The following is a 57,671-nucleotide window of genomic DNA, read 5'->3' as shown; positions in this document are numbered from 1 at the left end:
ATACTGAAATTTTGTCACGATTTATCACAGAAAGATACAAGATCGTTTCAAGAAAAGCCAGTGGTGTGTGCGCTAAACATCAAAGAAAGCTTAGTACAAGTATAAAACGTGCCAGAATAATGGCGCTCTTACCGTTTACCATCAATACTAAGTTAAAAATTTGAAAGTTATTTTTGATAGATTTAAACGAAAAGGGGAAATATTATGAAAGTTGTTTTGCTTGAAGATATAGAAAGTTTAGGTTTAGCTGGTGATATAAAAGAAGTGAAAGAAGGTTATGCACGTAACTTTTTATTACCTAAAAAACTTGCTTTAACAGCTACAAAAGAAAATCTTAAGATCATAGAAGAAAAAAGAAGCAGTATAATAAAAAGAACACAAAAAAGGGTGCAAATTGAGCAAGTAAAAAAAGAACAGCTTGATGGCATAGTCGTGAATATAAAAGCAAAAGCTGGAGAAGCTGGTAAATTATTTGGTTCAATTGGCGCAAACGATATATATATGGCTTTAAAAGAAAAACAAATAGAGGTTGATAAGAAAAGTATAAGGATTCTAGAACCAATCAAACAAATAGGAGAATACGAAGTCACTATAGCGTTGTTTAGAGATATAAAAGCCACAATAAAGGTGGTTGTACAAAGCTTAGATGAAAATTGATTCGTCTTTTAAGCAAATTTCTAAACTTTCTTCTATAGAATTACCAAATGCATATGAGGCAGAAAAAGCTTTGCTTTCTGCCTTGTTTTTAGATAACTCAAAAATTGGCGTGGCCTTAGAATATGCTACTTATGAGCATTTTTACGACAAAAGAAACGCGTTAATTTTTCAAGCGATGCTTTCGCTTTACGCAAAAGGCATAGGATTTGACCATATAATCATAGCAAATCACCTAGGCGCTCAACTAGATACTATTGGGGGTATGGATTATTTAATTGAAATTACAGAATACCTTCCAAACGCTTCCAATGTTTCGTATTATGCAAAAATTATTTACCAAAAAAGCGTTTTAAGAGAGTTAATTTTTGCTTCACAAGAAATAGCCGACGCCTGCTACGCTGATACGCTTGAAACGGAAGAAATTCTAAACCTTGCGGAAAAAAAAATATTCAATATATCAACCAAAAAAACAGAAAGCTATAAATCTCTAAATGACGTCGGAGATGAAATTAGAGATTTAATACAAAATCTAAGACAAAGAAACTCTGATGTAACCGGGCTACCTTCGGGCTTTATCGAAATAGACAGAATCCTAAATGGCTTTCAAAGGGGAGATCTAATTATACTTGCAGCAAGACCGAGCATGGGAAAAACTGCTTTCGCTGTCAATATAGCTACAAATATGGCCATTCGACGAAACTTATCTGTAGGCATATTTAGCTTAGAAATGACTTACAGGCAAATTGCAATGAGAATTCTTTCTTCTTTGAGCGATCTTCCTTTTCAAAAAGTAAAATCTGGAAAGCTAAGTACAAGTGAATGGAATTTAATCGTAAAAACTATTGATAAAACCAGAGATTTACACATATATATTGATGATTCTTCATTAATTACAAGCCTTGATATACGAACAAAAGCGAGAAAGTTAAAAATAGAGCGTAATATAGATTTTTTAATTATAGACTACTTGCAACTTATTGAGGGTTTAAAAAGAGAAAATCGCGTGCAGGAAGTGTCAGAGATATCTCGTTCACTCAAAATTTTAGCAAAAGAGTTGGATATTCCTATATTGGCACTATCTCAATTAAATAGAAGCGTTGAGCAAAGAGACAATAAACGTCCAATGATGTCTGATTTGCGAGAGTCTGGATCCATTGAACAAGATGCAGATGTTGTTGTGTTTATATACAGGGAAGACGCATACAAAAAAGTTCAAGATAAGCCCCCGCAAACTATAGCAGAAATTAACGTTGCAAAACACAGAAACGGCCCTACTGGCACCATTGAATTGCTATTCCATAAAGACACCACAACCTTTAAAAACCTGACTGACCAAGAAAATGTAGAAAAATTTTACAAAAACGTAAGCGAGTATGAAGAATACTAAATCATATGTTAGATTATATATTTATCAAAGGCGCAAAACAACACAATCTAAAAAATATTGATATCGAAATTCCCAAATTCAAAATTGTAAGTTTTGTGGGTCCATCTGGTTCTGGAAAATCAACAATTGTTTTTGATATAGTCTATGCAGAAGGTCAGCGTAGATACATAGAGTCACTATCGGCCTATACGCGCCAATTTTTAGAAAAACTAGAAAAAAGCAATGTCGATTCTATAACTGGATTATCACCTTCTATAAGTATTGATCAAAAACTTTCATCCAATAGCCGCTCTACTGTTGGCACAACTACAGAAATTTACGATTATATCAGGCTTATCTGGGCAAATTTTGCAGAGTATTACTGTTATAACTGCGGTCGCAAAATAGAACAACAAACACCGCAGGCAATTGTCGATAAAATTTACGGTCTCCAGGGTAAAAAAATACTTATAATGCGACCAATAGCAATAAATAAAAAAGGCGAGTTTAGTCAAGAGTTTAGCCTTCTTTCAAAGCAAGGCTTTTTAAGAATTATTGCAGATGACATCGAATACACGCTTGATGAGCCACTAAAATTGGATAAAAACAAAAAACATACAATTTTTTTAGTTGTAGATAGAATTATTGTGGACGAAAACTCAAAAGAACGCATTCAACAATCTGTGGAATTGGCATTAAAAAATTCAAAAACAATTTATACAAAAGATATACAGACAAATTCAATTGACGTATACTCTACTGAATTTAGCTGCCCTGTATGCAATATAAACTACTCCGCAAAAAATGCTCAGAGTTTTTCTTTTAATTCTCCGCTTGGCGCATGCCCCACATGCCATGGACTTGGTTTTGTAAACAAACTAAAAGTTGAAGCTTTGGTGAATGAAGCTTTGTCTATAAAAGAAGGCGCAATAAAACCATTTTCAAGACCACGATATGCTCAAGCAAAAGAATATATTATTCAAAAATGCAAATCATTTGGCATAGATGCATATGTGCCATTTAAAGATTTATCCAGTAATCAAAAAGATTACATTTTTTTTGGAAGTGGAGACTTTGACGGAATTATTGCCATGGTGCATCGTTTTTTTGAATCTGATATTTTTTTTGCAAGTCAAAATGCTTACCTTAATGAGACTGTTGTATGTCCAGACTGCAAAGGATTTAGATTAAACAAAGAGAGCCTGTCGGCTAAAATAAATAATCTAAATATCATTGAGGTGACAAATTTAAGAATAGATAAAGCACTTGATTTTTTTAAAAGTTTAGAAAAAAATCTAACACCTAACCAAAAACAAATTGCAAAAAATCCGCTAACTGAAATAATAAAAAGATTGCAGTTTCTTGTTGATTTAAATTTAGATTATCTTTCGCTTTCAAGAAGTACCGCAACACTCTCTGGTGGCGAAGCCCAAAGAGTAAAACTAGCAACACAAATTGGTACATCTTTAAGTGGCGTTACATACTGTCTTGATGAACCTTCTATTGGTTTGCATCCATCGGAAACAGAAAAACTTATAAAAATCTTAAAAGATTTGCGCGATCTTGGTAATACGATTCTAATGGTTGAACACAACGAGTTTCTCATAAAAAACAGCGACTACATTTTAGACATTGGCCCCAAGAGTGGCCTTTTGGGTGGCAAGGTATGTGCACAAGGAACAATAAAAGAAATATTAGAAAACGAAAACTCTCTAACAGGAAAATATATTTCTGGCAAACTTGCTATAGAAATAAGAAAAACAAGAAAAATTAAAAATTTTATTCAGCTAAAAAATGTCAATGTACATAATATAAAAAATTTAAACGTTGATATACCACTTGGATGTTTGGTTGGCGTAAGTGGAGTTTCAGGTAGTGGCAAGTCAAGCTTAGTGTTTGATTTTCTGTACAATAAATTAAAAGAAAAACTTCAATTTTTAGAAAATAAAAAAATCATATCAAACGAAGAAGAAAAGTTAATCGAAGATACAATACCTCAAGATAGTTTTTTTGGTGATATAGAAAACTATAAATTGCTTGAACGCGTAAGTGCAATCAACCAATCACCTATCGGCAGAACACCAAGATCAAACCCAGCAACGTACACATCTGTTTTTACTGATATTAGAGAGCTATTTGCAAGCGTTACCCAGGCAAAAGTATTGGGTTTTAACGCTTCTCGCTTCAGTTTTAATGTGGTAGGTGGTAGATGTGAAAAATGTAAAGGTGAAGGTTACATAAAAGTAGAAATGCAATTTTTACCCGACGTATATGTACTTTGCGAAACCTGCAACGGTAAAAGGTACAATGAATCAACATTATCTGTTTATTACAAAGACAAAAATATAGCCGATATACTTGATATGAGTGTAGACGAAGCGTATGAATTTTTTATCAATGTACCAAAAATAAAAAATAAATTAGGTGTATTAAAAGATATTGGATTAGGATATATAAAATTAGGTCAAAACGCAACTACCCTTTCAGGTGGAGAAGCGCAACGTATAAAACTTGCAAAAGAATTAATTGTCCCACAAAACAAAAAAACGCTATATTTATTCGATGAACCTTCACGCGGTTTGCATCCAGATGATATAAAAAAATTGCTTCAAGTAATAAATAGACTTATAGATAACGGCCATAGCATTATCATCATTGAACACGATTTAGATATTTTAAAGAGTGCAGATTATATAATCGATATGGGTGTAGGCGGTGGTGATAAAGGTGGACAAGTAGTGGCAAAAGGTACACCTGACGAAATTGCAAAAAACCCAAAATCTATTACGGGTAAATATTTAAAAGAAAAACTGGAGGAGCCAAATGTATCTAATAGGCGTAATAGGCTCTCAAAAAGCAACTGAAAAAGCAAAAGCCATTGCCTATGAGGCCGGAAAACTCATAGCTTTAAATAATTTTGTACTGGTGTGCGGCGGACTAGAGGGTGTTATGGAAGCCTCTAGCAAAGGTGCTTTTGACCATGATGGTCTAACTGTAGGTATTTTACCAGATAAAGACAAAAAAAACGCAAATCCCTATATAAAAATTCCTATTGCATCTGGTATGGGATACGCTAGAAATTTTTGTATAGTACAAAGTGCAGATTGTATTATTGCTATTGAAGGAAGCTATGGTACGTTAAATGAAATCTCTGCTGCTTTGAATTTAAAAAAGATTGTCATTGGACTTGAATGTTCGTGGAATATTAAAGGTATGCTCTTTGCCAAAGACGCGCAAGAAGCGCTTGAGCTTGTTAAAAAGTTTGTCAAAAGTTAGCATAAAACCTTGACTTATTTAATTTTTACAAATATAATCTGCTAGTATAAGTGAATAAAACAAGTTGGTTTTAATTTATAAGGAAGGGCATTATGAAAGCTTTAGTTAGTATAAATGCATTTAAGGGTGCAATATCAACAGTATTAGCTACAAACATAGTTGCAGAAAAATTGTCAAATTTTGGTTTTGAAGTAGAAAAATGCTACATAGCAGATGGGGGAGATGGTACAATAGATGTTGCTACTTCAATGGGTGCAAAAACAGAATTCTATGAAACGTATGATCCATTATTTAGGCCAATTAAAGCTCCAATTGCATGGTTTGACAAAATTGCCATAATTGAGATGGCAAAAGCAAGTGGTCTTGCTTTGATAAATTTGGAAGAAAGAAACCCACTTAAAACAACCTCTTTTGGCACAGGTATGCTTATAAAAAAAGCTATCCAAGAAGGTGCACAGGAGATTATCCTTGGCATTGGCGGCTCTGCTACTGTTGATGGCGGCATTGGCATGCTAGCTGCATTAGATTTTAAGTTTCTTGACGCAAAAGGCAATCCTTCATGGATGGGTGGTGAATCACTAAAAAATATAAAAACGATAGTTAAAAGCGCACTTACTTTCCCCAAAATTACAATTGCAAGCGATGTCATCAATCCTTTGCTTGGACCAAATGGCGCTGCAAATATATTTGGCCCGCAAAAAGGAGCTGATCCTACAATGGTTGAATTTTTAGAATCAGGCCTTGCGCATTTTAATGAAACTACAAAAAAATTTTTTAATATTGATATTAGCAATTTAGAAGGAGCAGGTGCAGCTGGCGGCATTGGAGGTTTTGCGTGTGCCTATCTAGGTGCTATACTAAAACCAGGAGCTGAATTGTTTATGGATTTGGGTAATTTTAATAAGAAAGCTGCCAAATCCGATGTTTTGTTTACAGGTGAGGGCGCTTTAGACAAACAAACTGCTTGCGGTAAAGCCCCATACCGCGTGGCAAAAAGATTCAAAAATATAAACCCATCAGGTTTAACTATTGCCTTGGCTGGAAGCATATCCGATAGAAATACTTATGAAGAGGTTATTGATATTGCGTTAAGTATTACACACAAACCCTTATCAACAAAAGAATCAATAACTAATACCAATATACTGCTTAGCTCCACTGTACACGAATTAGCTAAATTACTTATTTGGAAAAAAAAGTATACTTAGAGTTCTATGTCAAAAAACTAAAAACTTTAGTTATACAACACAACTGCCAAAATGTCGTAGATTAACAAATCTTATTCTACATTATAGATTCTATGTTTTGTGTGTGTTGATGCTGTTACAAAAATACCTTTTTAAGTTTATGTTCACATGCATATTCTAAAAATTTTACCTTTCCCATAAAGCAGGTAATAATATAATATACATCATGTATATGATATTAATTCTTTTAAAGATATACTTCAACCTAATTAATTATTTTAACAATGAAAGCTTGAAAAATCTAAATATAACAATATATTTGAAAGATAATCTAAAAGGGAGGTTTTATGAAGTATAAAAAATTTGGCAAAACGGCACTAAAAGTATCACAGTTGTGTTTGGGCACTATGACATTCGGTTCTAATTTTTATAACATTGGTGCGGTAAATGAAGAATTAGCTTTAGAATTGGTAAAAAAAGCAGTAAATGCTGGAGTTAATTTTTTTGATACAGCTGATGTTTACTCATTTGGAGAATCAGAGACAATTTTAGGTAATGTTATCAAAAAATTAGGTTTAAACAGGCATGAAATAGTTATAGCAACAAAAGTGAGGAGCGGATCAAGCATTAAAGCGTTTGAAAACAAAGGTGATATAAATAATATTGGCCTTTCAAGAAAGCATATTTTTGAAAGCATAGATGCAAGCTTAAAAAGGCTTCAAATTGACTATATTGATCTATATCAAATTCATGGGTGGGACATATTAGCAAGTATAGAAGAAACACTTGATGCTTTAAACGATCTTGTTAAAATGGGTAAAGTGCTATATATTGGCTGTTCGAATTGGTCTGCAAGGCACCTAATAAAAGCACTTTACTTATCAAAAGCAAAAAATCTAGCTGAATTTGTTTCTCTTCAAGCATATTACTCGCTCGCAGGTCGTGATGTTGAACATGAATTGCTACCGTTGTGTAAAGAAGAAAACTTAGCTTTTTTGCCATGGTCGCCTTTATCTGGCGGATTTTTAACTGGTAAATATACAAAAGAAAATTCTAAACCACAAAATGCACGCCGCAGTGATTTTAATTTTCCACCAATTGATGAAAGAGCCTATGATCTAATTGAAACATTGGATGATATTGCAAAACAAAAGGGTTTATCTATTGCCCAACTATCGCTTGCATGGCTTTTAAGTAAAAAAGAAGTAACTTCTGTAATAATTGGAGCAAATAAAATAACTCAGCTAGAAGATAACCTAAACAGCATAAACATAAAATTAAACGATGATGAAATTAACGCATTAGAGAGTGTTACCAGACCAAAAACACTCTATCCACAATGGATGTATGACAGACAAAATCAAAACAGAGATACTTTTGAATATTGATAAATTTTTTCTATAATTGAAAATTAGAATTCAATAAATATTTATCGTTTAAGCTATTATAGAGTATAAACCTAGAATTACTATTGCTAAAGCAAGAAGTGCCACGATACTAATATAGCTTTTTGAATAGGAATAATTTTTCAGTATCTTTTTGCTGCTTGCAAGAACTATTAAAAAGCCTAACACAATTGGTAACACAAAACCATTAAATGCTTCAACATCCACCATGATTGTAACAAGAGGTATATTTGGAATAAGTATAATTAAAGCGCTCAAAGCAACAAGAGCAATGTATATAAAATAAAAAAGTTTTTCTTGCTTAAATTTAGCGTTTAGCGTATGTCCAAAATTCCACGTTTCACCAGATGCCCACGCAAATGACATAGATACGACAAATGCCGCTAAAATACTCGAAGCATAAAGACCAATTGCAAACAACGAAGCGCTGTATTTCCCTGCAATAGGCACAAGTGCCAAAGTAAAATCATAAGCATTATTTGGAGCGATATGCTCTTTGTATAGCACTGACGCACCAAGAATAATTACTACCACCATTAAAATTTGAGTAGCAAAACTGCCAATTAATGTATCCCATTTTGCAAATTTAATATCGCATGATTGTAAGCACTTATCCACCGTAGCACTTTGTTGGTAGTAAATCATCCACGGCATAATTACTGCACCTACATTCGCAGCTACAAGAAAAAGATAATTTTTGTCATTAATTGGTTGAGACGAGATAAAACTTTTTGCAATTTCACCATAATCTGGATTAGACATTATTGCTGCAGGTATAAAAACAAATGATATAAGCGAAAACACAATAGCGATATTTTCTGCGCGTTTATATTTGCCACTTAATGCTACCAAAATTAGTAAAATTGCACTTATAATAATTGAGTAATACTTTGGTATGCCTATAATTTCAGTGCTTGCCGCAATACCTGAAAATTCTGTCAAAAGAGCGCTAAAAACTACAAAAAGAAGTAGAATTGTTGAAAAAATAGCCCATTTTTCACCAAAATATTCTCGGATTAGCTCACCATGGCCTTTGCTTGTAACGCAGCCTAACCTTGATGCAATTTCTTGCACTACATATAGTAATGGTATAAGTAATAATTGAAGAGGTATAAGCTTATATCCATATCTGGCACCAGACACAAAAGCAGTTGTAATTGAACCTGCATCCATATCCGCAATCATCACTATAAAACCAGGTCCAAATACGGCTAAAAATGATAAAAACCATATTTTAAGGCTTTTTTTTGGCTTCATTTTAAACTCCCAAAACTAACTTACATTATTAATTAGCCTATTATAAATATATTAGGTTCGTCTAAAAAGTCAAGCCAAAAAACGCCTATTATAAAAAATTATGGATATTGTTGCCCAATTTAATTAGTTTGACTCTTTAGCCGATATTGATTTTCCAATTTCCCTTAATATATCAAGAGGTATAGGTAATATGGTCGTGGTGTTGTTGGTTGATGATATCTCATTTAGTGTTTGAAGGTATCTAAGCTGTAATGCTATAGGGTTTTGTGATATAATGCGTGCTGCTTCGTTTAATTTTTCAGCTGCTTGATATTCACCATCAGCATTAATGATTTTAGCCCTTCTGTCTCTTTCTGCTTCAGCCTGGCGCGCCATGGCTCTTTGCATATCCTGTGGTAAATCAATCTGTTTTAATTCAACAAGTGTTACTTTTACACCCCAGGCATCTGTGTGTTTGTCAAGAATTTCCTGGATTTCTGAATTAACTTTTTCACGTTCTGAAAGCAGTTTATCAAGCTCAGCCTGACCGCATATGCTACGAAGAGTCGTTTGAGCAAGCTGTTCCACTGCATAAGCATAATTTTTTATCTGGACTACTGCTTTTAGTGAATCTACTACTTTAAAATAAACTACCGCATTAATTTTGATTGTTATATTGTCTTTTGTAATTACATCTTGTGGTTGCACTTCCAGTGTATTAATCCTTAAAGAAACCTTTACCATGCTGTCAATAATTGGCCACAAGATTATCAAACCAGGGCCTTTTACGCCTATTGCTCTACCTAATCTAAAAATCACAGCCCTGTCGTACTCTTGCACAATACGAACAGAATTTAAGATTATAAGCAAAGCAAAAATCACAACTACAATCAATACAATACTTTCCATTACTTCATCTCCTTTTCTACAAATAATTTTATGGACTCTTGTTTAATGACTTTTACCTGTTGTCCAACTTCGATATCAGATTCACTATAAGCAATCCAAATTTCACCATTTATTTCAATTTGACCTGGTTGATCCTTGGTTATAGGTTTCCTGCATATGCCTGTCTTACCTGTGAGATTTTCTGAAGTTTTAATAGAAGCTTTTTGAGCTTTTAAGCCAATGACTATAACAAAAATCACAAATATAAGCACACCAACAAAAATTGGACATATCACATACAAAAATATTGGTGGTAAACCATTAAAACCTAAATACAAAAAATAAGTACCTATTATGAACGATACCAAACCTACAAATGTAAAAATGCCACCACTTGCAAAGAAAATTTCCAGTGCTAAAAAAGTAAAAGATAAAAAAACAAGCACTTCACCTATATCAACACTCATACTGCACCCGCACAAGGCGTTTGATCACCTTGTAATTTTTTTATTGTATGTTCTATAGCTTTGTATATAAAACCAATATTTTCAATTGCTGCCTTTGGACTGCCTGGCAAGTTTATAATAAGTGTGTTCTTTCTTGTGCCCACGCATGCTCTTGAAACAATAGCCGTGGGCGTTTTTTCAAAACTTTTTAAGCGCATTGCTTCTTCAAAACCCCACAGTCTTTTTTCTATTAACTCCTGTGTAACATCAGGTGCAATATCGCGCGGAGCTATACCGGTCGATCCATTTGTTACAATAAGGTCTATATTTTGATCACTAAGGTCTATGAGCTCTTTTTTTAACATTTCTTCATCATCAGGTATTACTTTATAGTATTCTAGTTGCATATTGTTTAAATTTTGCTTTAAAAAATCTATCAAAGCAGGTCCAGTTAAATCTTCTCTTTCTTTGCTAAATCCCTTATCTGATAGGGTAATTACAGCTAATTTCATACGTTTCCCTCCATACAACCTAAATCATAAGCATTTATCAGGCTTGGAAACTCTCTTTGGATTTTTTTTGACAAAGATGGCTCAATTGACACAGTCTTAACGCCAGTTTGATTATAAGCGCATTCAAGCATTTTACCGTTTGGATCATAGACACTCGAATGTCCTGCACACATCCATCTTCCTGAAGCCTCATTTGCATTACAAGTTACGACAAATGCCTGGTTTTCAATTGCTCTTGCACATGACAAACTCTGCCATGCATGTAGTCTTTCAACGGGCCAGATTGCACTCACAAGCAAAACTTGTGCACCATTAAGTGCTGCTTTTCTTAAAATTTCTGGAAAACGTAACTCAAAACATATACATACCCCAAATTTGATACCAAATAAATCAAATGTATTTGGTTGATTTTTATTGCCAGCATTAAAATAATAATCTTCTTTTGTTACTTCAAATAATTTGACTTTCGAGTACTTAAATAAAACTTTTCTTTCGTATATACAGTAAAAAGTATTATATATTTTATTGTCAATATTTTCCAAAAAAGTACCGCAAATTGCAATATTTTTTGATTCTTCAAGCAATTTATCGATATATTTCGGTGAAAGTCTTGATAGTTTATCTAAATTTGTATAATCAAACCCAGACAAAAAAAGTTCAGGAAACAATACAAGGCTACTTCCATCCTGTTTAGCTCTTTCTATCATACTCAAAGAAGCTTCATAGTTTTTTTCTATGTTACCTTCAATAACTTGTATTTGAGCTACACTTATTTTCATATTACCCTCGCAAAAGAAAATTTTTTCTGCCACTTATGCTCCACCATCTTGATCAGTCCATTACTTAATGGATACTTTAGGCTCAAAAGCTCATAAATATCACTTTGGGCTTTTTCCAATAGTTCTCTATCATTTAGTATATCAGCAAATTCCAAATCTGGCAAACCATGTTGCCTTGTTGAGTAAATTTCACCACTCCCGCGCAAAATTAAATCTTGTTTTGCTATTTCAAAGCCATCGTTTGTAGAAAGCAACACATCAATGCGCCTTTTTGCCAATGAAGATATTCTATCTTTTGTAATTAAGTAACAAAATGAATCCAGATCGCTTCTTCCCACCCTTCCCCTAAGCTGATGAAGCTGGGCAAGCCCATAATTTTCTGCATTTTCAATTATCATAACTGTAGCATTTGGGTTGTCTATACCCACTTCAATTACAGTTGTGCTCATCAGGCAATCAATTTTGCCATGTACAAAATCATGAAAAATTTTTTCTTTTTGGGCACTTTTTATGTTTGAGTGCAAAAAAGCACATTTAAATTCACCAAAGTATTTATTTTTTATATCTTCATAGCTTCCCATTAATGAATCAAAATCAACTTTTGACTCAGATTCTTCTATTAAAGCAAATACGATATAAACCTGATGTTTTTTTAATATCTCTTCTCTTGCATGCAAAAAGGCTTTATCTTCAGACTTTTTATAAAGGTGAATTGTATGAACCGCTTTTCTGTTTTTTGGCATTGTGTGTATTTCAACAACTTTTGTTTTGCCGTAAATTGCGAAAGCCAAACTCCTTGGTATAGGTGTTGCGCTCATTATTAACATATATGCACTTTTGCCTTTACTTGAGAGAATTCTTCTTTGGTCAACACCAAAGCGGTGCTGTTCGTCAATCACCAAAAAACCCAAATTACTAAACTCAAGCTTTTCGTTTAGCAAAGCGTGCGTTCCTACCAAACAATGAATTTTAAAATCTTTAACTGCTTGATAAATTTCATTTTTTTTCTTTGTTGTACTGACAAGCAAACCTACATTAAATCCCTCATCCTCTAAAAACTTTTTTGCAACTGTAAATGTTTGTTCTGCAAGGCTTGTGGTTGGAGACATTATACAAACCTGGTAATTGTTTTTCAATACAGCTAAAGCGCAAATTAATGCCACTATGGTTTTACCAGAACCCACATCGCCTTGTAGCAATCTTGATGAAGCTTTGGCATAACGCATATCGTTTAAAATCATATTGATCGCTTTTTTTTGATCAATTGTAAGCTCAAATGCTAACTTTTTTTCTATTTTTTGTAAAAAATCCTCATCAAACTCAATACTTATTGATTCATTTATTTTATCTTGCTCTTGCAAAGCAAGTCCAAGCTGCATCAAAAAAAGCTCCTCATACTTTAAACGCTTTTCTATTTTTTCATCATAAGTGCTTTTAACATGCAAAGCATCAAATACTTCGCTCAAAAATGGCAAATTATTTCTAGCAATTATTGTATAAGGCAAAAAATCATAAGGTGGCTTTGGCGATAAAGATAAATATTGCTCAATAATTTTTTTAACTGTTGTATTTTTGAGATTTCCAAACGAAGGATAAATTACATCAATGTGGGGTTTAAATTGACTAAATGGCTTTATGCGGGGATGATGCATTTGCTTAAAAAGTCCAAACTCTGTTATTTTCCCTTCGCAAACTACGCGTGAGCCTACTTTTATATTTTTCAGTATGTGTTTTAAAAACTGATTAAGATTAAACCATTTACAATCAAGCCTTTCATAGCCATCATCAATTACTATTGTGTATGGATTCCCGGTTTGTTTTGAGACAACACTACCCTGCACACAAGCATAATCTTTTGCATTTGCAATAGGTGTTATTTGAGTATAATGCTCGTTTCGTAAAGGTTTTGTTAGCAGCAAATCCCAAACACAATAGATATGTTTTTTATTAAAAATTTTTTCTATATGTGGTTTTAAAACGGGTTTTAATAAAAGCCAATCGGCACATTTATCAAACTTAAGTACTGAATTTTCTTTTTTTAAATAGATCGCAGCACTTTTGTAATCTTTTAAATGTACAAATTTAAGAATTTTAGTTTCAAGCGAGTTTAATACTTGTTTTGTTTTAAGCATTTTTTTAAATTGTTACTTCAAGAATTTCATCAATTGTAGTGATACCATCAAGAACTTTTTTAATACCACTTTGCCTTAGTGTCTGCATACCATTGGCAATTGCTATTTTTTTTATTTCATCTGTATTTGCACCAGAAATTATTGCTTTTCTTATCTGTTCGTCTATTGGCATAACTTCATATATCGCTATTCTGCCTTTATAGCCTGTATTGTTACAAAAAGCACATCCTTTGCCATGGTAGAAGGTAGTTTCAAGATTATCAAATCCTAAGTCTTTTATTAATGCTGGCTCGGGTTCATATGCGATTTTGCAAGATTCACAAATCTTTCTAACAAGCCTTTGTGCAAGAATAAGCCTCAGAGACGAAGAAAGCAAATAAGGGGCTATTCCCATATCTATAAGCCTTGCTAGGGCACTTGGTGCATCATTTGTATGAAGCGTAGATAATACCAAATGACCTGTTAGTGCAGCTCTAATCGCAATATCTGCAGTTTCTGCATCTCTAATTTCTCCAACCATAATAATATCTGGATCCTGTCTTAAAAATGAACGCAAAGCTTTTGCAAAAGTCAAACCAATTTCTTCGTTAACCTGAAGCTGATTTATACCTTCCAAATTATACTCTATTGGATCTTCTGCTGTTAATATATTTACACTAATGTTGTTTAGCAAATTTAGTGTAGCATAAAGCGTGGTTGATTTACCAGAACCTGTTGGGCCTGTAACTAAAATAATACCATGAGGAGATTTAGCTGCTTTTATATATTTTTCTAAATCTTCAGGCTCAAAACCTAAATCATTTAACTTAACTTTTATACTGGTTGAGTCTAAAATTCTCATAACACATTTTTCTCCAAAAGACACAGGTATGGTAGAAACTCTTAAATCAATTTCTTTTCCTGCTACCTTAAGCTTTATTCTGCCATCCTGAGGAAGTCTTTTTTCTGCGATATCTAAGTAAGACATGATTTTGATTCTTGAAACAACACTTAGGGCAAACTGTTTTGGCAAATTCATTGCTTCTATATTTTTGCCATCAATTCTATATCGGATCCTTAAACTGTTTTCAAAAGGTTCGATATGTACATCGGAAGCCCTTGCAATAATAGCATTTTCAATAATTGAATTAACTAATTTAATTAAAGGCGGATCGTTTTCTTCTATAGTAGTTTGGGTTTCTTCTTTAATTTCTTCTATAGTTTGTATTTGTGGCAGGTTTTTTACAAATTCTTCAAGTTTATTATACACTGTATAACTTGTATTTATAGCGTTTATTATATCCTGTGGCGTTGTAATATATAAAACTACTTTTTTAATACCTGTTTTAAATCTAATTTCATCTATTAAATAAGTATTTTCTGTAGGGTCCACCACAGCTATGTGAAGTTCGTTATTTGTTTTTGCAAAAGGTAAAATTAAACGCTCTTTTGCAATATCTTCTTTTATGACTGATAAAGCGGGTTTATCAATTGAAATACTGCCTAAATTGACTCTTTTTAAGTTAAATTGTTCGCTCAAAACATCAGCAATGTCTTCATCTGAAACTAAATTGTAGTCTTTTAATATCTCACCTAGTCGCTTGTGTGTGTGCTCTTGCTCTTTGACAGCTTCTTTTAGTTGATCTTGCGTTATCTTTTTATTGTTCAACAATATTTGGCCGATTAAAGACATAAAACCTCGATCTTATTTTACCATCTTTTGATAAAAATAACAAATACAGTTTGTCTTAGTAAAAAGTTATTTATGAAGTTGAAAAAATTTAATTAATTTGACTTTTTAGGCTAAATCTTTTAGTATAGGCGCAAGAAAAAATTTTTAGGAGGTATGAATTAATGGGTCACGGAAAAGTTGTAAATGTTTCCGACGCATTAAGCGTTATCAAAGATGGCGATGTTGTTGCTATCTCTGGGTTCAATCTCTCAACCGCACCAGAGTATCTCATCTTGGAGCTTTTTGAGCAGTACAAAAAAACAGGTCATCCAAACAATTTATTTATCATCTCAGACACACTACCTGCGGTACCAGATAGAGGTCTTGATAAAGTTTTTTCAGAACTTTACCAGGACAAAAATCAAACATTCATAAGAGGCGTTTTAATGCCTTTTATTGGTTGGTCACCTGCTTTAATGAAAATGACGCTGGAAAACAGAATTGAAGTGTATTCTTTTGCTATTGGCACAACTGCCTATTGGTTCAGAGAAGTTGCAAGCAACAGACCAGGATTGCTTTCAAAAGTTGGCCTTGGGACATTTTTAGACCCAAGAATTGACGGTGGTGCTTCAAATGAAATCGCAAAAGAAAAAAAGACCTGCAAGGTAGATGTGCTAAATATTAATGGCGAAGAATGGCTACTCTATCAAGCACCAACACCAGATGTAACACTCATCAGAGGCACAACAGCAGACGAAGATGGCAATATTTCAATGGAAGAAGAAGGCATCTATGGCACAGTGCTTAATATGGCACAGGCTGCAAAAGCGCTTCCAAACCAAGGCAAGGTTATTTGCCAGGTAAAGTATGTTGCACGAAAAGATACCATACCTGCAAGAGATGTTATAGTTCCAGGTCCGCTTGTGGACTATGTTGTTGTGGCGCCAGATGCAGAAAAATACCATAAACTCTCTGGCAGCTATGTATATGATCCAAGGCTAGCAGGTCATGTAAAAGTTAAAAAAACTAAAGAATTAGAAGAACTTTTACCTTCCCCAGACCAAATAAGGGATAGAATTGCAGCTGGAAGAATATTAATCGAAGTTATGAAAACCGCTGCAAAGCTAAAAAAACCACTATTTGGCAACCTTGGAATAGGAATACCTGTGTATGTTTCTTGGCTTGCTGGCGAGTTGGGACTTAGCAATTTACTTGCTTTAACTGTAGAGCCAGGACCAATTGGCGGCATAGCTTTAGTTGGACCAGATTTTGGCGTTGCCATATCGCCGCAGGCTTTGATTCCTATGCCTGATATGTTTACAAATTATGAAGGTGGCATTATAGACTTTGCTTCACTTGGTTTTATGGAAATAGATCCAAAAGGCAATCTAAACCCATCATACAGCTCTACAAGGGTATCAGGCCCAGGCGGTTTTCCTGTAATTAGTGCAGGTTCGCCTAGAACATTCTTTGCTGGTGGTTTTACTGCTGGCAAATTTGATATAGATGCTTCCAAAGGAAAATTGATAATAAAGAATGATGGAAATATATTAAAGTTCAATGAAAAGATAGTAAAAATTGTATTCAGCGGTCCGCAAGCAGTAAAAGCAAAAAAAGAAATTATCTATGTAACAGAAAGAGCAGTATTTGGTTTAAATGAAAACGGTCTCATACTAAAAGAAATTGCACCAGGTGTTGACATTGAAAAAGACATCTTAGCAAAGATGAGCTTTAAACCTCAAATTGCAGAAAAACTTGAAACAATGCCAGAGTGCTTATTCAACCAAAGCTTAGACCCGCTAAAAGAATATATTGACGATATACTAGAAGAAGCTGGGCTAATTTAAAAATAATTAAATCAAGGGGTTTTAATACCCCTTGATTTTTTAAATAGGTTAATTAAATTAGTTACTAAAAAAGGGAGGGTTAAATGGCTGTTTCAGAAAGTATATTAAAAAGAAAATCAACACGTGCCTTTTTAAACAAACCGGTCGAAAAAGAGGTACTTTATAAATTGTTTGATATTGCAAGGTTTGCACCGTCTGGTCACAATGTTCAGCCATGGGAAGTTTTGGTTCTGAGTGGTCATACCAAACAAAAGTTAAGTGATGCTTTAGTAGAAGCTGTAAAAAGTGGCATTGAAAGGCAATATGACTACATTTATGAAGTAAAAGACACACCTCAATTCATAAAAGATAGACGTAAAGCCTGTAACACAAGGGTATTTGAATACAAACACATAGATCCAAAAGATAAAATTGCCCTACAAGAGCATATTTTAGAAAATTTCAGGTTTTTTGATGCACCAGTTGAGCTGTTGTTGCTAAGAGAAAAAAACTTGGGTGAAAATACATTTATAGATATAGGCATTATGGCTCAAACTATTATGCTGCTTGCTTTGGATTTTGGTCTTGCCACATGTCCAAAAACATCAATTGCTGCCTATGCGCCTGTTATTAAGAAAACCTTGAATATACCAGAAAACAAAATTATAGTTATGGGTATATCAATTGGATACCCAAACAATACTTCCTATATCAACAATATGAGAATGGATAGAATAACAGTAGAAGACTTTGTAACTTTTCTGGACTAGTGAGTGCTTAATCTGTTTTGAAGATCAACTTTACAGGACAACCAGTGAATTTAAATAAGGAATATAGGTTGTTTTTTATATAGTGTTCATAGTTTTTTGGCACTTTCTCTACGTTTGTAAATAACACAAAAGTAGGCGGTTTTGTCTCAACTTGATTGATATATTTTAGTTTTATAGGTTTAGAATTTAGATTTATTCCATGATGTGTTTTTGACAAACGAAGAAACGCTTCGTTTAAATCATGCGTCGAAACTCTTGAGCTGTAATAAGTATCAACAATCTGTATGTATTTAAAGATCTTATCAATATTTTTAGACTCTTTTGAGCTAATTCTCAAAAATGGCGCATAGCTTATAAATGAAAGCCTGCTTTTTAAATCTTTAAAAACTTTATCTTGGTCTTTTTCTATTAAGTCCCATTTGTTAAAAATTACTATGATGCCTTTGTGCTTTTGCTCTAAAATAGACGCAATTTTTAAATCTTGCGTTTTGACCCCATCTTTAGCATCAATAACCAAAAGCGCTATGTCACATCTCTCGATAGAAAAAAGAGCCATATAGGAAGCCAGCTTATCTAGGCTTTCTTTCTTTAGTTTTAACCTTAATCCTGCCGTATCAATAATTTTATAAGCTTTTCCATTGTAATTAATAAATGTATCAACACTATCAAGCGTTGTACCTTCTTTAGAAGATACAATTGAGTATTCCTTCTTTAATATTGCATTAAAAAGGCTTGATTTGCCAACATTTGCTCTACCTACAATGGCTAGTTTACTATCTGCGTGGACTTTTGTAACGCTTTTACCAACCAGCGTATACAACTTTTCTTTAAGCTGATTTATATTTTTTCTTTGCTTTGTGGAAATAAATAAAGCTTCTTTAAAACGCAAATAATCATAAAAAAAATTTTCGTTTCTATCATCAATTTTATTGACCACAATAATATACTGTTTTTTTAATTTAGCAATCATTTTAAACAACGATATATCAAAATCAGAAAAAGGCTCTTTGGCATCAAAAACTAAAATTATGATATCACTCAATTCTATGGCAACCTGCGTTTGCATATTAATTTTTTTTGATAAAATATAATCCGCATCATTAAGTCCACCAGTATCTATAAGCATTACTGTTTTATCTTCAAGATATAGGTAATCGGCTATCCTATCTCGCGTGGTGCCAGGAATATCGCTTATAATACTTTTGTTTTTGCCAATTAGTAAATTAAAAAGGCTTGATTTACCTACATTTGGCCTTCCTACAATAGAAACTATCATACAATCCAGTTCTCAAATTCAAAATTTTTAGAAGGAATTTCTACAAGAATGTCTTTGTTTGAAGGAAAACGCTCCAAAATTGTATCCTGTTGTTTAATATATACATTTATATAAACCTTTTCTTTTTCATGAACGCCAAGAAAATCTTTTGAAACTTTTAATTCAAGAATTTTATTCATCGAATAATCTGTAAAAACCTCTTGATTTATAGTTCTGCCATTTCTATCAAGTTTCTTTATGTAGCTGCCATTGTTTGATAAAAAAATACTTGTTTTAATATTATCAAATACTTCTATACAAATATCATTTTTAATTAATATGTCCTTTTTAGCATTGCTAAAATCCACTCTTAAAAAAATATCGGTATCATTAAACCCATAAAAAATTTTTTTTATAATTTTATCTGAAATACTCATAGAAGATTCAAGTTCTACAAATTCACCCGCACCACTCCACTCAAAATAAGAGCTCACCAATCCATCAATCTTTGGGTTAATAAAGCTAATTGGAAGCTTACTTTCTAGAGCGCTTATGCTTTTTTTAATTGGCAAATAAAGCTCTTGAGGAGGAGTTTTTTTGGCAAGCAAATAGGCTTTAATAAGCAAGCTTCTAAATAAACTATCAAACAAATAATCATCAGAAGAAGAATGATCAGATCCATACCACCAGTTCCAATCGCTGCCTTGGGCCTTGTAAAGCTCTTGCATACTAGCTTTGCTTTTAGCAAGTTCCGTGCGTGCCTTACCAAGCAAATTCCATGCTTTGTTATCCTCGTCGTCTCCAATCCATATATTAAAATTTGCACCAATCCACGAGCCTGGCCAAATTTTGCCTAGTTTTAGTTCACCAGATGCTTGCAGTTCTAAATAGTCTTTTGGTGTTGTAAGTTCAATGTTTTCATCCTTTTGCAAGCTATCATATAAGTTATTTAAGAAATCATAGCCATTATTATCGTAATACTCCCAAGCATTCTCTCCATCCAGAATTATATTCACAATTGATTTATCAAATTGTTTTTCTATGCTTTTTATCGAGCTTAAAAAATCACTTACTGCATCTTTATAGTTTAATCTTGAGTATACAAAACCTATTTTATCAGACAGCACATGATCCCTAAAAAACATATGCAAAGACAAATTATTGTTCTCATATAAATATGGCTTATATATGTCACCAAAACCTGAATTCTTTAAGATTTGTTCATCTGTAGCTGCAAATTTAAAGCCTGCCTCTGAGATTAAACATAGCGCCTCATCACTAACGGAACCTTCAGAAGGCCACATACCCTCTATTGTGGATTCAAAAATTCTTTCCATATATTGTTTAGACTTTTGTATATGCCATTTTGCATCTTCCTGGAAACTAAACTTTTCCGGTAGTTTTATATTAGGATTTGATACTTTTGATATGTCACTATCAATCAATAAGGGCAAAATAGGATGATAAAATGGCGTGGTGGTAAGACAAATATCACCAGCCTTAACAGCTTTTTTGTATTCTGGTACAGTAGCTTGAAGAATCTGCAGTTGTCTATTTAATAAATATAGTTTTTCTGCTTCACCTGATGTACTTAAGTTTTCTTGAATTTTTTTTATCGTTGCATCTTTTTGAAGAGTACCAAACCAGGCTAATAGATAAGCTATTTCGCATGTCAAAATCTCGTCGTCCGTAAAAATATTCAAGACATTTGAATTGACATTTTGTTTTTTATGGTAGAGTTGTTTGTACTTTGGCATGCTTTGTATAATGTGGGAACTTATCTTAAAAGAATTCTCTAAAACAAACAACTTTTGCTTATCACTAAGCTCAGATACGGGCTTAAGCAATAAGCTTGAAAGATTTTCACAATCTAAATCTTTGTACGATAAAATTTGATTGATAAGCACAGGCGTGAGATTAAAAGTTACTTTAGCATTATTATTTTGGGCAATTTTTAGCATATCCAAATAATCTTTAGACGCATGGAGCCTGATCCAACTCGCTAAATATTTACCTTCAATATCATCTTTGTAATAGGGTTGATGCATGTGCCAAAGGAAAGATACAAATATCATAATTAATATTATAATCTTTTTGAAAAATTATTACAACAAGAATTTTTTTGGGAGAGTTCTATGTACCCTCCCAAAAAGCTTTAGAATACAACTACATTATAACCATCTTTAATAAATGGCTCAAGTGCTACGTGGTTTTCAAGATTGCCAATTACAGGCAAGCCTTGGGCTTCTGCGGCTTCTAAACTTTTTGTAGCAATAGCGCAACCCCTACATACTGCTACTATAGAGCTTTTAATATCTTCATATGCAACATTTAATGGATGATTTTTGTCTGACATTTTTTGAACAATGCTTGTGGCATAACCTTCTAATATAATTTTGACATCATAATTTTTTTTTCTTAAATCTTTCACATTTAAAAATAAATGATAATAATCCATTGTGTTTGATGGGTCTTTTAATACATAAAATAATGTTTTCATTATTATTTCCTCCTTTTTAAGAATTAAATACGATTTCTTTGAAACTTTTGCCAGGAAAATCTTTTGCCAATTTCATTGTACCACCTGCCAAGATAGTCTTAATTTCCCTGTCTGTTAAGTGATAGTTTAGCGGTATAGAAATACCTTTTGTTTCATTATAGAGCATTACTTCGCCTTTGTTTTCGATTAGGGCTTTTCTTATGTTTGGCAATTTTATTCTATCGCCCTGGTCGATTTTTTCGTAATCTTCTGGGTTTTTAAAAGTCAACGGCAATATACCAAAATTAATAAGGTTAGCCCTATGAATACGCTCAATGGCTTTAGCAACAACAGCTTTTACACCTAAATACATTGGGCATAGCGCTGCATGCTCTCTAGATGAACCCTGGCCATATGAATCGCCACCTACGATAATATTATGAATACCCATTTTTTTATTTTCCAAACATCTTTGAGCAAATGTAGGATCTCTTTTCACAAATACATACTCAGCATATTTTGGAACATTGGAACGATATTTTAACAAATCGCCTGCTGGCATAATATCGTCTGTAGTTATTTTATCGCCGAATTTACCAGCAACCTCACCATTTAAATCGGCCGGCATAGAACTTCCACCTGGCGGATCAACAATATTTGGACCCTTATAAAGCTCTACTTTTGAAACTTCAGTTTCTTTTGCTGGTGGTATGACAAGTGAATCATCAATTGTAAATGCACTGGGTACTTCTACTTTAGGATATTGAATACCAAAGAGCTTTTCTAAATCCCTTGGATCTGTGATTTTACCTGTTAATGCACAAGCTGCTGCTGTTTCTGGGCTTACTAAATAAATTTTAGCTGTTGTGGTGCCGCTTCTACCAAAGAAATTTCTATTGTTGGTTCTTATAGAAATAGCATTGTTTCTGGGCGCTTGACCTGCTCCTATACAAAAGCCGCACGCTGATTCTAATACCCTTGCACCTGCTGCAATAATATTACTTAGTTCGCCTTCATCAGAAAGCATTCTAAGCACCTGCTTTGAACCTGGTGCATAACCAAAACTTACATTTTCATCTGCTGTTTTACCTTTTAAAATTTCAGCCAATATTTTGCCATCTTTATATGAAGAGTTTGTGCAGCTGCCTACCATAACCTGATCTACCGGTGTGCCTTCTACATCCCTTACACGCACAACATTGTCTGGTGAATGAGGCTGTGCTATCATTGGCTCAAGTTCATTTAGATTAATGTCTATAATTTTATCATATACTGCATCTGTATCTGCTTTTAATTCTACCCAATCAGATTCTCGCTTTTGAGCTGCCAAGAATGCTTTTGTGGTTTCATCGGATGGAAAAACGCTAGTTGTAACGCCAAGCTCTGCGCCCATATTGGTAATTGTGGCTCGCTCTGGCACGCTTAGATATTTTACGGCCTCACCGAAGTACTCTGCAATCCACCCTACATTACCTTTTGTGGTTAAAATCTGTAATACTTTAAGGATAATGTCTTTTGCAGAAACCCAGGGCTGTAGTTTACCTGTCAATTTTATGCCAACAATTTTTGGCCTGGGCATATAAAATGGCATTCCAGCCATTGCGCTGGCCACGTCAAGGCCGCCTGCGCCAATTGCTATCATACCAATACCTCCGCCTGTTGGCGTGTGAGAATCAGAACCAAGCAGTGTCTTACCTGGTTTACCAAAGCGTTCTACATGAACCTGGTGACAAATACCATTGCCCGCCTTTGATAGATACAATCCATATTTTTTTGCAAATGTCTGCAAATATGTATGATCGTCTGCATCCTCAAAACCCATTTGAATTGTTTTGTGGTCGATATAGCTCACAGAAACTTCAGTCTTCACGCGGGGTGTCCCCATTTGTTCAAATTGAAGGTCTGCCATTGTGCCTGTAGCGTCTTGTGTGAGTGTCTGATCAATTTTTATACCAATCTCATCGCCGTCTACGAGGCTACCGTCAACCAAATGCTCTTTGAGTATCTTTTGAGCTACTGTTAATCCCATGCTCTACCTCCTAGAAAATTTATTTGCTTTTCTGCGACAAAATTTATATTATTTCTTTGTAAATGTCAAATCTTTGGAGAAATTATGGTAAGAGTATTAGTCGTTGACGATTCACTAATTTCAAGAAAATATTTAGCAAGAATACTGGAAGAGTCTGGACAAATACAAGTAATAGCTACAGCCTCAGATGGTCAAGAAGCTATTGAGAAAGTAAAAACACTACAGCCTGATGTAGTTACGATGGATGTAGAAATGCCAAAATTAAATGGCTTAGAAGCACTAAGGCACATAATGATAGAAAATCCTGTGCCAGTAATTATGGTATCAACTCTAACTACAGAAGGTGCAAGTACAACACTCGAAGCACTACATTTAGGGGCAATAGACTATATACCAAAAAATGATGTTTTAAATTTCAATAAAATAACAAAAGACGCAAGAGAATTGTTAATTGAAAAAGTTATTGCAGCAAAAAATTCGAAAGTATCAAAACCAAAACTAATAAAACCCATTGAAACCAAGCAAATAAAAACTGTCAAGCCATCAGAACCTGTAAAAAAAGATATAAAACTCATTGCTATTGCCACATCTACGGGTGGGCCTGTTGCGCTTGAAAAAGTAATGAGTGAATTTCCAAAAGTAAATGTGCCTGTTTTAATTGTTCAACATATGCCTGCTACCTTTACACCGATTTTTGCAAAGTCACTAGATAGGATTTCCTCTATCCCAATAAAAGAAGCGCAGGATGGAGAAATTGTTGAAAATGGCAAAGGTTATTTGGCGCCTGGAGGGAGACAGATGAGCATTGTGGATAAAGGCAACTCGTATATTATAAAAGTTTCAGACGAGCCAAAAACAATTTATGTACCAAGCGCTGACATACTGTTTGATTCATGCGCCCAAACTACAAAAGACAAAACATTGGCAATTATTATGACAGGCATGGGTAACGACGGTTTTCAAGGATTAGTAAAACTAAAAAAAACCGGTGGTGTCATTATTGCACAAAGCAAAGAATCATGTGTTGTATGGGGTATGCCTCGAAAACCGACGGAAAGTAACATTGTAGACTACATTGGCGATCTAAATGAAATACCAAATATTGTCAAAAAAATCACAGGATAAATATGGCAGAAATTTTATCTCAAGAAGAAATTGATGCGCTACTTTCCACAATTGGCAAAGAAGAGGAAAAAGAAGATCTAGCCGAGAGCTTAATAGAAGAAAAAATATCCATATACGATTTCAAAAGACCAGATAAAGTATCAAAAGAACAAATTAGGGCAATTAAGAACCTGCATGATAAGTTTGCCAGAAACTTTTCTTCAAAGCTTTCTGGCTTTTTACGAACAATAATAGAAATAGATGTGGCAAGCGTTGATCAAATGACTTATGGTGAATTTGTACTTTCGCTTTCGCAATCTGTAAGCTTTAATGTCGTAAACCTATATCCGCTTGAAGGCAGCGGAATTATTGCTATAGAACCAGATATTGGCTTTGTGTTAATAGATAGGTTGCTTGGCGGTTTTGGTGCAACATTTCAAAACATCAGGCCCTTTACCGATATAGAGCAAACAATCCTTTTAGATATAGTAAATTTGATGCTGTCCGACCTGAAAAACATTTGGGCTCCAATTGCAGAGATAAAGTTTGATGTCACTACTCAAGAAACAAGTCCAAATGTAGTTCAGATTGTAGCGCCTTCGGAAGTTGTTGTATTGATTGTATTTGAAGTAAAAATGAGTGATTATAAAGGTATAATAAATTTTTGTTTGCCAGTTATTACACTTGAGCCTATTTTAACAAAGATTGGCACGCATGATATGCTTTCGATTTCAAAAAAAGAGCATACAAATAGGGTTGTTGACATACTTCAGATACTTGACAATGTTTCAGTGGATCTCGATGTTTATTTGGGTGATTTCAAGATTAATATAGAAAATTTCTTAAACCTTAAGCCAAACGATGTATGTATAATTCAAAAAAGCTTAAACCAGCCAGCAGAAGTACATTTTAACGGCGTTAAAAAATTTGAAGCAAAAATAGGTAAGCAAAAAACAAAAAAAGCTATTAAAATAACTAAAATTACTACATAGGGGGCAAGATTTGTTTGATTTAACAAAAAACACAAATGAAAATATCCAAATTTTCTTTACAAAAGAATCTATACATATTGAAGAAACACTGAAAAAAGCTTTAAATGTCGAGTGCCTTATTAAGTTTACAAAAGTGCAAAACGCAAATACAATTGAAGCAAAAGATTTTCTTGGAAAATTTAAAATTGACATTAACGGCCTTGAATTAAACTTGTATCTATCAATGGATGCAAAAATTGGCTCTATTTTGTCAGATTTAATACTGATGGGACCCGGGGAAGCAAAAGAAACCTTAGAGCCAGATGATTTTGATTCTCTAAAAGAACTTTTTTCGCAAAGTTTTGGAGCTTTTGTTACAGCAATAAGAGAAAGTGGCTATAAGGCAAATTTCAATGGCTTTTCAGAATTTGAACCAACCGATGATACCTTTTTTAAATCTGAATTTGAAATTATCATATCAAATATTACCGAAAGCTCTATATTTCAATATGTTAGTGTAAATGAATTTGAAAAACTTTTGAGTAGTCTGAGCGTAGAAGTCGCATCAGCAGAACGAAAAAATACAAATGCACCCATTTTTGAAATAGAAGACGAACCACAGCGTAACTCTGCCATAGAAACGCCAAAAGATAACTTAAATCTACTAATGGACATAGATTTAAATGCACGTGTAAGAATTGGCTCAAAGCAAATGTTGCTTAAAGATATTGTAAAATTAGCAGAAGGCACTATAATAGATCTGGATAAGAGTGTAGATGAGCCAATGGAGATCTTGGTAAACGGTAAAACAATTGCCAAAGGTATAGTTGTGGTAGTTGGTGGAAATTTTGGCATAAAAATTACGCATGTTGGAACCAAAGAAGATAGAATAAAAAGTCTTGGGGGTTAGTAAAAAATGGAAAGTTGTAGACTTGGTTTTGGTAAGATATCAAAAGAAGATGAAGAAATAGTAAAAGAAATTCTAAAAATGAAAACAATAGCCGTGGTTGGTTTATCGCCAAAACCAGATAGACCAAGTTTTGATGTAGCCCAATATATGCAAAGTAAAGGCTACAAAATTATTCCAGTAAGACCAGGCGTGAGTGAAATATTAGGAGAAAAATGTTATACAAAATTAGAAGACATACCCTTTAGCATAGATGTGGTAGATGTTTTTAGAAACGCAAACGACTGTCCAGCTGTTGTTGAATCTGCACTAAAAATAAAACCAAAAGCAATATGGATACAAGAAGATATAATAAGCTATGAGTCAAAAAAATTGGTAGAAAACACTGGAATACTATTTATAATGGATTATTGTTTAAAAAAAGCACATCAAAAATACATTGAAGGAATGCTCCGTTGACATTATGTTTTGATATTGGCGGAACACGCATAAAATATGCAAAAATTGACAAACAATATAATATTGAATATTTAAACATTATACAAACGCCTAAAAATATAGATGAGTTTAAAAATACGATACAGGAGATTTTGTCAAAAAACAATGAAAAAAATATTGGATTTTGTGTAGCTGGCATCGTTGATTATAATTCAAAAACAGTTAAACACTCGCCTAATATGCTTTTTTTAAATAACTTTTCTTTTAGTGAATTTGAACAACAAAATATACACCTTGAGGTAGAAAACGATGCTAATGCCGCTTGTTTAAACTCATACAGAATTCACAAAGTCAATAATATGATACATATTACATTGGGTACAGGTCTTGGTGGGGGCGTGATAGTTGATGGAAAGCTCTTGAAAAGCTCTATTAGTGTTTTCGAAGTTGGCCATATTAGTGTAAATATTAACGGCAAGCGTTGCGGCTGCAATAATAGAGGCTGTATAGAGCAATATAGTGGCGCTAAGCATATACTTGAATTTGCTAACAAAAATAATGTTTTTGATTCATTGGAAAATATATTTAGTAATTATCGCAAAAACAATTCTTACAAAAGGATAGTCGATAGGTTTGCACAAACTTTAGGTATTATAATTGCTGATTTAATCAATATATTTGGTAGTGATTTAATTGTTTTTAGCGGTGGCATGGCAAATAATTTTGAAACATTTAAAGAAAAACTTATAAGTACAGTAAAAAGGCGCTCTTTTGTATACAGAATCAAGCCGTGCAATTTCGCAGTTGATAAAAATCCTGATCTAGAAGGCTTGCTAGGCATAGCTAGTATTTTTAATGAGGAGTTGTATGGATAAATTTTCTATAGAGGGTTCAAAAACCCTGCATGGCAGCGTAGATATAAGCGGTTCAAAAAATGCAGCATTACCTATTATAGCCGCAACAATACTATGTAATAAGCCCTGCACTATAAATAATGTACCGGATTTGGCAGATATAGTTACAATGTTAAAACTGCTAGAAAATATGGGATGCCAGTATAGTTTCAGCAATAATTCGCTTAAAATTGATTGTTCCAAACTACAATCCACCAAAGCCGAGTATGATCTGGTACGTAAAATGAGGGCTTCTATTTTGGTTTTAGGACCACTTGTAACCAAATACTCTCAAGCGATTGTATCGTTGCCTGGAGGTTGCGCGATAGGCGTAAGACCCGTCAATTTACATATTGATGCCCTAAAAGCAATGGGCGCTAAGATTAATATTGAACAAGGCTATGTTCATGCAAATGCAAAAAAACTCAAAGGTGCTGAAATTTACTTTGATACCCCCACCGTTACCGGTACAGAAAATATTATTATGGCAGCAACATTGGCTGATGGTAAAACAACCATATACAATGCCGCAAAAGAACCAGAAGTAGTTGATTTGGCAAATTTTTTAAATAAATGTGGCGCCAAAATTTCAGGTGCTGGCAGTTCTACAATAGAAATAATTGGCGTTGACACATTAAAAGGCAGCGAGTATGAAGTAATGCCAGATCGTATCGAAGCTGGCACTTTTATGTGTATTGCACACGCTACACGCTCAAGCATTACAATCAACAACGCACCACTTTATTGCATGCACTCTATAATTGATAAAATCCAAGAAGCCGGTGCAGATATTCACATAAAAAACGACAATACGGTAGTTGTTTCTCACTCGAAATTTTTGCCTGTTGATATTAAAACATTTGTATACCCGGGCTTTCCCACTGATATGCAGGCTCAATTTACAGCTATGTTAACACTTGCACAAGGCACAAGCATAATAGAAGAAACTATATTTGAGAATCGTTTTCAGCATGTAGCAGAGCTAAATCGTATGGGAGCTAATATAACCATAAGCGGCAATAAAGCAATTGTAAATGGTGTAAAAGTATTATACGGAGCGCCCGTTATGGCAACAGATTTAAGGGCGAGTGCTAGCCTTGTAATTGCGGCCTTAGCAGCAGAAAACACAACGGAGGTATTGCGTATTTATCACCTGGATAGAGGCTATGAGTTTCTTGATAAAAAACTACAAAAACTTGGCGCAAAAATAAAGAGGTTGCCACAGTGAAGCAATTAACAATCGCACTTGCAAAAGGTCGTTTAATGGATGAAACGATAGAATTGTTAAACAAGAAAGGCATTAATATAGACTATGAAACAAACAGTAGAAAATTGATATTTGAAAGCAAAGATACCTCTATAAAATTTTTTATAGTCCGCGCTCAAGATGTAGCTACATATGTGGAAGGAAACGGCGCTGATTTGGGCGTTGCGGGTCTTGATGTACTAACAGAAAACAAAAAAGATGTATTTGAGCTTATGGATTTGGGGATAGGAAAATGCAGCGTTGTTGTAGCTGGGAAAAGCTCTAACTACCCAGACACTCCTACACAGCTAAAAGTTGCTACAAAGTTTGTAAACATAGCAGATGAATTTTTTGCAAAAAAAGGCATGGCAATTGAAATTATTAAACTCTACGGTTCAATTGAACTTGCAGGCCTAATCGGTCTTGCAGACTGTATTGTAGATATTGTATCCACAGGACAAACTTTAAAGGAAAATGGCCTTTGCGTTATAGAAGAAATCATGAAATCAAGCGCATTCTTAGTTGCTAATCGCGTAAGCTATTACACGAAAAACAAAGAAATAGCAAGGCTTCTTGATTTGCTAAAGTAAATGGAGAAAAATCAATTGGGAGACATTTTAAATTTTTATAGAGATTTGGGCGTTGAATACTTAAACATTAAGCTAAAAAAAGAAAAAAAATCATCAAAAAACACTTTTTTTTACCTTGAAAAATTAAAAAGAGAAGTGGAAAATTGCAAAGCGTGCGAACTGTACAAAACAAAAAAGCACTATGTTTTTGGCGATGGCAATCCTAATGCTGATTTAATGTTTATTGGCGAAGCACCTGGTGCAAATGAAGATGAACAAGGTTTGCCTTTTGTTGGAAGAGCAGGAAAGTTGTTGGATGATTTGTTAAAAGAAATTGGCGTAGAAAGAAAAGATATCTATATTGCAAATTGTCTAAAATGCAGACCACCAAACAACAGAGATCCTCAAGAAAGCGAACTTAAAGCGTGCAGGTCTTTTTTAGACAATCAGATAAATTTGATAAAACCAGGTGTGATTGTTACTTTAGGTAGATTTGCTCTAATGCAACTTTTGGGAAATGATAAAAAAATTACTCAATCCCGGGGAATCGTTTTTGAAATGGGGATTTATAAAGTCATACCTACTTATCATCCTGCATATTTACTGCGAAACCCAAAAGCAATAGAAATATTTGTAAATGATCTAAATGTTGCCAAAAAATACTTGAGGATTTAATGAGTCAAATAATAAGCGTAAATGTATCTCAAAGTTATAATATAAGCATCAGCTACAACGATCTAAGTAGTTTGGTAGATTTTCTAAAAAACTCTAATTTTGTTAAAAAACTGTTTATAATTTCAGATACCAACGTATGCTTGCTTCATTTGCAAACACTGCTTAGATATATTGAAAAAACTAACTATTCATACTCAATATACTGCTTTGAAGCAGGCGAACAAAGCAAAAGCAAGGAAGTGCTATTTGATATATATGATTTTCTCATAGAAAATCAAGCTGATCGAAAAACCCCATTAGTAGCTTTCGGGGGTGGTGTAGTTGGTGATGTGGCTTCATTTGCAGCAAGTACATTTATGCGCGGAATGCCACTCATTCATGTGCCTACTACTGTTGTATCTCAAACTGATAGCTCAATTGGCGGAAAAACAGCTATAAATCACACCAAAGGCAAAAATTTGATTGGTACTTTTTACCAACCAAATGCTGTATTTATTGATACAAAATTTTTAGATACATTAAGTGACGAAGAATTTTTTAATGCTTTTTCTGAGATTATAAAATACGGCGTTATAATGGATAGGCAGCTTTTTAGCTTTCTGGAAACACACATAGAAGATGTTTTAAAAAGAGATGCCAAAACGATCTCCGACATTATTTACGATTGTGCTAAAGATAAAAGCTTAATAGTTCAAAAAGATGAAAAAGAAGCCAGCCTAAGGGCTATACTAAATTTTGGACACACGCTAGCTCACGCAATTGAAGCATTCTTTGAGTACAAAAAATACACTCATCCACAAGCTGTGTCAATTGGAGAGGTATTTGCAGCAAAACTTTCAATCAACCTTGGTTTGATTGGCGAAAATACGTTTATAAGAATTAAAAATTTGCTTGAAAAATTTAATTTGCCAACAAAAATTGACAATATTGATCCAGATGAGCTTATAAAAATAATGCAGCATGATAAAAAAACTAAGGGCGGCATCCTGGAATTTATATTGACAAAAGACATAGGAGAAGCTATTATTGCAAACGACATAGAGTATAGTTTATTGATAAAAACAATTAGAGAATTGCAGTGAAAAAGCTTATAAAAAAAATTGAAAAATACTATAAGTCAAAACAGTTGAGTTTATTCTTTTATCCTCTAGCATGTTTGCTATACGAAAGTGGCGCAAAAGAGGAAGCTTTTGATTTACTCATAGAAGGTGTAGCTAAATTTCCTCACTACTTACTCGCTTTAATTAAAATCGCCCAGATCCTTATGGATGAAGAAAAATACGAAGCAGCGGAAAGCTATCTCGAAACTGTTATAAATATTAACAATTCTAATTCGCTTGCATGGGAATTATTAGCCAATGTTTACGAAAAGCAAGGTAAAATTGAGGCTGCTGTAAATGCTTATGAAAAACTTCTTGTTCTTAATCCATCGCCTAAAATAAAATCTAAATTGTTATCTCTTGCTCCTGTATATACACCAAGTGTAGAAAAAGTAACGGAAACAATTCAACAAACTCCTGTTTTCGAAACACAAAAAATAAAAAAAGAAGTGGCGATTGATAAAGATATAGTAATATTTGATGTAGAAAATTTAAGCGAGAGGCCTCAAACAGAAAAAGAACTACCAATGCAAGAAAATAGCAAAACTATAGTTTTTGAGGATATACCAACAATTGACCTGGAAGAGGATGACCAATTGAATATAGCAAAACTGTATATGGAACAAGGCTATGTTGAAGATGCAAAAAATCTATACAATGAAATACTTACAAAAAACCCCCAAAACAAAGAAGCCAAACAGGCTCTGGAGGTACTAAATGAAGAAAAATAAGGTTTTTTTGCTACTAGTTTTATTTGTTTTTTTGAGTTCATGCACACAATTAAAGGAAGTGGGCTTTAGAAGTTATACAACACAGTTTTCTGAACAACTGGATAAACAAACTATTGAAAAAAAGTTATATAGAGATTTTGAGACGGTTGCTATAGCTAAAGTAACTTATTTTAACAAAAACCTTGCAAATCAATACTACGATTACCTGAAAGAAAAAAATGCAATTTCGCAGTCGAACGAAAAACTTTATAAAAAATTCCAGAACGATAGCTATAAAAATACCGTTCTTTGGGTAAATCTGTATAGTTCAGATTTTGAATCAAATAATATATCTGATAAAAATTCATTTTGGAATGTTTATTTAGATTGCAATGGCAAAAAAATACAACCAATAAAAATTGAAAAAGTTCCAAAAGATAGCCCTTTGAACGCTTGGCTTTATTTAAAGCCACGTGAGTTTTGGTCTACTAATTATATAATTGAATTTGATAGAAGTTGCAAAAATAATAACGTAGATTTTAATATGGCTTCAATTGTTGGCAGTTTAAATTTTAAATTTTAGGTAAAGGAGGGTGTGATGTATAAAATTCTCAAAAGGCAAAAATGGAGCGATACAATCTATTCAAACTGGATAGAAGCTCCATTTGTTGCAAAAGCAGCCCAACCTGGTCAGTTTATAATACTGATCACAAAAGAAAATGGCGAAAGAATTCCCTTAACAATAGCGGATTCAAGTGCCAAAGAAGGTTGGGTACAAATTGTTTATCAGGTTGTTGGGGCAAGCACACTAGAGCTTTCATTGATGAATGAAGGTGAAAATCTTTATGCTTTTGTTGGTCCATTGGGTTTACCATCTGAGGTAGAAAATTTTGGTGGTAAAGTGCTTATTATTGGTGGCGGTATAGGTATTGCACCCGCTCACCCGGTTGCAAAAAAACTAAAAGAACTTGGCAACCATGTAATTTCTATTATAGGCGCGCGCACAAAAGACCTTATTATTATGGAAGACAAAATGAAAGAAGCCTCGAATGAACTGTTTATTGCAACAGACGATGGCACATATGGTCAAAAAGGTTTTGTAACAAACATAATGGACGATTTGCTCAAAAAAGAGTCAGAAGCAATAAAAGATATTTGGGCAATTGGGCCACCAGTAATGATGAAAATGTGTACACGCGTGGCAAATGATCATAATAAACAAATTTGGGTTTCACTAAACTCTATTATGGTTGACGGTACTGGCATGTGTGGTGCATGCAGGGTAAGCGTGGGCGGAAAAACAAAATTTGCTTGCGTAGATGGCCCAGAGTTTAGAGGCAGTTTGGTCAATTTTGAAGAAATGATATTAAGACAAAGACAATACTGCGATCAAGAAAGAGAAGCTTTGATGTTAGTTGAAGAAAAAGTAAGGAGGCAAGCTTCAAATGGCTGAAAAAATAAAACCTGCCGAAAGGCTTAAAAAAAATAGAGTTCCAATGAGAACTCAAGATCCAATGGATAGAGTACAGAACTTTCTTGAGGTGCCACTGGGCTATTCTTTACAAGAAGCTATTGAGGAAGCTCAGAGGTGCTTGCAATGCAAACCGCCTTACTGCGTGGCAGGATGTCCTGCAGATGTAAGAATTCCAGAGTTTATAGAAAAATTAATAGCAGAAGACTTAAAAGGTGCGTTTTTGGAAATAAAGCAAACAAACGCCTTGCCAGCCGTGTGTGGTAGAGTATGTCCTCAAGAAGAGCAATGCGAAGGCGCATGTATTATGAATAAAAAAGGCAAACCGATAGCCATTGGAAGGCTTGAGCGATACGTTTCAGATTGGGCTCGAGAGCTTGATTATTCTGATGCAAAACAACCCTCAACAAAACTCAACAAAAAAATAGCCGTAGTAGGCTCTGGTCCAGCTGGTCTTGCATGCGCATCTGATTTAGCAAAATTAGGTTATAATGTAACAATATACGAAGCGCTTCATAAATCTGGTGGAGTGCTGGTTTATGGTATACCAGAATTTAGATTACCAAAAGCAATTGTCGATTATGAAGTTGGTCAAATTAAAGAATTAGGCGTAGATATAAAGTTGAACTATGTGGTGGGCTTAACAGAAAAAGTGGATGACTTAATAAATGAGTACGATGCCGTATTTTTAGCCAACGGCGCAGGCGCGCCATCTTTCTTAAAGATACCTGGAGAAAACTTAAATGGCGTATACTCTGCAAGTGAGTTTTTGACAAGATCAAACTTAATGAAAGCTTATGATTTCCCAAATTATGCGACTCCAATTAGAGTTGGTGAACGTGCAGTTGTAGTAGGTGGTGGTAATGTGGCAATGGATGCTGTTAGAACAGCAAAAAGACTTGGTGCTAAAGAAGCTATTATTGTCTATAGAAGAAGCAGAAAAGAAATGCCTGCACGAGCAGAAGAAATAGAACATGCTGAGGAAGAAGGTATAAAATTTGAAATGCTGACCAACCCTGTTAAAGTCTTAGGTGATGAATACGGAAATGTTTTAGGAATCGAGTGTGTTAGAATGGAGCTTGGTGAACCAGACGAATCAGGCAGAAGAAGACCTCAAGAAGTTAAGGGTTCAAATTTTGTAATAGATGCAGATACAGTTATTATTGCAATAGGTCAAAGCGCAAATCCTATTGTAGCTAGAAGCGCTACGGGTGTAGAAACAAATAAATGGGGATATTTTGTTGCTGATGAAAATGGTAAAACCACACACTCAAAAGTTTGGGCAGGCGGTGATATAGTAACAGGCGCAGCTACAGTTATTTTGGCAGTTGGTGCTGGCAAAAAAGCAGCTAAGTCTATACATGAAGCACTCTCAAATAAACAGTGAAGTTAATTTGTCGATAAGGCCAGAAAGTTTAAAAGACTATATTGGCCAAAAACGCGTAGTAGAAAACTTGTCGCTTGCTATAGCCGCGGCAAAAAAACGCAATGAGCCCATAGAGCATTGTTTGCTCTATGGGCCACCTGGTATTGGCAAAACCACACTTGCACATATTATAGCCAAAGAAATGGATTCAAGTATAGTAACGATAAGCGGTCCATCAATAGAAAAAGTAGGTGATATTGCCGCAATATTAACAAGCTTAGATGATAAAGATGTACTGTTTGTTGATGAAATTCATAGGCTTAATCGTAATATCGAAGAAATGTTATATTCGGCACTGGAAGATTTTAAATTGGATATTGTAGTGGGTCAAGGACCTGGCGCAAAAACGCTCCGCATAGATTTGCCTCAATTTACATTCGTAGGTGCAACAACCCGTATAGGTATGCTAACAAATCCGCTGAGGGACAGATTTGGTCTAGTTTTGAGATTAGATTACTATGCACTCGATGAGTTACTTGATATTATAAATCGTTCCGCGCTTGTATTAAATATAAAAATTGACAAAGATAGTGCTAAAATTATTGCTCAACGCTCACGATCAACACCTCGCATTGCAAACAAAATACTAAGGCGTGTTAGAGATTTAGCTCAAGTTAAGCAGATAGATAAAATAACAAAAGATATTACCCAGGAAGCACTAAAAATAATAAATATAGATGAGAACGGTTTAGATTATTTAGATAAAAAATACTTAGAAATAATAAATAACGTTTTTAATGGTGGCCCTGTAGGTATTGAGACGCTCGCTTCAAGCCTTGGTGAGGATAAAAAAACACTCGAAGAGGTAGTAGAACCATATTTATTGCAGTGCGGTTATATAAAAAAAACGCCAAAGGGACGCGTTGCGGTAAATCAAATAATTATCGAAAAGCCTACACTATTTTAGAACAAAATCTCCGATTTTATTGTATCTATAATAAATTCTTGCTCTTCTTGTTCAATGCCTACGTATAATGGTATAGATAGACACTCATTGTAATATTTAACAGCCGTTGGTGTCAAAGAAGGATCATAGCCTAACTTCTGATAATACGGCTGAGCATTAATTGGTATGTAGTGTGTTTGAAGAAAAATTCCTTTTGATTGTAGCGATTTCATTATATCAGCTCTCTTTTTTCCTATTTCTTTAAAATTAATTCTTATAACATACAAATGATAAGATGATTCGCTATTTAAATGTAAAGGTCTAATAGGTGTGCCATTAAAAGCCATATCATAATTGTTTGCAAGTTTTCTTCTAACTGTCAAAAAAAAATCTATTTTTTTTAGCTGGGATAACCCAAGTGCGCTATGCACATCGCTTAATCTGTAGTTAAAGCCCAACTCCTGCATCTCAAAATACAAAGGGTTATCATCGTCTTTATAAATAAACTCATTCCTGTCTCTTACAATACCATGGTTTCTAAACATTGAAGCTTTTTTTGCAATTTGTTCATCGTTTGTTACAACACAACCACCCTCTGCGCTTGTAATACTTTTTACTGGATGAAACGATAATGTTGCAACATCACAAAAACTGCAATCGCCAGCTTTGTTTTTACCAGCAGTTGCACCTAGTGAGTGTGCACAGTCTTCCAACACTTTTATGCCATATTTTTCTTTCAGGTATAAAAGACCATCAGGATCTACCATATTGCCAGCAAAATCAACTGCAAATATAGCCTTTATGGTACTATCTTTTTTTAAAATATCCTCGCACAAATTTAAATCTATATTGGCTTTTGCGTCTACATCTACAAATATTGGTTTAGCGCCTGCATAAAGAATAGCATTTGACGTAGCCAAAAATGAAATAGGGGTGGTAAGAACTTTATAATCCTTGTCTAACAAACACAGGGCAGCTATATGCAAACTGGCAGTGCCACTTGATACACACACTGCATATTGTGCACCTAAATATTGTTTTATTGATTCTTCAAACTCTAAAACCTTTGGACCTGTTGTTAAAAAATCGCTTTTTAAAACCTGAATAACCGCATTTATATCTTCATCGTCGATATATTGCCTTGAGTAGCCATATTTTTTTGATTGCATACACATCCCTCTTTCAAATTTTTAAACACAAAAACTAACTAATTATAACCTTTAAGCATGTTATTTTCAAGCTATACATCAAATTATTGACATAATGTCTTAAATTGTTTATCTTAGCTTAAGAGAACTATTAAATTATGAACAAAAAAACAAACGAAAAAAAAACTATAGAAACCTTATTCAAAGTAACCCTTGGTATAACGGATTCAAAAATAATTGAATTGTTGGAAACATCTTGCTTTGTTGTAAAAAAGCAAAAAGGTGAAATTATATTTACACAAAATGATAAAGGATCTGTTATTTACTACTTATTGGACGGTAGAATAAAGTTATACCGTTTAGACGAAAAAGGCAATGAATGTATCATACATTTTGTTAATAAAAACGAATTTTTTGCAGAGATTCTGTTAACACAAAATGTTTATCCAGTAACAGCCCAAACGCTCACCAACACCATAATACTGGGTATAGATAAAGATAAGCTATTTCCTCTTTTAAAATCACATACAGAATTATCTCTAAATATAATATTTATGTTTGCCAAACGCATAAATTACCTTGTAGACACAATCGAACGCTTATCTATAGAAAATGCAAAGGAAAGATTTTTAAACTATCTCAACTATTTAAGTAAAATCCAAAAATCCCTCACGGTGGTATTAGATGTGCCAAAGCAAGAGATTGCACTGCTTTTAGGCATGGCAAAAGAAACTTTTTCTCGCATAGAAAAGCAATTGGTAAGTGATGGCATTATTGAAGTTAGTAATAAACAAATAAAGATAAAAGAAATTTTACCTTGAATTTACATTGTAAAGCTAAAAGGTATCCTTATGTGGTTTAAAAAGTTTTTAATTACTCTATTTAGCCTATTCTTTTTCTCGAATGCGTTTGGGAAAGATTTTAAAAAAGTTGAACCTTCTTATAAATCGATGTGTACCTCATACCTGCATACAGCCAAAGAAATGAGAAAAAGTCCACTTGTAACAAAATTTGCTAAAAACACTGAATACAAAAATCAATTAAATTTGGTTGACAAAAACTTATCCCAAGCCCAAGAAAGTTTATCAAACGAACAATTTGAAGCTTGCTACTACAGGGCCGTTAGTGCAATACTATTAATGAAAAGTTTATCAAACATACAAAAAGCAAAGAACCATGAAAATCCTTCTGTTGGAAGATGACAAAGAGCTTGGGAAAGCGCTAAAAGAATTATTAGAACAAAACAGCTTTGAAACAGAGTGGGTGGAGACGTTAGAAGATTTTAATCTTTATGCCAGGACGCGCACATTTGATTTATTTATCATGGATAGAGCGATAAAAAATAAAGATTCTTTATATACTTTAAAAGAGTTGAGAAAAACAGTAACAACGCCAGCTATTTTTTTAACCGTGAAAAGCTCTCTAAGCGATAAATTGGAAGGATTTGAAGCAAATATAGACGATTACATAACTAAACCATTTTACAAAGAAGAACTGCTTGCTCGTATAAAAGCTATAGCAAATAGAAACATGCCAAAAGGCATTATAAAAGTTAAAAATATTGAAATTGATACGCAAAAACACACAGTTTATATAGATTCAAAACCTATCGAAAATCTTACACAAAAAGAATTCATGCTTTTAGAATATTTAATGCGCAACAAAAATAGAGTCGTAAAAACAGACAGTTTAATAGACTATATATGGAATGAGGATGGTAGCGTAGAAACACTAAAATCTCACATTTATAGCTTGAGAAAAAAATTATTAGATAAAGACTTAATAAAAACCATCAAAGGCTACGGCTATAAAATAGATGAATAAATATATAAAAAAGTTTATTAACAATATCATTTTGCTGCATACATTGCTTGTATTTATTATGCTTGTTTTTTTTGATGGAATTCTTTCATATCAAAGATACTTAGATATACAAAAAAACCGCGAGGCTCTTGCAAAAAGAGTGATAGAAAATATTGAACTTTCAATCAAAACGACTGGAATTTACCAAAGCAAGCCTCAGGACATTTTTTATGTAATTATTGATAATAAAAACAAAATAATGAGTTCAAATGTCAGTATAAACAAAGGCATGATTGATAATATTATAAAACAAACAAAAAATAATTTTCAATACTCAGGCCTTGCTTTTCAAAAAACAGGTTTTGAAGATGCAACTTTGGGGCATATTCAAATTATAGCTGCATACTCACTAAACGAAATCTATAAGAATATCGCTTATTTTTTTGGTTTGGTATTCATTATATCGTTTTTTATTGTTGGACTATATCACAGAGTCAGTTATGTTTTATCTCAAAAATGGTCCATACCACTTCTATCTCTATATCGTACAACAGAAGAATTTTTAGATACAGTGGCACATGAAGTATTAACACCACTTGCATACATTAGTCTGATAAGTGAAGATGAACGTGTAAAAAATAGTATAAACCGCATAAAAAACATATTAAATGGCGTATTGGAAATTAAGAAGTTTGACGTTACAAACAAACAAGACGAAAACCAAATTGATACACAAATAATTATCAAAACAATTTTGCAAGAATTGAGTTTTTCTTTAGAGTCAAAAAAAATAACACTCGATTTAAATCTTTCTGATGCTAAAATTTATACGTATCAAAATATTTTTTATATACTTGTGCGTAACTTAATTGACAACGCCGTAAAATATAACATTGACGATGGCTTTATAAAATTGGAGTCGCATATATTAGGTAAATATTATCATTTAAAAATAGAAAATCCATACAAATTAAACGATAATGATCTAAATGCTCAAACACTACACTTTGGTAAAGGTCTTGGCCTTTATTTGGTTTACAAAACACTAAACATTTTAAATGGTGATATTGATATTGTAACAACAAGAGAAACATTTAGAGCAATTGTAAAAGTGCCTATAAAAATTTAATTATAACCTAAAAAGCTTTCTTGCAATTTTCTTTATGGTATTGCTTCGTTGGAGATTTTCCATCATCCAGTCTTCACATACCATTTTATTCAACATAGATATTGTTGGAAACGAATGCTGCGTCATTAATATATCAAACATAGATAATTTAAATTGCATTGCCAAAATCCATTCATGAATAATTTCGCTTGCGTTTTCACCCACTATTGTTACACCAAAAATTCTGCCTTTTTTGTTGGTTATAACTTTTATAAAGCCTTCTGTTGCCCCATCTACAATAGCCCTACCATAACTTGCGTAATCTTTTTTTATAATGACAACCTCAAGACCTTTTTTTAATGCTTCTTCTTGCGTTAAACCCACGCTAGCCACTTCTGGTGTAGTAAATACAGACCATGGCACAAAATACTTATCATGATGAATTTTAAATGGTAATGGATTTATTGCATTAATTAGAGCAATCATGCCTTGATGCATGGCAGAATGCGAAAAATTAGATATGCCATTGCAATCACCAATGGCATATATATGTTTTATATTTGTTCTTAAAGCTTTATCCACAACTATGCCCTTTTTATTGTACTTTATTCCTATATTATCCAGATTTAATTCCTCAAGATTTGGTTTTCTGCCAGTTGCAATGAGTATTTTATCGCTTTCAAGTAAATGTGAATCAGTCTCAACAAATACTGTATCACCTTTTTGATAAACGCGTTTTATTGGTGTTTTATTAAATACATTGATATTTTCTTTTTTAAATTTTTCTTCTAAAACGTCTGCCGCCTCGCTGTCTGCAAACGGCAAAAGGTGATTGTCTATATGAACAATATTTACACGGCTTCCAAGCCTTGCAAAACCTTGAGCCATCTCGCAACCAATAGCCCCTCCACCAATAATTGTGAGGTTCTTTGGGATGCTCTCTTGCATAAATAAATTTATATTTGTCAGTTTAAACGAAGTATCAATCTTATCTAAACCTTCTATTTTTGGTATATAGGGACTTGTGCCTGTTGCTATAAAAATCTTTTTAGACTTATATATACTTTCGCCTACCCTAATTGAATGTGCGTCTACAAACTCTGCATTACCTTTATTTATAATTAACTCAACTCTTTCAAATGCCTGCATCAATTTTTTACCGCTTATGCGGCTTACCTTTTGCCTTACAATATCAAGCGATTCAGAAGGATCTGTAAAAATATTTGAACGAATACCAAACTTTTGTAAATTGTGAGAAATTTGATTGACTTGAGCTGTTTTTAATAATGCCTTGCTTGGAATGCATCCACAGTTTAAACATTCTCCACCTACTTTATTTTCTTCAACTGAAAGCACATTTAAATCGAAAGCACTTGCCATAGCAGATACTGCCATACCAGCTGGACCCATACCAATAACAATCAAATCATAGCTTTTCAAATCTTCCTCCAAAAGTTACTATTAAAGTAACTTTATAAATATAATTACTTTTTAATTTATGTCAACCTTTTGATTTACACAACGTTTACAATTGATTTAAACTATATTTACAAAGCTATTATAATATTCATAATAGAAAATTTACTTAAGGAGGTCTTTTATGAAAAAGACATTTGTTTCGGCGCTTTTAGCGGCAACATTATTTAGCTCAGGTGTAAGTTTAGCTATTGCTGGCCCAATGGGCGGCGGCTTTAACACAGGATTTTGTGGTAATGCTGGTTATGGATATCATGCAAGGGGTAATTTTGGGTATCAATATATGCAAAAAGAGTTAAACCTAACACCCGCACAAGTTCAACAACTAGAACAGCTAAGAAAAGAAGTATTTCAAAACTCTGCAACCAACCAATCAAATTACAAAATGCCTATGTTCGACTCAATGAAATCGGGCAACTTTAATAAGCAAGTGTTTATTGAAGAATCAGAACAAAATGCTAAACTTAGAGCTCAAAACAGAGCAAATTATATGGAGCATTTTTTTAGCATTCTAACGCCTGTCCAAAGACAAAAGTTTGTGCAATTACAAAAAGAAAAAATGCAATTTGCTCTAAAAAATATGGAAAACAGGCAACAAATGTTACAAAATAGAATTAATTATCTAAAATCAAATGTCCAATAGAAAAATTTTTCTATGTGTGTTATATTTAGTCTGGGAGCAATCCCAGACTAGGTGATTATATGGCAAAAATTTTAATGATTGAAGATGATACTGAACTTGCGGATCTTTTAAGAGAATATTTATCTCAGTTTAATATGAAAGTTTTTAATTTTGAATCACCAATAAAAGGATTAGAAGCATTAAATAAATCAAAATATGATATTCTTATATTAGATCTGAGCTTGCCTGACATAGACGGTATAGACGTATGCAAAAAAATTATAAAAAGTGCCATTGATATACCTATTATAATATCATCTGCACGAAGCGATTACTCGGATAAAGTACTGGCACTTGAACTAGCTGCAGACGATTACCTTGCAAAACCATACAACCCTCGTGAACTTGTGGCGCGCATACAAGCCCTTCTTAGAAGAATTAAAAAGCGAAAAGAGCAAAAAAATATTAAAAGTGATTTTGATGTTGATGAAAACGAAATGATTATAATGTATAAAAATAACACATTAAATCTTACCTCGGCTGAATACGAAATATTAGCACTATTTTTAAAAAATAAAAACCGAGTTTTAACGAGAGATTTTATTTTGGAAAACACAAAAACCATGGACTATGAAAGCATTGACAGAAGCGTTGATGTGATTGTTGGTCGTATTAGAAAAAAAATTGACGATGATCCTAAAGAACCTCGCTACATTAAATCTATCAGGGGTATTGGTTATAAATTTGTGGAATGAACAAAAATTCTATTTTGTTTAAATTAAATCTTATATTCATTTTAACTTTTGTTGTATCTGCTGCTCTTTTCTTGTTTGTTTTTTTTACACTTGAGAGACAGTCTAATTTTGAGTTTATCCGTAAAAGCATGTTGCTTGCAAGAACACACAATTTAACAAACTACGCAAAATCTGAAAATATCAGCATTATACAAAACTCAAAAGAAATTGAAGACATTATTAACAAATCAAGAGTAATATTAAAAAAAGAAATGCCTACTGGCATGCAAAACTGGACCTTACTAAAATATAATACAAATACTTATCTTTATATTCAAATGCCCAATCAAAATATCTTAATCAAAAAAGAGCAAAAATTTGGAGCCTCAAGCTTTATATTGATTTTGTGGGCTGTTTTTGTTGTAAGTATTTTATTTTTATATATTAGCATACTAAAATCAATATACCCAATAAAAGTTTTAAGAAAAAAAATAGAAGAATTCAAGCAAGGAAACATGAACATAAACTTTGGGTTGAATAGAAAGGATGAAGTAGGTTTTCTTGCTCAAGAGTTTCAAGAAGCTGTTGATAATCTAAAAAAAAGCGCAGAATTAAGACAGTGGTTTTTGCGCAATGTGGCTCACGAGTTAAAAACGCCAATCGCAAAAGGTATGATAGCAACTGAATTGTTGAACGATACGAGCAGGAAAGAAAATTTTTTACGTATATTTAAAAGGCTCGATGTGCTTATAAACGAATTGCTCTCTGTAGAACAAATTGCAGCCAAAAATATTGATGAGTCATCAAAATGCTATAAATTCGATAACATATTAGATGCTGCAAAAAAAATCTTGTTTGTTGAAAATGGAAAAGTCATATACGAACATGCGATTAATTATACATTAAAAGTAGATATTGATCTTTTTGCCATCGCTGTAAAAAATTTGTTAGACAATGGCATAAAATTTTCTTCTAATCAGACAATAAATATCCTGGAACAAAACAAAAAAATTATTTTCACAAATGTAGGTGAAAAATCTCAACTGAGCACAGACAAGATGTTTGAACCGTTTTCAAAAGAAACTTCATTAAAAAACAAAGAAGGTATGGGTCTTGGATTGTATGTAACTAAATATATTTTAGACAAACATAAAGTAAAAATTACCTATGATTACCAAAGTGGCGAAAATACCTTTACTCTAGATATAAGTAACATATTATGCAATAATTAATCTTCTTCTTAAAAATTTTAAAAATTTATTTAAAAAATTAGCAAAATATGATATATTAACAAAAAAATAGTTGGAGGCTTTATGAAGCTAGCTTTAGGTGTTTTTTTGAGTATTATTTTTGTTTTCAGCATAGCCTTTGCTCAATCAGATAAACTCAATATTAACATTGCAGGTCAGCAAGCACTTACCAAATTGCCGGGTATTGGTCCAAAAACGGCAAAAAAGATTGTTGATTACAGAAACTCACATGGCTTTTTTAATAGCATAGATGAAATAAAAAACGTTTCAGGCATTGGCGAAAAGAAATTTGAAAAGCTAAAAGATTATATAACCACAACAGGTGGCGTAGCAGAAATTAAAAAGAATACGCGAAAAAAATTTTAGGGGGGTTAATGAAAAGAATTGGTGTTTTAACAAGCGGTGGAGATTGTTCTGGTATAAATGCTACACTTAAAGCTATAGTCGAAGAAGCTTACAAAAACAATATAAGAGTAACAGGTTTTTTGGAAGGCTATAATGGCCTTGTTAATGATTTAGCAATTGAATTGACACCAACACAAGTTAGCGGCGTATTGCAAAGAGGTGGAACAATACTGATGACATCACGCTGTGAAGAGTTTATGCAAGAAAGTGGCTTTAAAAAAGCACTTAAAACATTAGAAGAAGAGGAAATAGAAGGCCTTATTGTAATTGGTGGTGACGGATCTTTGCGTGGCGCAAAAAAGTTAGCTGAAAGTGGTATTGTGTGTGTTGGAATACCAGAATCTATTGATAATGATATATATGGTACTGATATGGCTTTGGGTGTAGATACGGCGCTGAATATAATAATATATGCTATAGATATTATACGCGATACTGCGTCCAGCCATAAGAGGGCATTTGTTATAGAAACTATGGGTAGAGAGTGTGGCTATCTTGCTTTAATGAGTGCTATGGCATCTGGTGCTGAAGCTGTTTTAATACCTGAAGTAGAATATGATCTAAACTCTATTATGAACAGACTAAAACAGGAACATGAACGTGGTAGAAAATACAGCATAGTTATTGTAGCAGAAGGTGTTAAAAAAACTCAGGAAGTTACAGAAAAACTCAAAAAAGAAGCAGGTTTTGACACAAGACTTACAATACTTGGGCATATTCAAAGAGGTGGTAACCCAAGCGTATTTGATAGAACACTTGGTATGCGAATGGGCATTAAATCAGTGCAATCTATTATCAATAAAAAATCATCTGTCATGGGACTACAAGGCAATGATATAAAAAATGTAGCTTATGATGTTGTGTTTACAAATAAAAAAGCGTTTAGTCAGATGATGTTAGATTTTGCCAGATTGAAATCTAGATAAAAGTTCACGAAATAATGATATAGCTTTTTCCAGTTCTTTTTGAGCCTGGCCTTTTGTAGGAGCATTGGCGCTAAATCTTACACTCATTGTATTAGATGAAAAACTCTGTGGCAGAGTTTTTACATAAACGTGTGTTTTTTGCGTAACTTCCTGGGATATAAAACCAAGTAAACTTTCATCATTAATATCGCACTCTATAGTTTGTGTTTGTGTAATATTAGGTATGCAAATTGATCTTAAAATTGGCTCTACCTGGGTTTCAAACATTGTTTGCATCTCTGCAGGTACACCTGGTAGACAAAATATATGAAAGTCATCTTTTTTAACATAAACACCACAGGCGGCACCTACACTATTTTTAAGTAATATAGCACTTTTTGGAACATAGGCCATTTTTTGCCTGTTAACATTTAAATGTTTATCTGCAATTTTGCCTTCTTCGTATAATTTTTCATAAAAAAACTCAATTTCAGACAAACACTTTTGACTTAAAATCAATTCATCATTTATGGCTAAAGCTATAGCCTGGAGCGTTAAATCGTCAAATGTAGGCCCAAGACCACCTGTTGTGACAATAAGCCTAGTTTTTGTTAAAAAATAATTAATCGTTTGAGTAATATCATCAAGACAATCATCCAAAAAGATAATAAACCGATTTTCAATACCTATTTCGTTTAATCTTTTTGCTATATAATATGCATTATTATCTTTAATTTGGGCGGATATTAACTCTTTTCCTATACCAAAAACACTACTTTGCATAAAAAATGGCGGAGCCGACGAGACTCGAACTCGCGACCTCTGGCGTGACAGGCCAGCGTTCTAACCAGCTGAACTACGGCTCCGTGAAAATGGTGGGCGCAGCAGGACTTGAACCTACGACCCCCTGCTTGTAAGGCAGGTGCTCTTCCAGCTGAGCTATGCGCCCATATTTAAAACAAATTACTTGTTTGCCAGTTCTTTAAAAACTTTTCCAACTTTAAATGCTGGTAAATTAAAACCTTTAATGGTAATTTTTTCGCCCGTGCGCGGGTTTCTGCCTGAGCGTTCTTTCCTTTGACTCAAATAAAATGTACCAAAACCAGTTAAGCTTACTTTGCCACCTTTTGAAACTGCGCTCATAGTCTCATCAATGATAGCATCAACTACTTTCTTTACATCTGTTTTTTTCAACTGAGTAGCAAAAGCAACTTTTTCAATTAAATCAGCTTTTGTCATACAAAAACCTCCATCAGCTTGGCGTCCCCAGCGGGATTCGAACCCACGTTTTCGCCGTGAAAGGGCGATGTCCTTGGCCAACTAGACGATGGGGACTTTTGGTGGGTCGTGCAGGAGTCGAACCTGCGGCCAATAGCTTAAAAGGCTACTGCTCTACCGCCTGAGCTAACGACCCACAAAATCTTTATTAAATATACATATTTGAACGCGATTGTCAATAAATTATTATATAAAATGCAAAAACTTTGCAAAAAAACTATAACTAAAGTATTTTACGCACAATAATAACATTTTTTTAACTACTAGAAATCTAGTGTGTTAAAAGTACCTTGCAATTATTTTTTGATATGCTAGTCTGGTTGACACTTTGGAATTTTAGAATAAAAGTCTTGATAATAGCATAGAAATCTTCATTTTTATTCATTTAAAAACACTATGGCTTGTTTTTTGTCAAATGAGGTGTATAATTTAACAAACATAGGGGGTATTTTATGTCAAAGGATAAAGATGAATATAAGCGTGAACTTTATAAGCTGTGGGTAGAACTTGTAAAATTTCAAAACACTCTTATAAAAAAAGAAGAGAAGGTGTTAATAATCCTTGAAGGTAGAGATTCTGCTGGTAAAGATGGCATGATAAGAACCATAACAAGGCATTTGAGTCCAAGAGAAACGCGTATCTTTGCAGTTTCGAAACCAACGGATAAAGAAGCAAAAGAATGGTATTTCCAGAGATTTGTACCGCATTTGCCTGCTCCGTCTGAGTTCGTATTGTTTAATAGAAGCTGGTATAATAGGGCAGGAGTGGAACGTGTAATGGGTTTTTGTACTAAAAAAGAGTACGAACAATTTTTTGAAGATGTAGTATACTTTGAAAACCTCCTTATAAATGCAGGCATTAAGATGTTTAAGTATTATCTGGATATTGACAAAAAAGAACAGGAAAAAAGGTTAAAATCAAGAAAAACTGATCTGCTCAAGCAATGGAAGGAAAGCCCAGTAGATGATGCTGCTTTAAAGCATTTTGACGATTACACTAAAGCAAGGGATGAAATGTTTGAGAGAACCCACACACCGCGCTCACCGTGGATAATTGTTAAAGCAAATGACAAACACAAAGCACGTCTAAATTTGATCAAACATTTTTTACTCAACAATGATTATAAAGATAAAAACGAAAAAGTATTAAATCTTGATCCAAATATAGTTTTTATGTATACAAAAAATTTTTTACCTAATAGTTAAATTATGCTATTTTACGATGTTTTTGAAGAAATCATAATCAATCAGGTGTCTGAGATTGAGTCAAATTTTAAAGAGTTTTATACTAAAGATGAAGCCCTGCATGATTTGCGCGTGGCTATAAGGCGTCTTTTATCTTATTTTTTAGTTTTTAAAAAGTATTTAAATACAGACACACAATTATTAAATACGCTAAAATTTTTTTTAAAATCATCAAATATAGCCAGAGATACCCAAATTTTGATTGAAAAAATAAATCAACTGGACATATTCGAAAACGATTTAAAAGAACTAAAAACCTATTTAGAAAAAGAATACGGTATACAAAAATCCAATTTTTACAATATTCTTAGTCTAAGTTTTGATGATTTTTTAATAAAAATAAACCAGACAATTGTACAAAAAAGCTACAGAAAAGATGTTTTTTTTGACTTTAAGTTTGAAACAATAGCTTTTTTATCACTTAACGCGCAAGCTAAAAAAATTAAAAAAATTAAGCCTGCTAAAAAAAATTTGCATAAATTACGCATTGAGTACAAAAAATACAGGTACATTTTAGAAATTCTACAAAAAACTCAAGTTCAAAACCAAAAAATTCAAGAACGCCTTATTCAACTAAGACAACTCCAGGATAAACTAGGCTATGTTCAAGACTTAAGTGTCCATATTGAATATCTAAAATCACTAAAAACAATACTGCCGGATTCGATAAATGCAATAGAAGCACTTATTGAAACTTTTAAAAGTAATTTAAAACAAAAAAGAAAAAAAGTTATTTTTTTATTATCTTTTTTAAGATTTTTTGAAATAAACTGGGGTGAACATGCCTGATTATCCTATCATAGCAATCATTGACATTGGTTCAAACTCAATAAGGCTTCAAGTTGCACAAAGTCTGGAAAAAAGCTATCGCATAATCCAGGATTATAGAGAAATTTTAAGACTTGGCGACTGCGTATTTTCCAAAGGCTACATTGATGGACAAACTGCTGATTTATTTTATAAAAACATGGAAGTAATAAATAATCTTATACAGAACCATAAAGCAACAATTATAAGAGCTGTTGGTACAGCAGCGCTTAGAGATGCACAAAACGCATATGAAATTGTTAAAACAACAAAAGAGCGCTTTGGCATAGATATTGAAATAATCAGTGGCAAAGAAGAAGCTTATTATAATTTTTTAGCTGTACTTTATAATTTTGACATAAAAAACATGAATGCTCTTACAATAGATATAGGTGGTGGAAGTAGCGAAATTGTAATATCACAAAAAGGTGAACTTGTAGATTCTTACAGTACGCTGCTTGGTTGCACAAGACTAAAACATGAATTTTTAAAAAAAGATCCGCCATCCCAATCATCTATTTATGCCATGAAAGATTTTATAGAAGAAACGCTACAAAATCTCGATGATATAAATATTGACACTATTGTAGCAACAGGCGGTACACTAAATAATATTGCAATCATGTATTATATGTCACAAAACAAAAAAGCTACATCATATGCAAAGTATGTGCCAAGATCATATGTCAAAAGTCTCATTAATACATTGCGTAGGATGAAAATTGACGATATTAAAAAAATAAAAGGTGTAGAAGAAAAACGCGCAGATATAATTTTACCTGCTTGTATGGTAATAGAAAGCATAATGAATTTTTATAACGTTGAAGGCTTCTACACTTTTATGGGTGGCTTAAGAACAGGTCTTTTAATTGACACATTAAATAAAATTGGTCTATCATTTCCATTTCAAACTTTAGATAGCGATTTAAAGTTTTCTAGATTAATAGAGCTTGGCAATAAATTTAACTTTGAAGAACCACATGCTCTTTGCGTAAATAACCTCGCCAAAAAGCTTTTTGAACAGCTAAAACAAACGCTTACTCTTCAAGACAAAGATTTTGCTTTACTCGAAGCAGCTTGCATTTTGCACGATATTGGCACATATATATCATTTTCAAAACACCATATGCATTCGTATTATCTCATTACAAATTCAGATCTAACAGGCTTTAGTATTAAGCAAAAAAACATGATAGCAACAATTTCTTATTTTCACAGAGGCAGTCTACCAAACAAATCGCATAAATTTTACCAATCATTTTCAAAAAAAAAGAAGGACAAAATAAAAAAACTTGCTGCAATTTTAAGAATAGCAGATGGTCTTGATAGAAGTCACAGAAGCTTTGTAAAAGACATCAAGGTTAGTATTGAAAAGGATAATATAAAAATTGTAGCTATATCAAGCGAAGATACTTTTTTAGAAATGAAAGCAGCAAATGCAAAAAAGAATCTTTTAGAAAAAGTTACTGGTAAAAAGGTTTCAATTATATGAAAAACGGTATATTTGGCATAATAAATATTGGTTCAAGCGCCATTCGCATGCAAATTAGTGAGTTTAAAAACTCAAAGGAAAGAGTTCTAGAAAGTATTGTTACGCCTGTTGCGCTTGGTCTTGATACGTTTGAAAAAGGCTATATTAGCTTAGAAAAAGTAAAAGTTACGGCTCAAATATTATCAAAATATGCGCAAAAATTAGACGAGTACAAAATCTGGGGCAACTACAAAGCTATCTGCACAAGTGCTGTTAGGGATGCTCAAAATAAATATTTTTTTATAAATTACATAACAACTAAAACACAACTTGATATAGAAGTTATTGATGAAACCCATGAAATGTATGTAAAATATTTAGGTGTTAAAAACGATATAAAAAGTTTTGACAAATTTGCACAAGAAGGTTTGCTTTTAGCTTATTTATCAAGCGGCAGTCTATCTATTAACATAAAGATAGGTGAAGTGGATATTTTTAATTCTGTATTTAACGCCGGTGCTCTCAGGCAATTTTTACTATTTAAAGATCTTAGCAATACCATAAAGTACAAAGCTTATGAAGAACAATTGGGCAAAATTTTGAACACGATAAAGCAAAATTGCAACTCGATTGACTCTATAAAGCACATGATTGGTTGCGGTAGTTCCATAAATTTGCTTGTAAAAGTTATCAAACCAAAAAGCAATAAAATTTCATACAAATCATTAATCGCGCTTTACCAAGATATAAAATCAAGCGAGCCTCAAGCTATATCCAAAAACTACAATTTAAGTCTCAATGACGCTAACGTGATAACGCCCATTGTTTATACTTTTTCTGCTTTGCTAAAATTGCTTAATTTAGATGGCTTCCTATTCTCAAATGCTACATTTCCCCAACAATTAATTAATTATTACTCAAAAAGTTTTAAAGAAAAATCTATTAACAAAAAAATTTTAAATCAAATTTTAGCCTATTCTAAAAAATACAACAACGATTTAAAACATGCCAAAAAAGTGCTGCATTTTGCAAACAGGCTTTATGCCGAACTAAAAAGCATTCATTCAATGACACTTAAAGAAAAAACAATACTAGATGCAGCTTGCATATTGCACGATGTAGGCTACTACATAGGCGTAAACAATCACCATAGACACTCTTATTATATTGCAAAATCCATTAATATGCCCGGTATAGATAAAGAAATAATTGACTATGTAGCTGCAAGCGTATTATTTCACAGAAACAAAGCAAAAATAGAATCTGAGGACGAGTTGTTAAGCGCACCAATAGAAAAAATTTTATCTTTAAAAAAAATTATTTCACTTTTAAAGATAGCAGATGCACTTGATGCAAGTCATATGCAAATCATAGAAGATATTAATATTGAAGTAAATGAAAATGAAATCAAAATTACAGCTGTTGCTCTAAAAATCCCATTTTTAGAAGAGCTTACGTTTAAAAATAAATCCACTGATTTTTTAGAAACATTTGGGATTGCTCCAAAACTTTACATAAAACTAAAATATGAGTGATTTTTTATACAATAATAGGGAACTTAGCTGGCTAGATTTTAATTATCGGGTACTAGAACAAGTAAGAAATCCAGATGTACCTGTACTTGAAAAATTAAAATTTATAGCCATTCATGCGTCTAATTTGGATGAATTCTTTATGGTTAGAGTAGCTGGGTTAAAAGACCAAATTGATGCAGGGTATAATGTAGCAGACATATCTTTGATGACACCCCAAAAACAACTAGAAGAAATTGCAAAAAAAGTAGCGGCGCAAGTAAAGTTAAGAAACGATATTTTTGAAAATCATCTCAAACCTCAATTAAAATCAAAAAGAGTAATTATTAACCCTAAAGAATATTTGATACATATTGAAGAGATTTTTTTATTGGATATTTTACCTGTACTAACACCTGTTGCTTTAAATAATATCAATCGAATTCCCTTTATCCAAAACTTAACATCGGCTTTTTTTGTCGAAATGGAAAAAAATTCAGATTTGTTTTATTCAATTTTGATTATACCTAATGTGCTTCCCAAATCGTTCAAAATTAAATATAAAAAACAATCTATCTATTACACAACAAATTATATTGTTGAGAAGTTTTTGAGCAAGGTATATTCAAATTACAATATAAAACGATTCTTTTTGTTTAGACTAACACGTAATGCAGATCTACCCATACACCAGGAACTATCAGAAGATTTACTCGAAGCAATAGAGCATTATTTGGATTTAAGAAAAAAAAGCAACGTAGTACGTTTAGAAATTGACAGAGAAATTGATAATTCTTTTATCGACAAAATGATGAATTATTTTGATCTCTACCCAAAAGACATATACATAATAAAAGGACTTCTGGATTTTAGCTTTATTTTTAATATTTTAGAAACAAAAAAATCTCTCTATTTTGAAACATTTAAACCGACTATTCCTAATTACCTGCAGCACATTAAAAAAACGAGCTTTTTTGAAATATTAAAAACTAACGATATAGTACTGCTTAGGCCCTACCACGATTTTAAAATAATAATAAAATTTCTTGAAGAAGCTGTGAATGATAGAAATGTGCTATCAATAAAAATTACGCTTTATCGTACAAATGACGATTCAAAAATTATAGAATTATTAGAAAAAGCTGCAAAAAACGGAAAACATGTGAGTGTTGTAATTGAGCTTAAAGCACGCTTTGATGAGCAAAAAAACGTAGGGTGGGCAAAACGATTGGAAAATGCCGGCTGCATTGTAACTTACGGTTTTTTAGATTTAAAAATACACGCAAAAACAATGCTGGTTGTCAGAAAAGAATCAGACCAGTTGGTGCGCTACACGCATATATCCACAGGTAATTATAATGAAAAAACCGCTTTAATCTATACGGATATCGATTACATTACAAAAGACGATTCAACTGGTCAAGAGATCGTTAATTTATTCAATTACATGATGGGATATTCTGATATATTTGACTGGGAACGAGTAAAGATTTCACCAAAGATACTTAGACAATCAATAATAGATATGATTAATAATGAAATCAAAAATACCAAGAAAGGCAAAAAAGGCTACATGGCCGCCAAACTGAACTCTTTATATGACAAGCAAATATCAGACAAACTATATGAAGCTTCTTGCGCTGGCGTAAAGGTTGATCTTATAGTTAGAGGCTTGTGTTCTGTAGTTCCAAAAGTAAAAAATATGAGTGAAAATATAACTGTTAAAAGCATAATTGGCAGGTTTTTAGAGCATGCTCGTATTTTGTACTTTTATGATAGTGGCAACGAAAGAATGTTTATATCCACAGCTGATTGGATGGTAAGAAATTTTGATAAACGTATTGAAATTTTATACGAAATCCACAATTTAAAAGCCAAAAAATTTTTAAAATCTATACTTAATATAAATCTAAGTGATAAAACCGCCTGGGAATTAGTTAAATATACATACAAAAAACCCCATCTAGATAATACAAACATTGGTTCTCAAGAATTACTTTTGAAAAGTATACAAAAAATATTGTAAACTACAACATCTTTCGTGGTAATTGCCAATTTTTTGAAAAAGCAATTATTCTAAGCGTAAATATTATAATTGTGCACAAAAATAAATTAATGGATACATTGAGTTTTAACAGATGCAAAACATAAAAAAGTGATGTGCCAATAATGCATGCTGAAGCATATATTTCTTTTCTTAATACCAAAGGAATTTCTGCTTGCAATACATCCCTTATCATGCCACCAAATACTGCTGTTATTGTACCTAATATTATAGAACCAATAAAACTCATATGATAGTCTATCGCTTTAGATACACCAATTGCACTAAATACACCAAGGCCTAGCGCATCAAAATAAAAAAATATTCGTCTTTTTTCAATACTTTTTGGAGCAATGAATACAATTATGGATGTTAAAATAGCTATTATTATATCTAGATTATGCACAAACACGTATGGTGGCAGGCTATTTAAAATCACATCTCTGACTATACCACCACCAATTGCTGTTACAAGACCTAGTACAATTACACCAAATAAATCCATTTGCTTTTTGACTCCAGCAAGCGCACCAGAGGCTGCAAATGCCATTGTGCCTATTGCATCAAGCAAATTGACCCAGCTTATCATAAAAGTTTTTGACAATTGTCATTAATAATTGACATACTTTTTGACATTTTTTTTACCTTTAAATTTTAACTTTTTTCACGCAAGCTTATAAAATTTTGCGATACTGACAACATAAAACGATATTTAGCATATTGACAACACTTTGTCAAAAACTAATATTTGATTTTTATGTCTTTATTGTTTATAATGGCAGCTGGATTTGTAGGAGGTTACATGAAAAGGACATTTCAACCACATAATACGCCAAAAAAAAGAACCCATGGCTTTAGAGTAAGAATGAAAACTGCAAATGGTAGACAAGTTTTGTCAAGAAGAAGGGCAAAGGGTAGAAAGCGATTGGCAATTTAAAATTTGATTTTGAGCATATAAATAAGCATGGAGAATTTATATATCTATACAACAAGTCGCATAAATATGTTTGTAATTTTTTTGTTATTTTTTTAAAGAAAGATAAAGATTTAAAAAAAAGAGTAGCGGTTGTTGCCAGCAAAAAAATAGGTAATGCTATAGATAGAAATAAAGCAAAACGTCGTATGAGAGAAATTCTTAGATTATCGAAAGAATTTATACTACCTGGGACAAGCATTATATTAGTTGCACGAAAACCTATTATAAATAGTAACTTTCAGATGTTATTGGATACTTTTCATAAGTTGCTTTATAAGTTCTACACATATGAAGACAGTAAACAAAATTCTTAGTGTTTTTTTTATTAAGGCAGTTAGATTTTATCAGCTATTTATATCACCTATCTTCCCAAACAGCTGTAGATTTTATCCGACGTGTTCGAATTATTCCATCGAAGCTGTAAAAAAATTTGGCTTCTTTGAAGGTTTTTTGTTGTCTGTTTGGAGAGTTTTAAGGTGCGCTCCCTGGAGCAAAGGTGGGTTTGACCCACCAAAACCATTATTTAAGAGGAATAAATTATGCAAGAAAACGAAAAAAGAATCTTGATAGCCGTTTTACTAACAGTACTCATTATTGTGTTTTATGACTACTTTTTTATGCCAAAACCTGAAAACATTTCTATAAAATCTGTAAACCAAACCACTAAGTTAGTACCAAATCTAAGCTCAATTGAAAATACACATATTCAGAATAATAAAAATATGACCGCAAATATCAATTCTAATGATTTAGACGTTAGCATATCACTAACAGACGGTACAATCAAGAATCTTTTACTGAAAACCTACAAACAAGACAATAAATACATCAATCTCGCTGATCCAAATGCTAAAATTGGTTTATTTTATACCCAATTTGAAGACTCTGCACTACAAAAAAAATCCTTAGAAGGCCAATATAATGTTGATATTAAAAAACACAATGGTGCAACTATTGTTTTGCTTACAAAAGCGGTGGGTGATATAAAAATTATTAAGCGTTACGTATTTAAAAATTATGGTATAGTCTTTGAAACAAACGTTTATAAAAACGATCAATCCTTAAATGCTAAATATTCACTTCTTTTAAATGAAAACTTTGGAAAATCCAGCAAAGATTCTCATGTCGGCGCTGTCGCATTAATTAACGATAAAATTAAAACAGATAAAGATATCGGTCAAATTGAAAAATTGACTTGGATAGCACTTGAAGACAAATATTTCTGTGTTGCGTTATACGATAATACACTTTTATCTGGCGGTTTTAAAGAAATTGATTCTAATAAATACATTTATGTCAACCTTAACACAAACTCATCTATCTACTCATTTGCGGGTCCTAAATCTAGTTCCATTATATCTGCATATGATCCCAAATTGGATCGAATAGTTAGATTTGGAACGTTTGGCTTTATTGGAAAGCCGCTCCTTTATGTTTTAAAATATCTTTACTCTATCGTTGGCAATTACGGCCTTGCTATTATTTTGCTAACATTTTTTATTAGATTAATTTTTTATCCTCTAACGTACAAATCATTTAAATCTATGAAAGCAATGGCAAATCTTCAGCCACAATTAAAAGAGTTGCAATTGAAATACAAAGGAAAGCCCGAATTGCTAAATAAATCAACAATGGAATTATACAAAAAACACAAGGTTAACCCGCTTGGTGGTTGTCTGCCTATACTTATTCAAATACCCGTCTTTATTGCTCTATACAATGTCTTACTAAATGCTATTGAATTAAGACATGCGCCATTTATTTTCTGGATAACCGACCTATCAGCCAAAGATCCCTACTACATTACACCAATAATAATGGGCCTTACCATGTTCATACAGCAAAAACTTTCTCCTTCTACACTCGATCCCATGCAGGCAAAAATAATGTTATTTTTGCCAATCATATTTACTATTATGTTTATGGGTTTTCCATCAGGACTTGTCCTGTATTGGATTGCAAACAATGTATTTACAATTATACAACAACTTATTGATACAAGAATAATTCAAGCAAAAGCAAAAGCAAAATGAACGATGATGACATTATTGCCGCAATCGCTACAGGATACATAGAGTCAGCAATTGGTATAATAAGGGTAAGCGGAAAAAACTCTTTAGAACTTCTAAAAAAAATATTTTATTCAAAACAGGAATATTTTGAAGCAAATCGTTTTTATCATGGTTTTATAAAAGATTCTAACGCTAAGATAGTTGATGAAGTATTGGTGAGTGTATTTAAAGCTCCTTTTTCCTACACAGGACAAGATTCTTTTGAAATTAACTGCCATGGTGGTCTACTTATTATGAAAAATACTCTTGAGCTGGTTTTACAAAACGGGGCAAGACTCGCACAACCCGGTGAATTTACCAAACGTGCTTTTTTAAATAATAAAATTGATTTGGTTCAGGCGAATGCTGTTGTAAATTTAATTAAAGCAAAAACACAAAAAGCGCTTGATATTGCCTTTAGGCAACTTTTAAAACAAAATACTACCATTATTGAAAAGCTAAGAGAAAAAATATTATTTTTAATGGCTGAAAATGAAGTTATTATAGATCATCCTGATGAAGAATTAAGTCATATAGAACTTGGGAA

The 57,671-nt window shown here is 33.0% G+C and carries 58 protein-coding genes and 4 tRNA genes (2 of these 62 cut by a window edge); 42 read left to right on the top strand and 20 right to left on the bottom strand.

Annotated features, from left to right (window positions below; all coding sequences use genetic code 11):
* The 7 genes from rpsR to ACP5FO_RS00595 all read left to right on the top strand — a co-directional run.
* Positions 1-164: the 3' portion of a 30S ribosomal protein S18 gene (gene rpsR / locus ACP5FO_RS00625; protein WP_428105428.1), read on the top strand. Its footprint begins 103 nt before the window's first position; only the last 164 of its 267 coding nucleotides appear in the window; its start codon lies off the left edge, out of view; it ends in the stop codon at positions 162-164.
* Between the two features lie 40 nt (positions 165-204).
* Positions 205-657 (top strand): 50S ribosomal protein L9, encoded by a 453-nt coding sequence (gene rplI / locus ACP5FO_RS00620; protein WP_428105432.1) that lies wholly within the window; start codon positions 205-207, stop codon positions 655-657.
* Complete coding sequence (gene dnaB, locus ACP5FO_RS00615) at positions 647-2,044, top strand: replicative DNA helicase (RefSeq protein ID WP_428105435.1); 1,398 nt, start codon at positions 647-649, stop codon at positions 2,042-2,044. The genes rplI and dnaB overlap by 11 nt, the downstream gene beginning before the upstream one ends.
* A 5-nt stretch (positions 2,045-2,049) precedes the next feature.
* Positions 2,050-4,887 carry an excinuclease ABC subunit UvrA gene (gene uvrA, locus ACP5FO_RS00610; RefSeq protein WP_428105437.1) on the top strand — a complete coding sequence of 946 codons (2,838 nt, stop codon included), beginning with the start codon at positions 2,050-2,052 and terminating at the stop codon, positions 4,885-4,887.
* On the top strand, positions 4,847-5,299 hold the full coding sequence (locus tag ACP5FO_RS00605) for a TIGR00725 family protein (protein WP_428105440.1): 453 nt from the start codon (positions 4,847-4,849) through the stop codon (positions 5,297-5,299). Before uvrA ends, ACP5FO_RS00605 begins: the two co-directional genes overlap by 41 nt.
* A gap of 92 nt (positions 5,300-5,391) precedes the next feature.
* Positions 5,392-6,507 (top strand): glycerate kinase family protein, encoded by a 1,116-nt coding sequence (locus ACP5FO_RS00600; protein WP_428105443.1) that lies wholly within the window; start codon positions 5,392-5,394, stop codon positions 6,505-6,507.
* A gap of 326 nt (positions 6,508-6,833) precedes the next feature.
* Positions 6,834-7,874, top strand: a complete 1,041-nt coding sequence (locus ACP5FO_RS00595; RefSeq protein WP_428105444.1) for an aldo/keto reductase — start codon at positions 6,834-6,836, stop codon at positions 7,872-7,874.
* A gap of 48 nt (positions 7,875-7,922) precedes the next feature.
* On the opposite strand, the gene ACP5FO_RS00590 is transcribed toward ACP5FO_RS00595, so the two are convergent.
* The 7 genes from ACP5FO_RS00590 to pilB form a co-directional block, all read right to left on the bottom strand.
* Positions 7,923-9,149: an Nramp family divalent metal transporter gene (locus ACP5FO_RS00590; protein WP_428105448.1), complete on the bottom strand. Its 1,227-nt coding sequence runs from the start codon at positions 9,147-9,149 to the stop codon at positions 7,923-7,925.
* 123 nt (positions 9,150-9,272) lie between these two features.
* On the bottom strand, positions 9,273-10,037 hold the full coding sequence (locus ACP5FO_RS00585) for a slipin family protein (protein WP_428105452.1): 765 nt from the start codon (positions 10,035-10,037) through the stop codon (positions 9,273-9,275).
* Complete coding sequence (locus tag ACP5FO_RS00580; protein WP_428105456.1) at positions 10,037-10,483, bottom strand: NfeD family protein; 447 nt, start codon at positions 10,481-10,483, stop codon at positions 10,037-10,039. Before ACP5FO_RS00580 ends, ACP5FO_RS00585 begins: the two co-directional genes overlap by 1 nt.
* Positions 10,480-10,974 (bottom strand): MogA/MoaB family molybdenum cofactor biosynthesis protein, encoded by a 495-nt coding sequence (locus ACP5FO_RS00575; RefSeq protein ID WP_428105460.1) that lies wholly within the window; start codon positions 10,972-10,974, stop codon positions 10,480-10,482. Before ACP5FO_RS00575 ends, ACP5FO_RS00580 begins: the two co-directional genes overlap by 4 nt.
* On the bottom strand, positions 10,971-11,753 hold the full coding sequence (locus tag ACP5FO_RS00570; protein WP_428156852.1) for a nitrilase-related carbon-nitrogen hydrolase: 783 nt from the start codon (positions 11,751-11,753) through the stop codon (positions 10,971-10,973). The genes ACP5FO_RS00575 and ACP5FO_RS00570 overlap by 4 nt, the downstream gene beginning before the upstream one ends.
* A complete protein-coding gene (locus ACP5FO_RS00565) occupies positions 11,750-13,885 on the bottom strand; it encodes an ATP-dependent DNA helicase RecG (RefSeq protein ID WP_428156851.1) in 2,136 nt (711 codons plus the stop codon). The genes ACP5FO_RS00570 and ACP5FO_RS00565 overlap by 4 nt, the downstream gene beginning before the upstream one ends.
* A gap of 4 nt (positions 13,886-13,889) precedes the next feature.
* Positions 13,890-15,557: a type IV-A pilus assembly ATPase PilB gene (gene pilB, locus ACP5FO_RS00560; protein WP_428156850.1), complete on the bottom strand. Its 1,668-nt coding sequence runs from the start codon at positions 15,555-15,557 to the stop codon at positions 13,890-13,892.
* Positions 15,558-15,718: 161 nt separating this feature from the next.
* Between pilB and ACP5FO_RS00555 the strand changes: the two genes are divergently transcribed.
* The gene (locus ACP5FO_RS00555; protein ID WP_428105473.1) at positions 15,719-17,383 is read left to right on the top strand and encodes an acyl CoA:acetate/3-ketoacid CoA transferase; all 1,665 of its coding nucleotides are present in this window, start codon (positions 15,719-15,721) and stop codon (positions 17,381-17,383) included.
* Between the two features lie 83 nt (positions 17,384-17,466).
* Positions 17,467-18,132 (top strand): nitroreductase, encoded by a 666-nt coding sequence (locus tag ACP5FO_RS00550; RefSeq protein ID WP_428105475.1) that lies wholly within the window; start codon positions 17,467-17,469, stop codon positions 18,130-18,132.
* A gap of 7 nt (positions 18,133-18,139) precedes the next feature.
* Here the strand turns inward: ACP5FO_RS00550 and der are convergent, their stop codons facing one another.
* The 4 genes from der to ACP5FO_RS00530 form a co-directional block, all read right to left on the bottom strand.
* Entirely contained in the window at positions 18,140-19,408 is a 1,269-nt protein-coding gene (gene der, locus ACP5FO_RS00545) for a ribosome biogenesis GTPase Der (protein WP_428156849.1), read from the bottom strand.
* Positions 19,405-21,462: a hypothetical protein gene (locus ACP5FO_RS00540; RefSeq protein ID WP_428156848.1), complete on the bottom strand. Its 2,058-nt coding sequence runs from the start codon at positions 21,460-21,462 to the stop codon at positions 19,405-19,407. Before ACP5FO_RS00540 ends, der begins: the two co-directional genes overlap by 4 nt.
* An 80-nt stretch (positions 21,463-21,542) precedes the next feature.
* Positions 21,543-21,887: a hypothetical protein gene (locus tag ACP5FO_RS00535; RefSeq protein WP_428105486.1), complete on the bottom strand. Its 345-nt coding sequence runs from the start codon at positions 21,885-21,887 to the stop codon at positions 21,543-21,545.
* A 16-nt stretch (positions 21,888-21,903) separates the two neighbouring features.
* Positions 21,904-23,895: an aconitate hydratase gene (locus ACP5FO_RS00530; protein WP_428105489.1), complete on the bottom strand. Its 1,992-nt coding sequence runs from the start codon at positions 23,893-23,895 to the stop codon at positions 21,904-21,906.
* A gap of 84 nt (positions 23,896-23,979) precedes the next feature.
* Between ACP5FO_RS00530 and ACP5FO_RS00525 the strand changes: the two genes are divergently transcribed.
* From ACP5FO_RS00525 to ruvB, 14 genes are read left to right on the top strand one after another with little or no spacing between them, the layout of a single operon-like run.
* The gene (locus ACP5FO_RS00525) at positions 23,980-25,020 is read left to right on the top strand and encodes a protein-glutamate methylesterase/protein-glutamine glutaminase (RefSeq protein ID WP_428105492.1); all 1,041 of its coding nucleotides are present in this window, start codon (positions 23,980-23,982) and stop codon (positions 25,018-25,020) included.
* A 2-nt stretch (positions 25,021-25,022) separates the two neighbouring features.
* Positions 25,023-25,991 carry a flagellar motor switch protein FliM gene (gene fliM / locus ACP5FO_RS00520; RefSeq protein WP_428105495.1) on the top strand — a complete coding sequence of 323 codons (969 nt, stop codon included), beginning with the start codon at positions 25,023-25,025 and terminating at the stop codon, positions 25,989-25,991.
* Between the two features lie 10 nt (positions 25,992-26,001).
* On the top strand, positions 26,002-26,880 hold the full coding sequence (locus ACP5FO_RS00515) for a FliM/FliN family flagellar motor switch protein (protein ID WP_428156847.1): 879 nt from the start codon (positions 26,002-26,004) through the stop codon (positions 26,878-26,880).
* Positions 26,881-26,886: 6 nt separating this feature from the next.
* Positions 26,887-27,336, top strand: coding sequence for a CoA-binding protein (locus tag ACP5FO_RS00510; RefSeq protein WP_428105503.1), 450 nt, complete (start codon positions 26,887-26,889; stop codon positions 27,334-27,336).
* Positions 27,333-28,190: an ROK family protein gene (locus ACP5FO_RS00505; RefSeq protein WP_428105507.1), complete on the top strand. Its 858-nt coding sequence runs from the start codon at positions 27,333-27,335 to the stop codon at positions 28,188-28,190. Before ACP5FO_RS00510 ends, ACP5FO_RS00505 begins: the two co-directional genes overlap by 4 nt.
* Positions 28,183-29,436, top strand: a complete 1,254-nt coding sequence (gene murA / locus ACP5FO_RS00500) for a UDP-N-acetylglucosamine 1-carboxyvinyltransferase (RefSeq protein WP_428105509.1) — start codon at positions 28,183-28,185, stop codon at positions 29,434-29,436. The genes ACP5FO_RS00505 and murA overlap by 8 nt, the downstream gene beginning before the upstream one ends.
* Positions 29,433-30,044 (top strand): ATP phosphoribosyltransferase, encoded by a 612-nt coding sequence (gene hisG / locus ACP5FO_RS00495; RefSeq protein ID WP_428105511.1) that lies wholly within the window; start codon positions 29,433-29,435, stop codon positions 30,042-30,044. Before murA ends, hisG begins: the two co-directional genes overlap by 4 nt.
* The gene (locus ACP5FO_RS00490; protein ID WP_428105514.1) at positions 30,045-30,698 is read left to right on the top strand and encodes a uracil-DNA glycosylase; all 654 of its coding nucleotides are present in this window, start codon (positions 30,045-30,047) and stop codon (positions 30,696-30,698) included.
* Positions 30,698-31,780: a 3-dehydroquinate synthase gene (aroB, locus tag ACP5FO_RS00485; RefSeq protein ID WP_428105516.1), complete on the top strand. Its 1,083-nt coding sequence runs from the start codon at positions 30,698-30,700 to the stop codon at positions 31,778-31,780. Before ACP5FO_RS00490 ends, aroB begins: the two co-directional genes overlap by 1 nt.
* A complete protein-coding gene (locus ACP5FO_RS00480; protein WP_428105518.1) occupies positions 31,777-32,529 on the top strand; it encodes a tetratricopeptide repeat protein in 753 nt (250 codons plus the stop codon). Before aroB ends, ACP5FO_RS00480 begins: the two co-directional genes overlap by 4 nt.
* On the top strand, positions 32,516-33,091 hold the full coding sequence (locus ACP5FO_RS00475; RefSeq protein ID WP_428105522.1) for a hypothetical protein: 576 nt from the start codon (positions 32,516-32,518) through the stop codon (positions 33,089-33,091). Before ACP5FO_RS00480 ends, ACP5FO_RS00475 begins: the two co-directional genes overlap by 14 nt.
* Before the next feature lie 15 nt (positions 33,092-33,106).
* Entirely contained in the window at positions 33,107-33,961 is an 855-nt protein-coding gene (locus ACP5FO_RS00470; RefSeq protein WP_428105525.1) for a sulfide/dihydroorotate dehydrogenase-like FAD/NAD-binding protein, read from the top strand.
* Positions 33,954-35,366: an NADPH-dependent glutamate synthase gene (gene gltA, locus ACP5FO_RS00465; protein ID WP_428105529.1), complete on the top strand. Its 1,413-nt coding sequence runs from the start codon at positions 33,954-33,956 to the stop codon at positions 35,364-35,366. Before ACP5FO_RS00470 ends, gltA begins: the two co-directional genes overlap by 8 nt.
* A complete protein-coding gene (ruvB, locus tag ACP5FO_RS00460; protein WP_428105532.1) occupies positions 35,341-36,312 on the top strand; it encodes a Holliday junction branch migration DNA helicase RuvB in 972 nt (323 codons plus the stop codon). Before gltA ends, ruvB begins: the two co-directional genes overlap by 26 nt.
* Here ruvB and pseC read toward each other — a convergent pair.
* Positions 36,309-37,460, bottom strand: coding sequence for a UDP-4-amino-4,6-dideoxy-N-acetyl-beta-L-altrosamine transaminase (gene pseC / locus ACP5FO_RS00455; RefSeq protein ID WP_428105535.1), 1,152 nt, complete (start codon positions 37,458-37,460; stop codon positions 36,309-36,311). The two genes, ruvB and pseC, sit on opposite strands and share 4 nt — an antisense overlap.
* A gap of 137 nt (positions 37,461-37,597) precedes the next feature.
* Here pseC and ACP5FO_RS00450 point away from each other — a divergent pair, with 137 nt between their 5' ends.
* The 4 genes from ACP5FO_RS00450 to ACP5FO_RS00435 are packed head-to-tail and all read left to right on the top strand — an operon-like array spanning position 37,598 to position 40,371.
* Positions 37,598-38,260, top strand: a complete 663-nt coding sequence (locus tag ACP5FO_RS00450; protein WP_428105540.1) for a Crp/Fnr family transcriptional regulator — start codon at positions 37,598-37,600, stop codon at positions 38,258-38,260.
* 30 nt (positions 38,261-38,290) lie between these two features.
* Positions 38,291-38,641: a hypothetical protein gene (locus tag ACP5FO_RS00445; protein ID WP_428105543.1), complete on the top strand. Its 351-nt coding sequence runs from the start codon at positions 38,291-38,293 to the stop codon at positions 38,639-38,641.
* Positions 38,616-39,263: a response regulator transcription factor gene (locus ACP5FO_RS00440; protein ID WP_428105545.1), complete on the top strand. Its 648-nt coding sequence runs from the start codon at positions 38,616-38,618 to the stop codon at positions 39,261-39,263. The genes ACP5FO_RS00445 and ACP5FO_RS00440 overlap by 26 nt, the downstream gene beginning before the upstream one ends.
* Entirely contained in the window at positions 39,256-40,371 is a 1,116-nt protein-coding gene (locus ACP5FO_RS00435; protein ID WP_428156846.1) for a sensor histidine kinase, read from the top strand. The genes ACP5FO_RS00440 and ACP5FO_RS00435 overlap by 8 nt, the downstream gene beginning before the upstream one ends.
* Here ACP5FO_RS00435 and ACP5FO_RS00430 read toward each other — a convergent pair whose 3' ends face one another.
* Entirely contained in the window at positions 40,372-41,790 is a 1,419-nt protein-coding gene (locus ACP5FO_RS00430) for a dihydrolipoyl dehydrogenase family protein (RefSeq protein WP_428105550.1), read from the bottom strand.
* Positions 41,791-41,950: 160 nt separating this feature from the next.
* On the opposite strand from ACP5FO_RS00430, the gene ACP5FO_RS00425 reads away from it, so the two are divergent.
* The 5 genes from ACP5FO_RS00425 (at position 41,951) to ACP5FO_RS00405 (ending at position 45,763) form a co-directional block, all read left to right on the top strand.
* Positions 41,951-42,469, top strand: coding sequence for a Spy/CpxP family protein refolding chaperone (locus tag ACP5FO_RS00425; RefSeq protein ID WP_428105555.1), 519 nt, complete (start codon positions 41,951-41,953; stop codon positions 42,467-42,469).
* A gap of 59 nt (positions 42,470-42,528) precedes the next feature.
* Complete coding sequence (locus ACP5FO_RS00420) at positions 42,529-43,203, top strand: response regulator transcription factor (protein WP_428105559.1); 675 nt, start codon at positions 42,529-42,531, stop codon at positions 43,201-43,203.
* Positions 43,200-44,414 (top strand): ArsS family sensor histidine kinase, encoded by a 1,215-nt coding sequence (locus ACP5FO_RS00415; RefSeq protein WP_428105563.1) that lies wholly within the window; start codon positions 43,200-43,202, stop codon positions 44,412-44,414. The genes ACP5FO_RS00420 and ACP5FO_RS00415 overlap by 4 nt, the downstream gene beginning before the upstream one ends.
* 81 nt (positions 44,415-44,495) lie before the next feature.
* On the top strand, positions 44,496-44,798 hold the full coding sequence (locus ACP5FO_RS00410; RefSeq protein ID WP_428105566.1) for a ComEA family DNA-binding protein: 303 nt from the start codon (positions 44,496-44,498) through the stop codon (positions 44,796-44,798).
* A gap of 8 nt (positions 44,799-44,806) precedes the next feature.
* Entirely contained in the window at positions 44,807-45,763 is a 957-nt protein-coding gene (locus tag ACP5FO_RS00405) for an ATP-dependent 6-phosphofructokinase (protein WP_428105570.1), read from the top strand.
* Here ACP5FO_RS00405 and ACP5FO_RS00400 read toward each other — a convergent pair.
* From ACP5FO_RS00400 to ACP5FO_RS00375, 6 genes are all read right to left on the bottom strand, one after another.
* Positions 45,734-46,525 carry a competence/damage-inducible protein A gene (locus tag ACP5FO_RS00400; RefSeq protein WP_428105574.1) on the bottom strand — a complete coding sequence of 264 codons (792 nt, stop codon included), beginning with the start codon at positions 46,523-46,525 and terminating at the stop codon, positions 45,734-45,736. The two genes, ACP5FO_RS00405 and ACP5FO_RS00400, sit on opposite strands and share 30 nt — an antisense overlap.
* A 6-nt stretch (positions 46,526-46,531) precedes the next feature.
* Positions 46,532-46,608 (bottom strand) — tRNA-Asp (locus ACP5FO_RS00395).
* Between the two features lie 7 nt (positions 46,609-46,615).
* Positions 46,616-46,691: transfer RNA gene (locus ACP5FO_RS00390), tRNA-Val, on the bottom strand.
* Positions 46,692-46,705: 14 nt separating this feature from the next.
* The gene (locus ACP5FO_RS00385; protein WP_428105575.1) at positions 46,706-46,981 is read right to left on the bottom strand and encodes an HU family DNA-binding protein; all 276 of its coding nucleotides are present in this window, start codon (positions 46,979-46,981) and stop codon (positions 46,706-46,708) included.
* Positions 46,982-47,000: 19 nt separating this feature from the next.
* Positions 47,001-47,077: transfer RNA gene (locus tag ACP5FO_RS00380), tRNA-Glu, on the bottom strand.
* 3 nt (positions 47,078-47,080) lie between these two features.
* Positions 47,081-47,156 (bottom strand) — tRNA-Lys (locus ACP5FO_RS00375).
* A gap of 316 nt (positions 47,157-47,472) precedes the next feature.
* On the opposite strand from ACP5FO_RS00375, the gene ppk2 reads away from it, so the two are divergent.
* The 5 genes from ppk2 to ppk1 are packed head-to-tail and all read left to right on the top strand — an operon-like array spanning position 47,473 to position 54,079.
* On the top strand, positions 47,473-48,225 hold the full coding sequence (gene ppk2, locus ACP5FO_RS00370; protein ID WP_428105578.1) for a polyphosphate kinase 2: 753 nt from the start codon (positions 47,473-47,475) through the stop codon (positions 48,223-48,225).
* Between the two features lie 3 nt (positions 48,226-48,228).
* Positions 48,229-49,053: a CHAD domain-containing protein gene (locus ACP5FO_RS00365; protein ID WP_428156845.1), complete on the top strand. Its 825-nt coding sequence runs from the start codon at positions 48,229-48,231 to the stop codon at positions 49,051-49,053.
* On the top strand, positions 49,046-50,563 hold the full coding sequence (locus ACP5FO_RS00360; protein WP_428105584.1) for an HD domain-containing protein: 1,518 nt from the start codon (positions 49,046-49,048) through the stop codon (positions 50,561-50,563). The genes ACP5FO_RS00365 and ACP5FO_RS00360 overlap by 8 nt, the downstream gene beginning before the upstream one ends.
* The gene (locus tag ACP5FO_RS00355; RefSeq protein ID WP_428105586.1) at positions 50,560-52,077 is read left to right on the top strand and encodes an HD domain-containing protein; all 1,518 of its coding nucleotides are present in this window, start codon (positions 50,560-50,562) and stop codon (positions 52,075-52,077) included. Before ACP5FO_RS00360 ends, ACP5FO_RS00355 begins: the two co-directional genes overlap by 4 nt.
* Positions 52,070-54,079 (top strand): polyphosphate kinase 1, encoded by a 2,010-nt coding sequence (gene ppk1 / locus ACP5FO_RS00350; RefSeq protein WP_428105588.1) that lies wholly within the window; start codon positions 52,070-52,072, stop codon positions 54,077-54,079. The genes ACP5FO_RS00355 and ppk1 overlap by 8 nt, the downstream gene beginning before the upstream one ends.
* A 1-nt stretch (position 54,080) precedes the next feature.
* Here the strand turns inward: ppk1 and ACP5FO_RS00345 are convergent, their stop codons facing one another.
* Entirely contained in the window at positions 54,081-54,686 is a 606-nt protein-coding gene (locus ACP5FO_RS00345; RefSeq protein ID WP_428105590.1) for a trimeric intracellular cation channel family protein, read from the bottom strand.
* 213 nt (positions 54,687-54,899) lie between these two features.
* Here ACP5FO_RS00345 and rpmH point away from each other — a divergent pair, with 213 nt between their 5' ends.
* The 5 genes in view from rpmH to mnmE are tightly spaced (each overlapping or abutting the next) and all read left to right on the top strand, a layout consistent with a single transcriptional unit that may run on beyond the window.
* On the top strand, positions 54,900-55,034 hold the full coding sequence (gene rpmH, locus ACP5FO_RS00340) for a 50S ribosomal protein L34 (RefSeq protein ID WP_428105737.1): 135 nt from the start codon (positions 54,900-54,902) through the stop codon (positions 55,032-55,034).
* Entirely contained in the window at positions 55,022-55,387 is a 366-nt protein-coding gene (rnpA, locus tag ACP5FO_RS00335) for a ribonuclease P protein component (RefSeq protein ID WP_428156857.1), read from the top strand. Before rpmH ends, rnpA begins: the two co-directional genes overlap by 13 nt.
* Positions 55,362-55,640 (top strand): membrane protein insertion efficiency factor YidD, encoded by a 279-nt coding sequence (gene yidD, locus ACP5FO_RS00330; protein ID WP_428105592.1) that lies wholly within the window; start codon positions 55,362-55,364, stop codon positions 55,638-55,640. The genes rnpA and yidD overlap by 26 nt, the downstream gene beginning before the upstream one ends.
* Positions 55,613-57,106 (top strand): membrane protein insertase YidC, encoded by a 1,494-nt coding sequence (gene yidC, locus ACP5FO_RS00325; RefSeq protein ID WP_428105596.1) that lies wholly within the window; start codon positions 55,613-55,615, stop codon positions 57,104-57,106. Before yidD ends, yidC begins: the two co-directional genes overlap by 28 nt.
* A protein-coding gene (gene mnmE, locus ACP5FO_RS00320) for a tRNA uridine-5-carboxymethylaminomethyl(34) synthesis GTPase MnmE (protein ID WP_428156844.1) crosses the window boundary here: on the top strand, positions 57,103-57,671 show its 5' portion. It continues 781 nt past the right edge of the window; the window shows 569 of its 1,350 coding nt (coding positions 1-569); its start codon is at positions 57,103-57,105; its stop codon lies beyond the right edge, outside the window. Before yidC ends, mnmE begins: the two co-directional genes overlap by 4 nt.

Source organism: Desulfurella sp. (assembly GCF_049977265.1).
GTDB lineage: Bacteria > Campylobacterota_A > Desulfurellia > Desulfurellales > Desulfurellaceae > Desulfurella.
This window is presented reverse-complemented; position numbering and strand designations above follow the sequence as displayed.

Bases quoted from the DNA above. Each gene is read 5' to 3' on its own strand.
- rplI (WP_428105432.1), top strand. From the start codon at position 205: ATGAAAGTTGTTTTGCTTGAAGATATAGAAAGTTTAGGTTTAGCTGGT.
- dnaB (WP_428105435.1), top strand. From the start codon at position 647: ATGAAAATTGATTCGTCTTTTAAGCAAATTTCTAAACTTTCTTCTATA.
- uvrA (WP_428105437.1), top strand. From the start codon at position 2,050: ATGTTAGATTATATATTTATCAAAGGCGCAAAACAACACAATCTAAAA.
- ACP5FO_RS00605 (WP_428105440.1), top strand. From the start codon at position 4,847: ATGTATCTAATAGGCGTAATAGGCTCTCAAAAAGCAACTGAAAAAGCA.
- ACP5FO_RS00600 (WP_428105443.1), top strand. From the start codon at position 5,392: ATGAAAGCTTTAGTTAGTATAAATGCATTTAAGGGTGCAATATCAACA.
- ACP5FO_RS00595 (WP_428105444.1), top strand. From the start codon at position 6,834: ATGAAGTATAAAAAATTTGGCAAAACGGCACTAAAAGTATCACAGTTG.
- ACP5FO_RS00590 (WP_428105448.1), bottom strand. From the start codon at position 9,149: ATGAAGCCAAAAAAAAGCCTTAAAATATGGTTTTTATCATTTTTAGCC.
- ACP5FO_RS00585 (WP_428105452.1), bottom strand. From the start codon at position 10,037: ATGGAAAGTATTGTATTGATTGTAGTTGTGATTTTTGCTTTGCTTATA.
- ACP5FO_RS00580 (WP_428105456.1), bottom strand. From the start codon at position 10,483: ATGAGTGTTGATATAGGTGAAGTGCTTGTTTTTTTATCTTTTACTTTT.
- ACP5FO_RS00575 (WP_428105460.1), bottom strand. From the start codon at position 10,974: ATGAAATTAGCTGTAATTACCCTATCAGATAAGGGATTTAGCAAAGAA.
- ACP5FO_RS00570 (WP_428156852.1), bottom strand. From the start codon at position 11,753: ATGAAAATAAGTGTAGCTCAAATACAAGTTATTGAAGGTAACATAGAA.
- ACP5FO_RS00565 (WP_428156851.1), bottom strand. From the start codon at position 13,885: ATGCTTAAAACAAAACAAGTATTAAACTCGCTTGAAACTAAAATTCTT.
- pilB (WP_428156850.1), bottom strand. From the start codon at position 15,557: ATGTCTTTAATCGGCCAAATATTGTTGAACAATAAAAAGATAACGCAA.
- ACP5FO_RS00555 (WP_428105473.1), top strand. From the start codon at position 15,719: ATGGGTCACGGAAAAGTTGTAAATGTTTCCGACGCATTAAGCGTTATC.
- ACP5FO_RS00550 (WP_428105475.1), top strand. From the start codon at position 17,467: ATGGCTGTTTCAGAAAGTATATTAAAAAGAAAATCAACACGTGCCTTT.
- der (WP_428156849.1), bottom strand. From the start codon at position 19,408: ATGATAGTTTCTATTGTAGGAAGGCCAAATGTAGGTAAATCAAGCCTT.
- ACP5FO_RS00540 (WP_428156848.1), bottom strand. From the start codon at position 21,462: ATGATATTTGTATCTTTCCTTTGGCACATGCATCAACCCTATTACAAA.
- ACP5FO_RS00535 (WP_428105486.1), bottom strand. From the start codon at position 21,887: ATGAAAACATTATTTTATGTATTAAAAGACCCATCAAACACAATGGAT.
- ACP5FO_RS00530 (WP_428105489.1), bottom strand. From the start codon at position 23,895: ATGGGATTAACAGTAGCTCAAAAGATACTCAAAGAGCATTTGGTTGAC.
- ACP5FO_RS00525 (WP_428105492.1), top strand. From the start codon at position 23,980: ATGGTAAGAGTATTAGTCGTTGACGATTCACTAATTTCAAGAAAATAT.
- fliM (WP_428105495.1), top strand. From the start codon at position 25,023: ATGGCAGAAATTTTATCTCAAGAAGAAATTGATGCGCTACTTTCCACA.
- ACP5FO_RS00510 (WP_428105503.1), top strand. From the start codon at position 26,887: ATGGAAAGTTGTAGACTTGGTTTTGGTAAGATATCAAAAGAAGATGAA.
- murA (WP_428105509.1), top strand. From the start codon at position 28,183: ATGGATAAATTTTCTATAGAGGGTTCAAAAACCCTGCATGGCAGCGTA.
- ACP5FO_RS00490 (WP_428105514.1), top strand. From the start codon at position 30,045: ATGGAGAAAAATCAATTGGGAGACATTTTAAATTTTTATAGAGATTTG.
- aroB (WP_428105516.1), top strand. From the start codon at position 30,698: ATGAGTCAAATAATAAGCGTAAATGTATCTCAAAGTTATAATATAAGC.
- ACP5FO_RS00475 (WP_428105522.1), top strand. From the start codon at position 32,516: ATGAAGAAAAATAAGGTTTTTTTGCTACTAGTTTTATTTGTTTTTTTG.
- ACP5FO_RS00470 (WP_428105525.1), top strand. From the start codon at position 33,107: ATGTATAAAATTCTCAAAAGGCAAAAATGGAGCGATACAATCTATTCA.
- gltA (WP_428105529.1), top strand. From the start codon at position 33,954: ATGGCTGAAAAAATAAAACCTGCCGAAAGGCTTAAAAAAAATAGAGTT.
- ruvB (WP_428105532.1), top strand. From the start codon at position 35,341: ATGAAGCACTCTCAAATAAACAGTGAAGTTAATTTGTCGATAAGGCCA.
- pseC (WP_428105535.1), bottom strand. From the start codon at position 37,460: ATGCAATCAAAAAAATATGGCTACTCAAGGCAATATATCGACGATGAA.
- ACP5FO_RS00450 (WP_428105540.1), top strand. From the start codon at position 37,598: ATGAACAAAAAAACAAACGAAAAAAAAACTATAGAAACCTTATTCAAA.
- ACP5FO_RS00445 (WP_428105543.1), top strand. From the start codon at position 38,291: ATGTGGTTTAAAAAGTTTTTAATTACTCTATTTAGCCTATTCTTTTTC.
- ACP5FO_RS00440 (WP_428105545.1), top strand. From the start codon at position 38,616: ATGAAAATCCTTCTGTTGGAAGATGACAAAGAGCTTGGGAAAGCGCTA.
- ACP5FO_RS00435 (WP_428156846.1), top strand. From the start codon at position 39,256: ATGAATAAATATATAAAAAAGTTTATTAACAATATCATTTTGCTGCAT.
- ACP5FO_RS00425 (WP_428105555.1), top strand. From the start codon at position 41,951: ATGAAAAAGACATTTGTTTCGGCGCTTTTAGCGGCAACATTATTTAGC.
- ACP5FO_RS00420 (WP_428105559.1), top strand. From the start codon at position 42,529: ATGGCAAAAATTTTAATGATTGAAGATGATACTGAACTTGCGGATCTT.
- ACP5FO_RS00415 (WP_428105563.1), top strand. From the start codon at position 43,200: ATGAACAAAAATTCTATTTTGTTTAAATTAAATCTTATATTCATTTTA.
- ACP5FO_RS00410 (WP_428105566.1), top strand. From the start codon at position 44,496: ATGAAGCTAGCTTTAGGTGTTTTTTTGAGTATTATTTTTGTTTTCAGC.
- ACP5FO_RS00405 (WP_428105570.1), top strand. From the start codon at position 44,807: ATGAAAAGAATTGGTGTTTTAACAAGCGGTGGAGATTGTTCTGGTATA.
- ACP5FO_RS00400 (WP_428105574.1), bottom strand. From the start codon at position 46,525: ATGCAAAGTAGTGTTTTTGGTATAGGAAAAGAGTTAATATCCGCCCAA.
- ACP5FO_RS00385 (WP_428105575.1), bottom strand. From the start codon at position 46,981: ATGACAAAAGCTGATTTAATTGAAAAAGTTGCTTTTGCTACTCAGTTG.
- ppk2 (WP_428105578.1), top strand. From the start codon at position 47,473: ATGTCAAAGGATAAAGATGAATATAAGCGTGAACTTTATAAGCTGTGG.
- ACP5FO_RS00365 (WP_428156845.1), top strand. From the start codon at position 48,229: ATGCTATTTTACGATGTTTTTGAAGAAATCATAATCAATCAGGTGTCT.
- ACP5FO_RS00360 (WP_428105584.1), top strand. From the start codon at position 49,046: ATGCCTGATTATCCTATCATAGCAATCATTGACATTGGTTCAAACTCA.
- ACP5FO_RS00355 (WP_428105586.1), top strand. From the start codon at position 50,560: ATGAAAAACGGTATATTTGGCATAATAAATATTGGTTCAAGCGCCATT.
- ppk1 (WP_428105588.1), top strand. From the start codon at position 52,070: ATGAGTGATTTTTTATACAATAATAGGGAACTTAGCTGGCTAGATTTT.
- ACP5FO_RS00345 (WP_428105590.1), bottom strand. From the start codon at position 54,686: ATGATAAGCTGGGTCAATTTGCTTGATGCAATAGGCACAATGGCATTT.
- rpmH (WP_428105737.1), top strand. From the start codon at position 54,900: ATGAAAAGGACATTTCAACCACATAATACGCCAAAAAAAAGAACCCAT.
- yidD (WP_428105592.1), top strand. From the start codon at position 55,362: ATGAAGACAGTAAACAAAATTCTTAGTGTTTTTTTTATTAAGGCAGTT.
- yidC (WP_428105596.1), top strand. From the start codon at position 55,613: ATGCAAGAAAACGAAAAAAGAATCTTGATAGCCGTTTTACTAACAGTA.